The sequence below is a fragment of the Dialister succinatiphilus genome (assembly GCF_928721695.1).
Lineage (GTDB): Bacteria > Bacillota > Negativicutes > Veillonellales > Dialisteraceae > Dialister > Dialister succinatiphilus.
Map to the genome: position 1 here is coordinate 5,001 of NZ_OV788641.1, position 57,671 is coordinate 62,671.

Genomic DNA, 57,671 nt, shown 5'->3' on the forward strand with positions numbered 1-57,671 from the left:
ACTACCTCGCACATCGGCTTGATTCGTTCGCTGTACTGTTCAGTTTTCAAAGAATCATCGCTCTTCAAGCGACTTGATTATCATATCACGAAGTTTTCGTTTTGTCAAACTCTTTTTTAGAAGTTTTTTCAAATGTTTTTCTTCATGACCGCTGCTTCATCAGCAACGTTAATTATGATAGCATAGACTTTTGATTATGTCAACAGTTTTATAAAATATTTTTATTCCAAGCAAGTTGAAAATCCCATTTCAGGAAGAGCTGCAAATTTTAAGGGCTCCATGTAGGAACCAGTCCTTTACCGGCCCACTATGTCATCAATTATTCGTTTCAGGTTTTTTGCTGATTTTTCCGGCTCCCGGCTTGCCATAATGGCTGATACTACGGCAAATCCTGAAAGTCCGTATCCCTTGAAGAGGGGGATGGTCTTTTCATTCATGCCGCCGATGGTGACCACCGGTATATGCACTGTATCCATGATTTTGCGCAGAGTTTCAGGCGTAGTAATATCTGCATCTTTCTTGGTAGACGTAGGGAACATGGCTCCTACGCCAAGATAGTCTGCCCCGTCTTTTTCTGCTTTCACCGCTTCTTCCAGCGTGCCGGCAGAAACGCCCATAATCTTATCCGGTCCGATGAGCTTTCTGGCCAGAGCCGCAGGCATATCGGACTGCCCCAGATGAACACCATCTGCATCCGCCGCCATCATAATATCGATGCGGTCATCAATAATCAGGGGAACATGGTAAGCTTTTGTGATTTGTTTCAGTTTCACTGCCCTTTCATAGAGAAGCCCGGTGTCCCCTTCTTTTTCCCGAAGCTGTACCAGGGTAACTCCGCCTTTTAAGGCTTCTTCTACCACTTTTTCAAAAGTCCCCGGCGCCGGCTGTTTTCTATCAGTCACCAGGTACAATCTGTAATCAATTTTCCTCATAGCGAGCTCCTTTGGCCAGACTTTCTCCTGTCATTCGTCCCAGTTCATCCAGAATGCCCATATGGAAATGACCAAGACCTTCTCTGCCCCATTTGTCCCAAGCTCTTTCTCCAGCCAGTCCCATGACCGCCATAGCGGCGGCGGCACTTCCGAAGGGATCTTCGGGATGAGCCCCGCAGAAGGCTCCAATCACTGTGGAACACATGCACCCGGAACCGGTAATGAGGGACATCTGGGGACAGCCATTATGAATCAGCACATGATGCTTTCCATCGGTCACAATATCAGAAGCGCCGCTGATAACAACCACAGCCTTCCATTTTTCAGCCAGACGGGATGCGATAGCCTCAGCCTCCCTGATTTCAACGGCTCCGCCGGTATCCACCCCTTTCGTATGGATATGCTCACCACCCAGGGAAAGGATTTCCGACATATTCCCTCGTATGACTGACATGGATACATGACTCATGATTTCCGCTGCCATGCGATTCCGGAAATCAGTGGCCCCCTGGCCCACCGGATCAAAAATCACCGGGATTCCTCCATCGTTGGCGCTGCGGCCTGCCTCTATCATGGATTCCACCTTACTTACATTCAGGGTTCCTATATTCAGTACCAGGGCAGAGGAAATACTCGCCATATCCCCCGCCTCATCAATGGCATCTGCCATCACCGGCGACGCTCCCACTGCCAGACAGGCATTGGCACAGTCATTTACTGTGACGTAATTGGTTATATGATGGACCAGTGGATTCAATTTCCTGACCCGGTCAAGGTATTCTGATAATTCCATTTCTTTTTCTCCTGTCAAATCCGGGCTTTTTCAGCCCAATGGGCAGCCAGGTGGCTGTTTTTCCTTGTACCATATCCGATTTCATAATAGGAGGATAAAACCGGATAAAATACAGCATATCCTTCCCTTGCCAGCTGGCGAGCCAGCTGAAAGGCTTTTTTTGCATTTTCCTTATGAAATACTTCACCATGCTGTGCTTCAGGACCAGCATAATACATCCATAAAAGCCGCTTCAACTGCACGGCACCGGAACTTCCGGCCTGTTTGACGGCCTTTGTAAAATCCCGTTCTCTAACCTGAAGAATGTCACCATAGAAGAAATAAAATCTGGCCAGAATCGCCCAGCTTTCCCCATCTCCTGCAGCAGCTGCCTTCCTGTACCAGGACACAGCTTCCTTCAAACGTTCCTCATCGCCGCTGTCAAGAGGTACCTTCATCACCGCACTGGATTCAAGAAATCCCTTCACAGGTCCCAACGCTTTCGTTGCCCGGCCGCAGCAGTACCGCACCAGCTTCTCCCGGCAGTCATCACTGCCGGCCAGGGTACCCTGTTTCAGATTTTCCTCAAAGTTCTTATAATTCCCCCGGCTGAGGGAAATATCTGCCAGCATTTCAAAGGCATCAGCGTATCCAAAAGAAGCGGCCTGCTCCAGGTAATAAAGAGCTTTTGCCTTTTCTTTCAGCCCCTCCGGAATGGAAGGGTACGACCTCCCTGCCAGATAGGACACCCGGCCTGCATAATACTTTCCCCTGCTGTCGCCCCGTTCAAAGGCCTTCAGGTACCAGGCCACAGATAAATCTACATTTTTATGAACGTAAAATCCATTGGAATACAGGTTACCCAGCTTGAAGCATACTGATACGCTGCCATCATGGAAAGCCTGGAAATAAAGTTCCATGCCCCGCTTCACATCGGTTTTCGTACCAATACCGTAAATGAAAAAATCGCCTGCCAATTCCCTGGAAAGATTATCTCCATGCACCGCGCCCCTCAAAAACCAGGACAAAGCGGTTTTATCACTTTTCGGCGGATCTCCGGGCAGTGCCCGCCTTCCATCTTCGATGTAAAGTTTTCCAATGGCTGCGTAGGCCTCGGTAATTCCTCCAGCAATGGCTTCCTTATACCAGCTCACCGCAATGTCCCTGATTTCTTCTGACCGGAGAGCATCGGCTGTCATCAGCCGTCCTGCCAGGTAGGCGCCCCGGGGAACCCCCTGCTGATAAGCGGTGGCAAAACAGTCAAAAGCCTTCTGCAGACTGCTTGGCACCCCCCGGCCATACTCATACATTTCCCCTAAAAACAGGGTACTTTCTCCATGCCCTTTATCTGACAGAAGCTGGAAGCAGCGGAATGCAGACTCATAGTTCAGCCTATTATAGAAAATTTTTCCCAATTCATACAGCTTTGTACCTGCCCTGCTGCTGCCCTGGATCACTGCCCGGGACAGGTACTTCATGGCACTGTCATAATTCCTGATTTTCAAATACTGCTCACCCAGATTGAGCAGTTCTTTTTTCGTAAGATTCAAGGCCTCATTGCCCACATTTCCACTTCCCTTCCCTGTCAAATCTTTTTCTTTCATTGTACCACGTCCCACCATGGGCTGCCCATAAAATCAGAGAAATCAGCAAGACAGGCATAAAAAAAGAAGCCCCCTGGGCCCCTTTTTTGTTTTATTGAGATGCTTTTTCTACAAAAGACTTCAGATCATTGTAACCTACATTGCCATATCCGATAATCCGGTTCACCGGTTTTCCTTCATGGAAATAAATGAGGGTCGGAATGGTTTCTACTTCATATCGCTTCGCAATTTCCTCATCTTCATCAACATTAATGCCATAAATAGGCGTTTCAATTTCGCCGGAAAGTTTTTCTACCATAGGACGCAGTCTTCTGCAGTATCCGCACCAGGGAGCAGAAAATCCAAGAATCACATCACCTTCCGTGAGAACCTTATCAATATTTGCGGTGCCTGTAATCGGTGCCATCATATGCATACACTCCTTATTGTTCATAAATGAATTTCACTGTTTTTATGTATTTATTATATTCTATATATTTAAATTTGTCAATATGCTGATGTGGCAAATAAAAATAGGCCTGTCAAAAAATGATTGCGTCCCCTGTCAGTTGACTAGACAATGGGATAGCAGATTTCTTATTCCTGTTTTACAAAAGACGAATTGAAATAAGTGCTCTCCCCGCTTCCTTGTCATTTCGACCGAAGCGAAGCGGAGTGGAGAAATCTCACGCTGAAGTGAGGAGGCTCCATTGTGGCAGGAGATCTCCCGGCTCATAGCCTCCGTTGAGCTCAGATGCCTTCGTCCCCATGTCCCCATGCAGCTCCGCTCGAGATGACAATAAAGGTGAACCATTTACTGTCATTTCAAAAAAAAGGCACAAAAAAGGGACTGTGAAAAATGTAAATCATTTTTTACAGTCCCTGATGATTCTGGTGGAGATGAGGGGAGTCGAACCCCTGTCCAAAAAGCCTGTCCCATAAATTTCTCCGAGTGCAGTTACTGTTTGAGATTTAAGCAAAGTATCGTACAGGAACAAACTGCCTTTGCCGATTTCGGAATTGGTTTCCCTTTGAAGTCCCGAACCTCCTTCTCCGGTATCCTATTGGTTGATGTCAGCCTGAAGTCATAGGAAAACGTCAGGGGACATTAGCAGATTAGGCTGCTAAAGCAAAATCACGTTTTGCGTTTAAGTTTTTCCACCGTTTAACGGGGTAGATGGAATCCCGACTCGCTGTTTATGGCCCAGAATCTTCTGTCGAAACCGGTACATCCCCGGATGGCCGAACTCATTATATAGTAAATGAGAGAAAATGTCAAAATATCACGAAGCAGAGGCTTCTTTCCTGCTTCATTCATCTCTGATCCTGCACTTTCCCTGTACCCATCTCAGCACCTCAGGAAAAAGCTGATTGAATCATTGGCTCTTTAATTCCGCATTTTTATGGGATAGTGAAAATGGGATGGTGAACAGAAAACTTCTTATACCATCTCATCATGCGGCAGCTCTTGCCAATGTTTATCAACACAGGCACCATGAGCGAATCACTGGTTTAGAGTAAATGAGCCCTGAGTTCTTCGCCGGAAAGGGACGAAAGGTAGGCCGGGGGCACGTCGAATACGGTGAAGCATCCTTTCTTTCCTTCTTTGGCAAAACGATAGAGGGCTCTTGCATAAGCAAGGACCACATGGGTGGTAAATTCAGGATTGGAGTCCAGCTTCAGACGATATTCCATCACGTGGTCATGTTCTTTATGGACACCGGTCCTGCCGCTGCGGAATACAAATCCGCCGTGAGCCAGGCCACTGTGTTTTTCTTTCAGTTCTTCTTCGGAAATAAAATGAACAGTGGTATCGTAATCAGCAAAATAGTTGGGCATTGTTTTGATGGTGTTTTCAATGGTTCCTCTGTCGGCCCCTTCTTCTGCCACCACATAGCATTCTCTTGTATGCATATTCCTGGTAGTAAGCACAGGATTTTCTCCATTTCTTACGGCTTCCAGAGCGCTTGCCACGGGGCAGGTGTACTGTTTACCGTCCTTCACACCGGGAACTCGGCGGATGGCATCGGAGTGGCCCTGGGAAACGCCGCGGCCCCAGAAGGTATAGTCTTTGCCGTCAGGCAGAATGACATGACCGAAGAGACGGGCCAGGGAGAAAAGGCCCGGATCCCAGCCTACGGAAATCATGGCCGTTTTACCATGGGCCCTGGCTGCTTCATCTACCTTGGCAAAATGCCTGGAAATATGGGCATGGGTATCAAAGGTATCAATGACGTTAAAAAGGGATGCATAAGCCGGTGTCTGCTCGGGGAGATCCATAGCGGAACCGCCGGCCAGAACCAGAACATCCACCTTATCTTTCCACTTTTCCGCCTCTCCAGCTGAAATGACCGGTACTCCGGAAGTATGAATCTTCACATCTGCCGGATTTCTTCTGGTAAATACCACGGCCAGTTCCATATCCGGATAATCTGCCAGTGCCGTTTCTATTCCTTTTCCAATATTGCCATATCCCATAATGCCGATTCTGATTGCCATGATGAGGCTCCTTTCCCTGTGTATGAAATATATTGAAATTGCTTGATATACAGCATTATACCTTAAATACATAGCATAAATAAACTGCTTTGCAAATTCTGTATAGTACATTTCAAGTCGCAGATAGTTTCCCATTCCACATGCCACTGCTGGAACTCATTCCAACAGGAAAATTATTATAAAAAGTTTCCTGCAGAATATGACAATACTCATATTCATCGCAGCAGGAAACCTTTCTCCGTTAGATTTGCCCTCTCTCTTCAAAATGACAGGAGCAGCGGGGCATCATTGGTATTCATGGCAGCGGTAAGCGGCAGGCGGACAACAGACAGCGGTCTTACGAGCAACCAAAAAGCGGAGCCCTTGGGCTCCGCTTTTGTGAATCATTCTTTAGCTTTCAGATGTCTGATGCCTTTATCCGCTATGTCATGGCGATACTGTACACCCTGCCAGTGGATTTTAGAAACTCCTTCGTAGGCTTTGGCTTTCGCTTCTTCCAGTGTGGGAGCCAGGGCCACCACATTCAGGACGCGGCCGCCATTAACCACGTATTTTCCATTTTTCTTTACAGTGCCTGCATGGAATACGATACAACCTGCCTTTTCTGCCTCATCCAGTCCGGAGATGATTTCGCCGGAGGAATGGGAACCGGGATAGCCTTCGGAGGCCATGACTACGTCTACGGCACATCCTTTTTTCCATTTCACGTCTTCTTTTTTCAGATTTCCATGGACGCATTCCAGCATAACCTGTGCCAGGTCACCGTCAAAGAGGGGAAGCACCGCTTCCGTTTCAGGATCGCCGAAGCGGCAGTTGAATTCCACCACTTTCGGGCCTTCGTCGGTAATCATAAGGCCTGCATAAAGACAGCCTTTGAAGGGGTAGCCTTCTTTTTTCATGGCTGCCATGATGGGACGAAGGATTTTGACTTTCACTTCATCCATCATTTCATCGGTCATCACCGGGGCTGGTGCATAGGCACCCATGCCGCCGGTATTGGGACCTTTGTCATTATCGAAGATTCTCTTATGGTCCTGGGAGGAAACCATAGGTACCACATGGGTCCCGTCGCAGAAACAGAGGACCGACGCTTCTTCCCCTTCCATAAATTCTTCGATGACTACAGAACGTCCGGCACCGCCGAAGCTGTGTCCTTCCAGCATGTCCTTTACGGTATCAATGGCTTCTTCTTCGCTTTGGGCAATGATGACGCCCTTGCCTGCTGCCAGACCGTCCGCCTTGATGACAATAGGATACTTCCTGTTGTTTTTCAGGTATTCCACGGCCTTGTCTTCATCGGTAAATACCTCATAGGCTGCTGTAGGAATGTTGTATTTCTTCATCAGGTTCTTGGCGAATCCCTTGGACCCTTCGATACGGGCAGCCGCTTTAGAGGGACCAAAGAAGGGCAGCCCCTGTGCTTCGAATTCGTCTGCCAGACCTTCAGTGAGAACCGTTTCCGGCCCTGCAACGGTGAGATCCACCTTCATCAATCTGGCAAAGTCCAGAATATCTTCATGGCCCTTCAAAGGAATCAGGTGTGCTACATTACTCATGCCATCATTACCGGGGATGGCGTAGACTTCGGTGACAGAAGGACTCTGTGCCAGCCGCCAGAGCAGGGCATGTTCCCTGCCGCCGCTTCCAATGACTAATACCTTCATGGGAAAAACCTCTCTTAACTGTGACGGAAATGACGATGTCCGGTAAATACCATGGCAATGCCGTACTTATTGGCCATATCAATGGATTCCTGATCCCTGATGGAGCCGCCGGGCTGGATCACAGCGGTAACTCCGGCTTTGCCTGCTGCTTCAATGGTATCGCCGAAGGGGAAGAACGCATCAGAGCTCATGACAGAACCTTTTGCTTTTTCGCCGGCTTCTGCAATGGCGATATCCGCAGAACCTACACGGTTCATCTGGCCGGCACCTACGCCGTAGGTCACATCTTTGCCGGTGAGAACGATGGCGTTGGATTTCACATGCTTTACAATCTTCCATGCGAATTCCATGGCCTGCCATTCTTCTTCCGTAGGAGCTCTCTTAGTCACTACTTTGCAGTCTTTTCTTGTTTCTGCGCTGTTGTCCGGAGTCTGTACCAGAAGGCCGCCGGATACTTTATGAAGCTGCAGTTCTTCTTTGAAAGCTGCCGGTACTTCGATGAGACGGATATTTTTCTTTGTTTCCAGAATATCGAGAGCTTCCTGGCTGAATTTCGGAGCCATGACGACTTCGAAGAAAATAGGTTTCATGGCTTCTGCTGCTGCTTTGTCGCAGACCTGGTTCATGGCTACAATGCCGCCAAAAGCAGATTTGCTGTCTGCGTTGAAGGCACGCTGGAAAGCATCCAGTGCATCTTTGCCAAGAGCTGCGCCGCAGGGATTGGTATGTTTAATAATAACGCAGGCCGGCTGGTCTTCACCCCATTCGCATACCAGGTCCCAGGCTGCTTCCATGTCCACAATGTTGTTATAGGACAGTTCCTTGCCATGAAGCTGTTTAGCTGCAGCAATGCCGCCTTTGGCTTCCGGATCCTTATAGAATGCCGCTTTCTGATGCGGATTCTCGCCGTAACGGAGATCCTGGAGCTTGACGAAGGCTTTGCAGTATACATCAGGCAAACCGTCTTTATCTCCGTCCACTTCCTTGGTGAGGTAGTCTGCAATGGCACAGTCATAGAGGCCGGTGTGAAGGAATGCTTTTCTGGACAGTTTCAGCCGGAAATCTTCATCCAGGGTATCATTCTTAATCCGTTCCAGGATTTCGCCGTACTGGGATGGATCCACCACGATGGTCACGTATTTGTAGTTCTTTGCTGCCGCACGAACCATGGAAGGACCGCCGATATCGATATTTTCAATGGCTTCTGCTCTGGTTACGTTTGGTTTGGCAATTGTTTCACGGAAAGGATAGAGGTTCACAGCCACCAGATCAATACCTTTGATACCATGTTCCTTCATGGCTTTCACATGTTCCGGATTGTCACGGATGGCAAGGATGCCTCCGTGAATCTTGGGATGCAGTGTTTTCACACGGCCATCCATCATTTCCGGAAATCCGGTCACTTCGGAAACAGATTTTACCGGAATGCCTGCTGCTGCAATGGCCTTCATGGTACCGCCGGTGGAAATGATTTCCACACCCAGTTCATGAAGTCCTTTTGCAAATTCTACGACCCCTGTCTTATCAGACACGCTGATCAGGGCTCTTTTAACTGCCATATTTGACTCCCCCTTTGAAATAAAATTCTATCTATACAACACGCGTCTTATTTTTCAGGACGGCTGTGCATGCCGCTCACATGATGGCCTTCGATATGAAGCTGATCTGCGCAGAAGGCAGTGACCACCCTTACGTAAGCCGGATGTTCCTGCTGAAGGATCCGCTCTGCCAGAGTGTCTTCGGTATCATCATCATATACCGGCACTGCCACCTGAGTAATAATAGGGCCGTCGTCCAGTCCCGTTCCTACGAAATGAACAGTGCAGCCTGCCACCTTGACACCGGCTTCCACCGCCTGCCGCTGGGCATGGAGTCCGCGGAAGCTGGGAAGAAGGGCCGGATGAATATTGATAATCCGGTTTGGAAAAGCATGAATCAAGTTTTCCCCGCAGATCCTCATATATCCTGCCAGGCAGATGAGGTCGGGCTGATAGGATTTAGCCGCTTCCAGAATGGCATCATTGAATGCTGACTTATTTTCAAAAGATTTCAGTTCCAGCACAGTGGAAGGAACGCCCCATCGCTCTGCCCTTTTCAGCACCTGGGCATCTGCATGGTCACAGATCACTCCTACCACAGTGCCATTCACTCTGCCGTCTATGGTGGCTTCATGGATAGCTTCCGCATTGGATCCTCTGCCCGATGCAAAAATCAGAATTCTCTTCTTACTCATTGAAAAGACCACCTGTCACAACTACATCCTGGTTTCCTTCCGTGATTTCGCCTACTTCATATACCGGTTCATGGATGGATTTCAGAATTTCCTTTGCTTTTTCTGCATTTTCCCTGTTCATGATAAGGAGCATGCCCAGGCCGCAGTTATAGGTACGGTACATTTCCCTGGGTTCCACGCCTCCTTCTTTCATAAGGAAGGGGAAAATCGGAAGGAGCGGCCATTTTTCTGCGTCCAGCACAGCCCGGGTGCCTTTGGGCAGCACTCTTGGAATATTGTCATAGAAACCGCCGCCGGTAATATGGACCATGCCATTCACTTTGGTCCCTTTCAGCACAGGAATCACAGGCTTTGGATAGAGACGGGTCGGTGTGAGAAGCACTTCGCCCAGAGGCTTATCCATATCTCCATACACCTTGTCCAGGGAAAGGCCGTTATCCTTAATAATACGGCGTACCAGGGAATAGCCATTGGAGTGAACGCCGGTGGAAGGAAGGCCCAGAATCACATCACCGGGAGCGATATCTTCACCGGTAATAAGGTCTTTTCTGTCGACAATGCCTACGGCAAAGCCAGCCACATCGTAGTCTCCTTTAGCATAGAAACCGGCCATTTCAGCTGTTTCGCCACCCAGAAGGGCGCAGCCGGACTCAATGCACGCATTGGCTACGCCTTTCACGATTTCCGCCATCAGCTCCGGTTCCAGCTTGCCTGTAGCGATGTAATCCAGGAAGAAGAGCGGCCTTGCCCCCTGCACCAGAACATCATTGACGCTCATAGCTACGCAGTCCTGACCGATGGTATCGTGGATACCCATTTCAATAGCCAGGCGCAGCTTGGTGCCAACGCCGTCAGTACCGGAGACAAGGATGGGGTCATCCGATAATTCATCCTTCAGACGGAAAAGACCGCCGAAGCCGCCGATATCCCCCATAACGCCACGGGTATAGGTAGCCTGCACTGATTTCTTAATCAGTTCCACTTCTCTTTCACCGGCGTCAATGTCTACGCCGGCTTCTGCATAGGTCAAGCCTTTTTTCTTTTCGCTCATGGTTCCTCCCTATTCTTCATCTTCCATGCTGCCCAGCCCATTGTGAGGCACCTTTTCCGGGTATACCCCATCGAAGCAGGCAAAACACATATCCGATGCTTTAATTTCGGAAATCGATTCCGCCAGTCCTTTCTGGGACAGGTAATGAAGCGCATCGGCACCAATCATTTTGCGGATTTCTTCCGTAGAATACTTGGCGGCAATCAGCTGCTTTCTTTCGGCCGTATCAATGCCGAAGAAGCAGGGATACCGTACTGGCGGCGAACTGATGCACAGCTTGATTTCCTTAGCTCCTGCATTTTTCAGAAGGTTGATGATAATACCGCTGGTGGTACCGCGGACGATGGAATCATCGACCAGAATAATGCGCTTGCCTTCCACATTCATGCGGATAGGATTCAGCTTCATGCGCACCGCTCTTTCGCGCTTTTTCTGTCCCGGCTGGATGAACGTGCGGCCCATGTATTTATTCTTCAAAAGCCCTTCTACGAAGGGTATGCCGGAAGCAGCCGAATACCCCAGGGCTGCTACGTTGCCGGAATCCGGCACACTCATGACTACATCACCGTCATAGTGTGTTTCTTCCCAAAGTTTCCTGCCCATATTGAGACGAGCCCGGTAAATATCCTGGCCGTTCATGATGGAATCGGGGCGGGCGAAATAGATGTATTCGAAGGAGCAGATGCCGTGACGATGACTGTCCACAGGGCAGTACATGGTGGAGCGAACGCCATTGTCATCAATGGTGACAATTTCACCGGGCAGTACATCCCTTACAAACTCTGCGTCAATGGCATCCAGCGCCGGCGTCTCCGAAGCCAGCACCCAGCCGTGTTCCGTTTTCCCCAGCACCAGGGGGCGGTAGCCGAAGGGATCCCGGCAGCCATAGATAGCCTGATTGGTGCAGGCTACAATGGCATAGGCGCCGTGGATTTCGTCCATAAGTTCCTTGAATTTTTCTTCTTCCGTAGCCCGGCGGCTCCTGGCCAGCAGCTTGATAATTACTTCGGTATCCATGGTGGTGGAGAAGGTGGAGCCTTCCAGAAGAAGACGCCGTCTCAGATTCTTTGTATTCACCAGGTTCCCATTATGAGCCAGTGCCATGGGACCGTCGATGCTGTCAGCCTGCAGAGGCTGCACATTCACCGGAATGGAGGAGCCTGTGGTGGAATAACGCACGTGGCCGATACCAATATGGCCTTCCTTCTCCGGCAGGTTATGGAATACTTCTGTCACCAGCCCCATGCCGCGGAAGGTTTCCATGGTTTTCCCGTCCGAAACAGTAATACCTGCACTTTCCTGGCCCCGGTGCTGCAGGGCAAAGATACCGTAGTAGGTTTCATGCACCGCAGACAGATCCCGGTCAAAAATACCAAACACTCCGCATTCTTCATGCGGCTTGTCATCATATACATCCATACTTTTATACATTACGGAATTCTCCTGACTTTCTTATACTTCAGACCTGTCGGTCTTATGGGGGCTTTTCCGCATGGGACAGATCCATGCCACCCCATTGAGGCATGGTCCTGTCCATTTCATAGCCTTAGAACTTTTCACCAGTGAGAAGTTCGTAGGCTTCCTTGTAAATGGCAATGGTCTTGTCAATGATATCCTGGGGAACCGTATCTCCCGGATGAGCCTTCAGGTAATCGCGGACAAACTGCTTGTCATAGGAAGGCTGGCCATGACCTGCTTCATAGCCCTTAGCCGGCCAGAAGCGGGAGTTATCAGGAGTCAGCATTTCATCGCCCAGCACGATATTTCCTTTTTCATCCAGGCCGAATTCAAATTTGGTATCCGCAATGATAATGCCTCTTTCCAGAGCATAATCAGCGCATTTGTTATAAAGAGCGAGGGTCAGTTCAGACAGTTTTTCCATGTATTCTCTGCCCTTTCCCGGGAAGAACTTGTTCACCCAGACTTCCCCTTCTTCCATGGAAATATTCTGGTCATGTTCCCCTACTGGAGCTTTGGTGGAAGGAGTGAAAATCGGATGAGGCAGCTTCTGGCATTCCTTCAGTCCTTCCGGCAGCTGGATGCCGCAGACTTTACCGTCTTTCTGATAGCCTTCCCAGCCGGAGCCGGTGATGTAGCCGCGGACAATGCATTCTACCGGAATCATGTTCAGCTTCATGGTCTTCATGGAACGGCCTTCAAATTCCTTTGTCTGGAAGAATTCAGGCATATCCTTTGTATCGATGGAAATCATATGGTTGGGAACGATGTCCTTTGTGAAATCAAACCAGAATTTGGACATGCGGTTCAGCACCACGCCCTTTTCAGGAATGGGGCACTTCAGAATATTATCGAAAGCAGAAATACGGTCGGTGCAGACCATCACAAGGCTGTCGCCCAGATCGTAGAGTTCACGGACTTTACCGGATTTAAAAGGTTTATATTCTTTCATGGTTCTTCTCCTTTAAAAAATATCAGATTTATTGATATTATGATGGAATAAAAAATGGAAATAATGATTCTTTATTTCCCCAGGGATGCCTGCAGCTTTTCATCCTTGGCATAGATTTCCTGTGCCGCTTTTTCACGGTAGGCTTTATACTTTTCGTAAAGAGCCTTATCGGAAACTGCGCCGATTTCCACAGCCAGGAAGGCGGCATTCTTTGTGCCGTCGATAGCTACCGTAGCCACGGGGATACCGGAAGGCATCTGCACGATAGAAAACAGGGCATCCATACCATCCAGTTTCGCACCGGAAAGAGGCACACCAATCACCGGTTTCAGCGTCAGACTGGCCACCACGCCCGGAAGCGCAGCTGCCATACCGGCGCCGGCAATGAAAGCACCGACGCCCTTCTTTTCCTCTGCTGCCACAAAATCAGCCAGTTTCTTCGGTGTTCTGTGTGCAGAAGCAATAGTTACATCATAGGTTACGCCAAAATCATCAAGAATGGCAAAGGCCTTCTTCATGACCGGTAAATCGGAATCACTGCCCATCACAATTCCAACATGCATTGTTCATTTCCTCCCTTTTCTGGGACCCTTCTCCCAAAAAAAATCTCCTTCTGCAGAAAAATGACCCAAAGTCATACAATTCCCGCAAAAGGAGTATTCATGCCAAACAAATACAACGCTCCAGCAAAAAGAGAGGCAGTCGAACAGAAGATAAACTCTTCCTTTCTTACGCCTTCGGAAATAAAAATCCTTTCAGCAGACATGGCCGCTCCTCTCCCGTTTGAGATAAAAAAGCCTGCGCTTTCCATGCACAAGCCTGCAATACCCAACATCTAATTGCTCACGTTCCTTAATTATTCTAATATTTCCATTTTCCCTTGTCAATAAATTTTAATACCCCAAGGCCCTCATACCATGGGCTTTCCGTAATTATAACGGGACATTCAACTTTATTTTATCTTTTCTTATTTTTTACTATTTTTATTTTTATATAATAGCAATTCGCCATTGATTTGCAGTTTTTTGAAAACAAATGAGCTGCCCTGCCCATCATAAGGGACCACTGGGAAGGGCCGCTCAATCATTCTCTTCTTTTATTCATAAAAACAGACATCATAAATGAACCGGCACTTTCCTAATGTCTATTCTTTTCATACTGATCCAGCTCCTGGTTGAATTCTTCTTCTGTCAGTGCCTTCATGATGGAGCGGCGAAGAGCGGCCGCTTCCGGAAGACCGTGAAAATAACGGCTGGCGTGAGCCCGCATTTCCCTGACTGCCACATGTTCTCCCTTTTCTTCTACCAAACCATGAAGATGCTCTCTGGCCATGGACAGGCGCATGGCATTGGTGGGCGGCGGCAGAATTTCACCTGTTTCCAGATATGTATTCACCGCCTTAAAGACCCAGGGATTTCCCCAGGCCGCCCGGCCTATAGCCACACCGGCACAGCCGGTCTCTTTCATCAGCCGATCCGCACTGGGCCCATCCACCACGTCGCCGTTTCCAAAGACAGGAATATGAACAGCCCTGACCACCTCGCCGATTTTTTCCCAGTCTGCATGACCGGTGTAGAAATCTTCCCTGGTCCGTCCATGGACGGTAATCGCCATAGCGCCTGCCTCCTCCACTGCTTCTGCCAGTTCTACGCAGTTTTCCGTCTCTCTGGACCAGCCAAGCCGCATTTTCACGGTCACCGGTATGTGGACCGCCTCTGCCATGGCCTTCACCACTTCGACAGCAAGAGGGATATTCTTCATCAAAGCGGATCCATCGCCGTTTTTCACCACTTTCTGCATAGGACAGCCCATGTTGATATCGATGATATCGGCCCCTGCCTTTTCCATTTCCTTTGCCCCCAGAGCCATGATATCCGGCTCGCTGCCGAAAAGCTGAAGGGCCACCGGGTGTTCTCCGGGGTCAATCTTCAGCATATCCCTTGTTTTTTCATTTTTATAATAGAGCCCTTTGGCACTCACCATTTCTGCAGTGGTCATGGCGGCGCCCATGCGGCGCGCAATGACCCGGTAAGCCAGGTCGCTTACTCCTGCCATGGGGGCCAGCACGGCCCATCCATCAAGCTCTATCTGTCCGATTTTGGGTTTCTGATACATTCTTTCCTCCTGTCATGCGAGTCTATTTTATCATAAAACAAGGGGAACAGGGACTTGAAATCTATCCGCCCTTTTCTCTTTTCTTGACTTAAAGTGAACTGGAAGAATTATAATAAAGAAAAATTCCATCCATAGCCCAATGTCCATGAAATCCGATTTCATGAAGAAATCAGCGCTTTTTCCAAGACTGTAGAAAGGAATAACAATGGCTTACACAATTTCAAAGGCTTCCGACCTCACCGGAATCAATCCTACTACCATCCGCTATTATGACAAGGAAGGCCTTCTCCCCGGGATACAACGTATGAACGGTATCCGTCTCTTTACTGATGAAGATATCAAGTGGCTTCATGTGCTGAGCTGCCTGAAAAATACGGGCATGCCCATCAGCCGTATCCGCGAATATGCCAGGCTGGCGGTTCTGGGCGATAAAAGCCTGAAAGAAAGGCAGGCCCTCATCATGGAGCAGCGGCAGTTTGTAAAAGAGCAGATTGACCATCTCCTTTTCTATATGCAGGAGCTGGACTATAAGGAATGGTATTACCAGAAAGCCCTGGCTCTCGGTTCAGAAAGCCGGGTCAATCCGGATGACTATGAGAAGGAAACGGGAAAGAAAAAGCCGGCCCTCTTATAAAAAAAAGACCGTGAAAAAATGGTTTCTATTTTTTCACGGTCTTTTTTTTGCAGCAGTACGATGAACGGCCTTACTACCATTTATTTCGCTTTATAATTTCTAAGGAATGTTTTAATAAACTTCACCGGCATATCCAGCTTGTCCACCGGCATTTTCTCATCCACCTGGTGTGCTTCGCCCCAGCGGTTTGTCTTAACCCGTCCGGTGAAACGGTAGATGTGATCGCAGACATCCGCATAATTTCTGGAGTCTGTGGCCCCCAGCATGAGGTTCGGTGCAATCACCGTATCTTTGCCATAGACTTCATGAATGGTCCTGGAAAGAAGATGGAACATTTCTCCTTTCACCTCTCCTGCGGGGTGAGGATTTTCCGCGAAGGAAGCCTTCACCTTCACTCCGTCGGGCATAATAGATTCCAGATATCTGGTAACGGAATCCACCGTATCCCCCTGAAGGATGCGGACACTCATGGTAGCCTCTGCATGAGAAGGAAGCACATTGGCCTGGCTGCTCCCCTCTGCCATGGTAACGGCAAAAGTGGTATGGAGGAGAGCATCCAGAATTCTGTCGTTTCCAGCCAGCTTGACCAGTTTCTTCCAGTTCTTCTTCGGATGACCTGCGATGGATTTCAGCGTTTCTTCCTGAAGAGGCGCCACCGCTTTCAAATGGGCTTTCACCAGAGGTGTGAGTCTGTAAGGCATGGGATGAGCTTCTACAGCAGCCATTGCCCTTGCCACATCGCCAAGCACAGTGCCCCGGCCGGGCTTGCTGGCATGACCGCCGGCTCCGTCTTTGTAAAGCACAAATTCGTTGGGTGCCTTTTCCGCCATACCCACCAGGGCCAGCGGCGGCTCTCCCTCCCTGCCTTCTTCCACATTGCCCCCTTCATCGAATAGGCAGGCCAGGTGGATGCCCTGTTCCTTCAGGTAGGCAGCGGTTAGAACCGATCCTTTTTTATCCGGCGTGCACTGGACTTCCTCATTGTGTCCGAAGGAAAGGTAAATATCAAAATCCGGTGCAAAGCCCTCTTCCAGAAGTTCTTCTACCGCATCCATTTCCGCAGTCAGCACGGATTTACAGTCTTCAGCGCCCCTTCCCCAGAGGCATCCTCCATCCACTTCTCCTCCAAAGGGCGGATGGCTCCACTGCTCTTCATGAATGGCAGGCACCACGTCCTGGTGAGCCATGAAAAGAACAGGTTCTTTCTTCGAATTTTCCGATTTCCAGTGGAAAAGAAGACTTGCCCTTCCGATTCTGGTGAGGGACAGCTTTTCGAAAATCAAAGGCCAGGCCTCCTGCATATACTGATGGAGCCGGTCAAACTGGGACCAGTCGGTGTTTTCATCATTCACCGACGAAACGGTAGGAATCTTAACTACCCCCTGCAGATGGGACATATATTTTTCTTCTGTATCCATCATAACCTCCCTGTCCATGATGAAGAGGGGAGAGCATCTTCACTCTCCCCTCTATAATATAATACATATATATTATGAAATCATTTACCTGCATCCTTCAGCTGATCGAAGAGATTCCGGTGATACCATTTTTCAGAAATCTTCTGCAGCGTACCATCTTTGGACAATTTTTCCAGAGCTGCTTCGATTTCATCAGCCAGCTTCTGTTCATTCTTATTGACAATGACTACGGTCTCGTTTACTTTGATAGGCTTGTCCAGAGCCACGATTTCAAAATTCATCGCTTTAGCAATATCTTCGACGCCCAGATTGTTTGGGTAAACCAGGGCATCGTACTGACCGTTCTTCAGAGACGTAATCCGTTCTGCCGGAGTGAGGCCGTCCTGGATAGGAACTTCCTTCATGAGATTGTCATGCGCTGCATTCCAGTCAGTGAGGACTTTATAAATACCTCCGTTAGGCGTATTGGGCACCAGTTTGCCGCCGCCCTTGATGACATCTTCCAGGCTGTGGTACTTCTGTGCATTATCCTTGGACATGTAAACCATGACAGAGGAAACACCGATAGGCGTCTTCGGAACAATGTAGTCTTTTTCCCGGCGCGGTGTACGGTAATAGCCGCCGGAAGCCACCTTGGCATCACCGGACTCCATCATCACATCCTGGGTTTCCGGTGGAACAGCCTGAATATCCAGATGGTAATCCTTCAGGTTTTTATTCACTTCCTGCCAGATGTCGTATTCATAGCCCTGGAGCTTGCCATTTTCATCGGCCCAGGAAAGCGGACGTTCTGTACTGGAAAGCACCAGCTTCACAGAAGTTTTCCCGTCAGCTGCAGCTGCCTTGGAAGAAGCAGCCTTCTGGTCACCGCCGCAGCCTGCAAAAATACCTGCTGCCAGAAGAGAAGCCAGTGCTACTGATGCAATTTTTACAGCTTTTCTCATAACAATTTCCCCCTTAGAATGATTTCAATCAAAACAAAAAGCCTCCCATCCTTTTCAGGACGGGAGACCCGTGATTCCACCTAAATTCATATATCCGTCGCCAGACATACCTTCGTGAGTTCTATCAAACCCCCGCTCTGTATCGGGAGCTCCCGGGAAAACCTACTACTCACCTTCAGCCTTCCAAACTCTGAAATGCACTTCACCACCCTATCCGTATCCGCTTCCACCCTCCGGACTCGCTCTGCCGTTTTCAGCCTGGCTACTCTTTTCTTCATCGTTTTCTATTTATACGTCTACAGTATCATGGATACAGGCTGTTGTCAAGAGGTTCCGCCACCGGTGTAAGTGTCAAGTTTTCCTCGGTAATTCATTTGACTGTCGATGATTACTATCTCCGTGGCTTCGGTTTAATCAGTATTTCTGTATAGCTCTGGCCAGTCTCCCCATTGGTGAAGAAGAAGCTCCATAAACGCCTATACGCCCCTCCAGGCATCCTGGCCTATAGTTTCTCATTTTACGCTTCTGCGCCTCACTCCGGACATTCTGGGCGATTTTACGCTCTGCCTGCACCGCAGCCTTGTGCATGGCTCTATCCATCTTTTTGTAGCTTTTCCCATTAGCATGGTACAGGAGAGCTGCTGTAAGTGTTTTATTCTTCCGGGCGGTCAATACCCAAACCATACACTCCATTCCCTCGCTGGACCAGCTCCGTCCCTGCCGCTTCATGCGATAGCTATAGAACCGGTGGTTTGTTTCTGCAGTCCCCAGGTGAATCTCTGTATGGATGCCGCGCTGACTCAGGCTGGGGATATAGGGGGCATTTCTCTCCAGATAGCTCTGCAGCTTGTCTACCTCCTCCAAATCCTCCTCTGTCCGGGCACAGCTCCGGGCAGTGTCCATCCATACGGGAATCTGTTTCATAATATTGTCGGTCCGGTGAAGTTCTCGGATAATACGGTCTATCAGTTTCCTGTTGCAGAAGCTGAGCCGGGTCCGGATCTTTTCATGCACATGATAGCAGTCGCGGAAGTGCTGGTGATCCAGGCAGCCTTCTACCATTCGCTCAAAGTCCTGAAACTGGTATCCGGACCCTCCATCCCCATTCGACAGCACTGTGGTCTTAGACAGGTCATAGTGCCCAAGCAGATAGCTTCTTACCATTGCAAAAAGTTCTTTTCTGCTGGTAGATGCAAAGCAGCGAAGTCCTACCAGTTCTGTCCTGTTGCCATTTTTCCTGACTCCCTCATATATCTGGAGGCGGTGCACTTCCGAAACGCTGCCTTTCTCCTTGTTCTTGAGTACAATTCCATCTCCTTCAATCGCTATAATTTCCGGCTGTGTCGGCTTTTCAACCTTTTCCTCTTCTGCCAATGCTTTTTCATAAGTCTTCGCCTTCTCGCCGGCATAGTTCTTGAGTGAGATAACGGACTGATGGGAGATGGTAATCCCGGCCAGGCTTTGCAGGAGTTCGCTGGCACTGCGAGATGTGGTAATTGCAACAGCCTCGACAATCCGCTCAATCATTCCCAAGCTGTAGTGCTTTCTGGACTCAAAGCCCATTTTGCAGTCCAGGGGATAGAAGCTCTTCCCTTCTTTCTGCAGAAGTCTTCGTGTATAGGTCAGCTCTCCATAGCGGCAGCAAATCGTCCTAGAGTCCCGGCGCGCCACACGCCACCCCTGTGCCTTGTAAATCTGATACAGCTCAGTGTCAATACGCGCCAGGGCCATAGCTATAAGCTGACAGTTCATTTCAGTGAGCCAATGAGTTAGCTTCCTTTCAGCCTCGATAGAGTCATCAGATTCCTTAATGAGAGAAATGACTGCACCAATTGCATTTTCACTCCAAATTTCTCCAGTTTTTGTTATAATATCCATGAGGAAAGCCCTTTCTTTGTTTTATTCTTTGCCACGGAAATTATAACATTTCCACTCAAGGGGAGGCTTTCCTCTTTTATTGTTTCTGGAAAAATTCCCTTACCGAGTAAAATTTTACACTAAGGCCACCGGTGGGACTCGACGAAACCGGGGTTCAGTCGGACAGCAGGCCGCGGGCAGCCGATAGCTGTCTTCTATCCTCCCAGTCCTTTTTTCACAATCCACCGGTCTATAATGTCTACAATCTCCTCATTATTTTTATCTTCAAAGAGGAAATGGGTATTGCCATAAACCCCTATATCCGGCAGGTGAAGGACCTCTGCATCTCCGCCATAACGGTTGATAGTTTCTGCCATGAGGCGGGCTTCCTTAAGGCGTACCCGCCAGTTATCCTCTCCGCCATGGGGACTTGGATTTTCCGGAATATGGTCTCCGAAAATCATAAGGATAGGAATTTTTGTAAGCTTTTCAAAATCACTTCGAGACACGGCCACGCCTTTCAAAGGTCCGAAAGGACTTGATGATTCCATAGGCGGCGGTACTTCGCCTTCTGGAAAGACAAATCCCACTCCCGGTTCCAGAGCAATAATGGCCTTTATATTCGCACTCTTCATAGCTGCCAGCCAGCCCGGAGAGCCACCCTGGGAATGGGTGACAAGGATGGTATTTCCAGCCCGGCCTGCCGCATCGGCAAGAGCCGTGGCAGTGAGCTTTGGATCAAAGGCTCCCGTATTGGGCGTCACCTTTCTCCAGAACTGGTTTTCCGCTTCTTCTCCCCGGGGAATCTGTACATTTTCAAAGTAATGAGGGTAATGGCCGAAACGGAAAATATCAAACCACAACGCTTCGTCAGCCGCAGGTGTCACCTTTCCTTCCACTCCGCCGCTGCCGGCTCTTCCTCTTCTTGGCTGGTCCATGATGTACACCTTGTAGCCTTTACGAAGAAACAGAGTTTGAAACCCTTCCCTGCCATCCGGCGCAGTTTCCCAGCAGGCCCCGCTCTGCCCGGCGCCATGCAGGAAAAGAAGGGCATTCTTCCTGGCATCTGCCGGTATCTGATAAAACACATAGCCATGATCCACATGCTTTTCCTGCCCCTCAGGAGACAGAGCATGGGCTTCCTCATAGGTCCCTTTCTCCCGGATCACAGTGCCGCCTGCGGCAAAACTCCCCTGTGCTTCTATCAGGAGAGGTTTTCTAAATAGTTTCATGCTGATTTCCTTTCAATACAAAACAGGAACCCCAAAGTTCCTGTTTTTATTATAACCGGTTTAATTCATATAGAGTCCGCCATTCACATCCAGCGTAGTTCCGGTAATGAGACGGGCATCATCGGAAGCAAGGAAGGCAGCAGCAGCTGCAATATCTTCCGGCTCCGCCACCTGCCTTAAGGGTACGGAAGAAAGCTGAATGCTCATCTTTTCTGTCATCTGCGTGCGGACAAAGCCCGGCGCTATGGCATTGACATTGATATGCTTTACCCCCAGCTCCCGGGCCAGGGACTTGGTTATCCCCTGCAGGGCTGCCTTGCTGGCCACATAATCGGCGGAAGTAGCAATCCCTCCAACTTCTCCGGCCAGAGAAGCGATGTTGATGATTTTCCCGCCTTCTTTTTCAAGATAGGGAATCACCAGTCCCGTAACGTAAATGACGCCATACAGATTGACCGACAGCGTCTCTTTCCAGTCTTCCTCCGTGATTTCTGTAAAAGGCGTAGAGAGGCGGCATATGCCTGCGTTGTTAATAAGAACATCAAGGCGGCGGAAATGGGACATGGCCTGACCAATCCCTTCTTCCACCGATTTTTTTGATGACATGTCTACGTTATAGCTTTTCACAGGAACGCTGTAGGTGCTGCTGATTTCTTTTTCCACTGATTGGTTGTCCTTTTCATTCCTTCCAAAAAGAATGATACTGCTTCCTTCCGAGGCCAGACGCAGGGCAATAGCCCTTCCTATCCCCCTGTTGCCACCGGTAATGAGGCTCACCTTATTTTGAAATCGTTTCATAGACTTCTCCTTACGCCATATCAGGCAGAACACCGGGAATCGGACCAGCCACAGGAACAGGTTCCGGTGCCTCTTCCTCCACGCCGGGTTCCCTGTCCAGAATACGGCGAAGGAACTGCCGGGTTCTTGCTTCTTTAGGACGGGTAAAGATTTCCTCAGGACTGCCTTCTTCCACAATGACGCCGCCATCCATGAATACCACCCGGGTAGCCGCTTCTCTGGCAAATTTCATTTCATGGGTTACCACCACCATGGTAACGCCATCGGCAGCCAGTTTCTTCATCACCGAAAGGACGCCGCCTACCAGTTCCGGATCCAGAGCAGATGTAGGTTCATCAAAGAAAATCACATCCGGTTTGACCGCCATAGCCCGGGCAATGCCCACCCGCTGCTGCTGTCCGCCGGAAAGCTGAGACGGATAATAATCAGCCCGGTCCGCCAGGCCCACTTCCTTTAATGCTTTTCTGGCAATGGCCTCTGCTTCCTCCTTCGGTATACCCCTGCCTACGGTGAGACCCAGCATCACGTTCTGCAGAGCCGTCTTATTGGCAAAAAGGTTGTAATTCTGAAATACGAAGGCCGTATGTTTCCGTACCCAGGCTATGTCTTTCTGTTTTGCTTTATGAAGGTCCAGCTGTTTGTCGCCGAAAACCATGGAGCCGGCATCCGCTTTTTCCAGGAAGGTCAGGCTCCTTAGAAATGTGGTTTTCCCTGAGCCCGAGGGCCCCAGAATCACAATGACATCCCCCTTGTTGACCTTGAGGGTCACGTCTTTTAACACCTCCTGTTTTCCGAAATGTTTTTTTACATGAGATATTTCAAGCATATTTACCCCTCCAGTCCGGCAGTGCGGTACAAGCCCACATGCTTTTCAAAAATTTTATAGAGAACCTGCACTACTGTGCACACAATAATATAAAGGATGAAAACTTCCAGGTACGCTTCAATATAGTTATATCCATAAGCTGCCTGGATTTTGGCAGCAGCCATGATGTCCTTGATTCCCATGAAGAAAGCCAGGGAAGTCCCTTTAATCAGATTCACAGTGAGATTGCAGATATTGGGAAGGGCAGAAGTCAGGGCCTGAGGAATAATGACCTGCACATAGGTCTGGAAACGGGAAAGGCCGATGGTGAGTCCTGCTTCCATCTGTCCTGCCGACACGCTCAGGATGGCTGAGCGGAATACCTCCGACAGAAGGGCTGTGGTGTTCAGAGTAAAGACGATGATGGCATACCACAGAGGATTCACTCCATGAAATACATCAAAGGAGCTGCCCATCGCTTTGAAGGCTGCATTCAGAAGACTGGGAAGCAGGGTGTACATGAGAAGAATCTGCAGCACCAGCGGCGTCCCGCGGATGAATGACACATAGAGAGCAATAGCCTTTTCTCCCCATCCCCGGGCACCGATTCTTTTTTCAGCCATAAGGAATGCCGGTACCATGGAAAGCAGCAGTACCAGGGCAGTAATGAAAAGCGTTACCGGAAGAGCCTTCAAAAGGAAAGGCAGGGCATGCTGCATAAATGAAAAATCCAGTTCCATAATTTCCTCCTTATGCTTTCAAACGTCCCCGCCCTAAATAGGATTCCATGCGGAGAAAAGCCTGTTCGATCAAAAAGCTGAGTGCCCAGTAAATGAGGAGGCAGGCCACATAAAGTTCAACGCCGTAAGCACCGTAGTTCTTTGAAATGATCAGATTCGTACGGCCTAGAAGATCGATGAGTCCGATGGTATAGGCCAGGGCACTTTCCTTCATCAGGTTAATTACAGAATTTCCAAAATTAGGAAGAGCAATCACAGCTGCCTGGGGAAGCATAACCCGGAAAAATGCCTGCTTTGGTGACAGGCCGATGGTCACCGCTGCTTCGTACTGCCCCCGGTCCACCGTTTCGTAGGCGGAACGGAACACCTCGGACACATAAGCGCCAAAGAGAAGAGTGAAAGTAATAATGACAAAGATGGCACGAGACAGATTATCCATGTCGATACCAAATTCTGCCTCCATGAATTTCGGCAGGCCGTAGAAGACGATGAACAGAAGGACAATAGAAGGTGTACAGCGGATGATATAGGTATAGCCATCCGCCAGAGCTCGGATCACCTTATGTCCCGACAGCTTGGCCCATGCCAGCAACATTCCCAGGATAGAACCTGTAAGGATGCTGGTCACTCCCACTACCAGCGTCACTGCCAGATAGGGAAGAAGAGCTGGTATAGATGTAAAAATGATATCCGGACTGAATGGTCTGGTCTGCATAAAAAACACCTCCTTGGAAATAGTAAGTTCGTGCGCTAGTGTATTAGTGGGATAGTCAGTTGGGGAAAGGTTCTCCGGTTTGACAGGCCTTTGGCCCGAGGGCTGCAGCGGCGTCCACTTCCCGGCCTCGCCGCCCCGGCTGTAAGGTTTTATAAAATCAGCAGCAAAGCCACTCACCTTTCCCCCCTCTGAAATTTTTGAGTCCTTGTATTATTTCACATCAATGAGCTTGCTTACTTCTTCTCCGAAGTATTTATTTTCCAGCTCTGCAATCTTTCCTTCCTGTTTCAGCTCGCCCAGAGCTTTATCCACCTGTTCTGCCAGTTCCTTATCATTCTTATTGATAACCGTGTAGGTAGGAATGGCCTTGTAGCGGAAGTAGCTCAGTTTATCCTTGAAATCCTTATAGGGCGCATCCGGTGCTTCCACATTTTTCTTGTAGGCCAGTTCAATGGAGAAATAGCCGTCATACCTTCCTTCCAATACCCAGGTGTAAGCATCAGCTACCTGGAAGTTTTCAGAAGCTTCCAATTTGACCGGATGATCCGGATGGGCTGCGTTGTAATCTTCAATCACCTGGTACTGTGCATTCTGTGGAGCAATAGGTACCAGTTTTTTGCCTTCCTTGGCAAAATCATCAAGATTTTTAATAGTATTGGCATCTTCCTTGCGGATGGTGACACCGATAACGCTGGCAGCAATGTTATTCTTCGGGAAAATGTATTTCTTTTCCCGGGCCGGCGTCTTCCAGGCCCCCTTGGTACCGATATCATATTTCCCTGATTCCACGCCAATCAGAAGGTCATCATCAGAGGTAGGCACGAACTGGAATTCATACTGCGGCAGTTTTTTGGCCACTTCCTTCATGACAGCCACTTCCATGCCGTCAGATTTGTTGTTGTCATCCACAAAATCATAGGGGAAATAGTGAGGTGTGTGTGCCACCTTTACGATTTTTTTGCCACCATTACCGGAAGCTCCTTTGGCTGAGTCACTTTTATTTCCACCGCATCCCGCTGCTGTCAGTGCAATACCTACAGTGCCTGTAATCAATACCGCTTTAATGGCTGTCTTCAGTTTCATCATAATCCCTCTCCTTTATTTCCCATACCTATCTGCTGCTTCACGAACCCATGCCAGATGGTTTACATCGGTATCCCGCGGAATGGTGCAGTCAGCTCCAAGAACTACACCGGTAGTGCCGGCTTCGTCTAGAATATTCCTGGTTTCCTCTTCGATTTCTTCTTTATTTCCTATGTAAATGACATCCTTTTCCGTCTGGCCAAAGCCGCCAATCACCGCTTTGCCATGGAACAGGGTCTTACCTTCCTTCAAAGACACGCCTTCCACCTTAGCAGCCCAGTTCACTGCCTTGAAAGGATAATCACTGTACCATTCCAGATGGTTGTGGAACCCATGATAGCCGCAGATGTGAAGGATATTGCTGCCGCCGGCTTCATTGGCTGCCTCCAGAATCCTTACCTCATAAGGTGCCACCTGCTTTTCGTAAATGTCTTCGGTAAGCCGGTCATAACTGATATTGTTGACGGAAAGATAAATGCCGTCCACGCCGCCTTCTTCAATGAGGGCCTTTGCCAGTTCCGCGTAATCTTTGGAAATTACGTCGAATACATGGGCCGTTTCTTCCGGGTAATCCTGAATCCAGGATGCAATATCCACAGGATGGCCCAGAGAAGCCTGCATAAATTCAATGGTCCTGGGCACTGCGAAGAGATTGTAGAAAAGAGGTACTTCCTTTCCATAAAGGGAAACCAGCTTTCTGGCATAGCCGATCTGGAAGCGGAACCAGTCCGAATCCCGGCCCAGAGGTTTGATATCCTTCAAATCCAAAGGAGAGGAAACCGGTTTCTTCAGCTCATCGATTGGATAACCAAAATATCCGTCAGTCATGATTTTGATGAGGTCCGGCTGGAAGGCTTTGTAAAAATCAGCCTGTCCTGCCAGCACCTTGTCCGTCAGTTCCGGATGGGCAAAGGCATCAGCACCTACCTCATCTCCTAAGAAATGGTGCCAAAATCCCACTGGCACGCGGTCTGCTTTTTCATTATTGAAAACCTTTGCGATTAAATCTCTTCTGCTTGCTGTCATATGATGTCTCCTGTTATAAATTAAAGTTTCTTATTTTCTTTGGTTAAGGGATTTCCCTCTGACATCGGCGGTTTCCATTCATGGCTTAGACCTCCTGTATATAAAAAAGACCTCATCCAAAGGGACGAGGTCTCGTGATTCCACCCAATTTCACCGGCCTTTCACAGGCCAGTCTCAGCGGCACCGGTCAGTGCCTTCGGCTGTATCGGGCCGCCCGGCAGGACCTACTTTTTTCAATCCTGCAGCTCAGAAATGCACTTCCCCTTCTTATCCGTATCCGCTTCCACTGTCCGGACTCGCTTTTCCGTTTTCAGAAAGGTACTCTTTTCATCATCGCCTGTTATGAAAATATGTCCCCGGGCCGGTTCGGCCCGGGACATGGTGGATACAGGCCCTTCAGGTCCTGTTCCTATTCTTCTGCTCAAGGTCTTAAGGTTTCTGCGAATCGAGTTCCTGTACCCGTTCTGCCAGAACCTGGCGAAACCTGTCTGATCCCTGTCAGTCTGTAACCTTACTTCTTGTAAAACTGGTGAAACGCAGGAGAAGAGATGCCCAGGAACAGCAGGCAGCCTGCCAGACCCCATTCCAGTTCGTTCAGTTTCTTAGCAATCAGTCTGCCCATTCCTTTTCATCCTTTCTTTCTTGAAATCAAAAAGCTCCCGTCCCCTAAGGGACGAGAGCCTAAGCTTCGTGTTTCCACCCAATTTCATATGCCCGTCGCCGGACATACCTTAAAAGGTTCTATCAAACCCTGACTCTGTATCGGGAGTTCCCGGGAAGACCTACTATAGTTCAGCCTGCCTAACTCAGAAATGCACTTCAGCACTTTATCCGTGTCCGCTTTCACTCTCCGGACTCGCTTGGCCGTCATCAGAATGCTTACTCTTTTCTTCATCGTTTTGTTGTGAATACTTTAGCACCAGATACGGGAAATGTCAAGGGGGAGAAAATGTAAAAATAAGAGACTAATAATGGCAAAGAAGTATACAAATAAAAAAATCACCACATTTGTTTAGTATTATTCCCTCTTCCAAGTATGTAAAAAGCCAGACAATAATGATTATCTGGCTGGTATAAATCTCGTTATTCTATATTCTTTTGGTGCAGAAGCCGTTGAGAATATTCTTCACCGTACACCAGCTTCCATCATTACCCCAGAAGTCACAGACATCATCGCTGAAGTAATTAAAGAAGAACTGGGATCGCAGGCCTTGATTCCGCCTATTACAACTGCTGGCGGCGAAGACTTCTTCTGGTATCCCAAAGAAAAGCCTGAACTGAAAACAGGATTCATCGCTTTGGGTGAAGATGCACAGCCTGGTCTTCATGATCCTAATATGCATTTCGACCATTCTGCTCTGCCAAACGGCGTAAAACTTCATGTTGGTCTTGTAAAGAAAATTCTGGGATAAAAATAATAACTCAAACTTCGCAGGTAAAAATCCCCTGCACCCCTTGAAAGTCCAGGCTTTGTAAACAGAAAAATAGCATGAGTCTTGCCAGTTTGGTATAATTATGTTGGCTCAAAAACATACCAAGCACCGGAGGCTCATGCTATGAAAAGTATATCACAAACCACCCAGCAGATGGAATCCATCTCGAAGAAAACTTCGGCGTTCTTCCGTCGTTATCATGTCGGCCAGATTCTGCGCGCGGCCAACGCTTGCAAGCTCAAAGGATTTTCCTCCATTCTCGTTTTCCTCGTGCTCGTAAGCATCATCTTCGAGAACCGCTCGCTCTATATGCAGCGCCGACTTCACGAGGATTCGCTGCCGTTCGGCAAGGACACGGCTTACCGCTTCTTGAACTCCTGCCACACGAACTGGCGCAAGTTCACGCTGCTTCTTGCGGCGCGGATCATCAACGAAACCATCAAGCCGCTGACGGATGCCGGCCGGCGTTGTGCCATCGTCGTCGACGATTCGCTCTTCAGCCGCTCGCGTTCCAAGCGCGTGGAACTCTTGGCGAACGTCTACGACCATGTGAGCCGCCGCTATACGAAGGGCTTCCGCTTGCTCGTCCTCGGCTGGACGGACGGGAACACGTTCCTGCCACTCACGTTCTGCCTTCTTTCAACCTCGAAGGAAAAGAACCGGCTCAATGAGGCCAGCGCATCCGTCGATGCAAGAAGCAACGGCGGAAAGCAGCGCAAGCTCGCGCAGATGGAAGCGCCAGCCGTCGTCCTCAATTTGTTGCAGGAGGTCAAGGCGACAGGAATCCCCGCGCAGTACGTCCTCTTCGACACATGGTTCTGCTCGCCGTCGTCGCTGAAAGCCATCCATGACCTCGGCTATGACGTCACCGCTATGGCAAAGAAGAGCAAGAAGGTGCGCTACCTCTGCGAAGGGAAGATCTCGAACGTCAAGGCCATCTACAAGGAACACAAGAAACGCCGCGGACGCTCGCGTTACCTCCTGTCCGTCGATGCTGTCGCGACGAAACAGGGAGAATCCCTCGTGCCTGTGCGATTGGTCTTCGTGCGGAACCGCAACAAGCGGAAGGATTATCTCGTCCTCGTCACGGCAGACCTCTCGCTTTCGGAGGAAGAAGTCATCCAGCTCTACGGGAAGCGCTGGGGCATCGAGGTGTTCTTCAAAGCGTGCAAGTCCTACCTGCGGCTCGGCAAGGATTGTCGTTCCGTCTCCTACGATGCGATGACGGCGCATGTCGCCGTCGTCTGCACACGATATATGCTCCTGGCTGTCGAGGAACGTGAGAACACGGATGGGCGAAGCCTCGGCGAGCTCTTCTATCTGGGGCTTGATGAGCTTCCGGACTTGAAGTACATGGAAGCGCTTCGCCTCGTGTTGCAGGAGTTTGCGGAGCAGCTTCGGGCAGAATATCCGTCAGAAGTCTTGCTGGTCGAATCGCTCTTGGAACGATTCCTGAACGATCTGCCCGCTCTTTGGATGAGTCGTCTGCGTGCACAGAAGTGTGCGTGAATGGCTTTCGACATTCAGTTCAAGCTGATTTATCAAGGCATACGGGATGTTTTCCGTGTGCGAAGTTTGAGATAATAATATAAACGGACGGATTAACCACCCGTCCGTTTTATATTGCATCAAAACTCCCACGCAAAAAACAGAAAATCCTATCAGGGGAGTCTCCAGGTAAGTTCAACCAGTAGATACGGCGTCCGCGCCTTGGCTCTCCCACAATACATGGGTGCTGCTCGATACTTGTCGCTAAAGAGAGGAAAGTCCTGCGAGCGCTCTTCCTTATTGCTTTTCTGTCTTCCGTTTTTTATCCTGCATTTGCTTCTGTCTATTGCCGGCCGGCTTTAGGAGAAGGGAGGGTGGAAAGGGAAATTTCCTGACGTTTCCCTTCTTCCCTGCCCTCTTCTCTACCGCGGATGTGGAAAAAGGCATTTGAAGATGGGATTCATCATCTCATGAGGTCTTTTCATCCCTCTGATACTAACATCGCAGAAGGTTTGATTTTTTGACCCCCCCCCGGAGAAAAAATTTTGAATTTTTTTCTCAGCCCTGATCTCACCGCTGACGCGGAGCTCCTTTCTGTGAAAGGAATCTGCGCTGCGTTCTTTCCTTCCGCTCCACTTGCCATCTGGGACAGAGCAAATTCTCTACATAGAAGCTGTATCTGCTTTTTATAACAAATCTTTTGAGGGAGGTTGTAAAAATGAGGGGCTTATGCAATATAAATGTATGGAGAAGGAAATCAGGAAACTCCATGGAGGATTCTATGTCCCAATCTGTCATGTATGTCGCGAATATTCCGGCCGGAATGCAGCTTTGGCAGCAGGGAAATCAAGAATCCCTGTATACAGGCTCCTGATTTTTCTCCACTATTTCCCGGGGCCCGGGGAAATAGGAACGGATTCTGCAGATTCGTAAAAAGCTTCACAACCAATCGAAAGCACGGATACCATCCCTTGCAGCATGAGCCCGCATTCCCGGACGACAAGAGCAGGGTTGACACAGGTTTTTCCTGCGGTTTAGCGCTGCCGCCTGATTCCAAGAGGCCTGCAATACTGACTGGCACGGATAGGTATCCGTGTTTTTGTGCTGCCTTTTTTATTTCAGCAAAGGTTTTTTATGGTATGATAAGTAATATATTTTTTCAGGAGGTTCCCATGAAACGTCAAATTCTTATGTTTGCTGCGGCTCTTTCGCTTTCTGCATCCTGCCTGTGTACTGGAGAGGTTTTCGCCGATTACGAAACCAGTCTTTCCCGTGCTGCTTCTTCCCGTCAACTGGCGGAGCAGGAGACCATGGGGCTTTTGTGGATGCGCACTTCCGCAGAGTACCGGGCTCTCTGCTATCAAGCCTATAATACGGCTCTTTCTTCTCTGGACAAGGCCATGAAGGAGACCCCGTCCCGTCACAAGCCCTTTGCCATCATTCTCGACTGTGATGAGACGGTGCTGGATAATACCCGCGCCATGGGCACCTATGCATCTCGGGGAAAGGGGTACTGGGACGGGTGGTGGTGGCATGACCGGGTACATGAAGGAAAATCTGCCGCCATGCCCGGCGCTCTGGATTTCTTAAAGCAGGTATCTGCCAGGGGAGTGGAGATTTTCTATGTGTCCAACCGGTACAAGCCGGATAATCTGGATGTGACCATAGACAATCTGAAAACTCTGGGATTTCCTTCTGCCGACAGGAATCATGTCCTTCTCTTTACGAAAAACAGTGATAAAATGCCCCGTTTTGCAAAGATAGAGAAATCTCACCAGGTTCTTCTTTACCTGGGCGATAATGCAGGCGATTTCCCTCTGGAAACCAAAGGAAAATCATTAGCAGAGCGGCAGCATATCATAGATGACAGCGCCAAGGACTTCGGCACCCGCTTCATCGTCCTTCCCAATCCGGCCTACGGCTCCTGGGTCAGCGCCATGGATTCCCATTATATGAAACTGCCGGTGGAAAAGAGAAATGAAGTCAACCGGAAGTATCTGACGAAATAAAAGAAGTCTAAGGTGCGTTTTCGGATGCCACCCCTCCTTTACCTGCTGACAGTTTCATATCTCTCACCATAAAAAGAGGCTGTGAAGAAATGATTTACATTTTTTCCTCTTTTTCTATTTGGATATATAAGGATTTCCTTTCAGCAGGAATCTCCAGGGAAAGTCTTTGCCATAAGTGGCGTAGTCTATGTTTTTCCTTTTTGTCGCTTCAACGGGCCAGGGGCCGTTTTCTCTGCTTTCCACGTAAAGGGTGTCTCCGGTGAGATCCATACCGTAAAAGGTCATGTCTATGCCCATGGCCTGGGTGAGGCGGCCGGGGCCAGAGGTAAGGAGCTTTTCCTTAGTCTGGTTTCTTCTTTTTTTCATGAGGTCCAGGCCTTCCAGGGGTTCCAGGGCGCGGATAAGGACGGAGCCGGACTCACCTTCATGGCCGCAGACGAAGTTGAGGCAGGTATACATGCCGTAGATGAGGTATACGTAGGCATGGCCACCTTCGCCGAAGATGATTCTTGTCCGGGGTGTGAGGCCTTTGAATACATGGGCCCCGTCGTCTTTGTGTCCCTTATAGGTTTCCCCATAGGCTTCACACTCTACAATACGACCGGCGGTGACGCCTTCTGAAGAGCGTCGGACAATAACGGCGCCTATCAGTTTTTGGGCTGTAGTGACGGCGTCACCAAGGAAATCTTCTCTTTCCCATTTCATTTCACGTCCACCTGCATGCCCATATCCAGGTTCTTGGGCGGATCTGTAATGACCCGGTCTCCTTCTGCCAGGCCGTCCATGACGAGGACGTAGCCGCCGGTGTCGCTGGCAATGGAAACGGATTTCATGTCCACCAGGTTGTCATCATTGACAACAGCCACGGTGCTGTCGCCGATAATAGCAGACTTGGGAATCATGTAGCAGGAAACGTTCTGTCCGCTTTCGATGCGGATGCTGTATTCATTGCCGATGGTGATTTCATCGTCAGGATTATCTACCTGCACTTTGTAGGTGGTCAGCTTATCCCCGTTTTCGTTAGGCTGCTTTTTCAATTCGCCGTACCACACTTCTGAGCCGTCGCTCATGGTGACGGTCAGCGTTTTATCATCTTTGGCTTTATCCATCACGTTATCCAGTTTGGATGGAATCTGCACGGAAGCAGTGACCGGAGAATCCTGGCGGATAACGAGAGCCGGTTTTCCTGCCATAGCCAGATGGGTGTCGCCGATGTATACCTGGGAAATGACACCGCTGATGGGGGCACGGACGGTGCAGTTCGCAATGGTTTTCTCCAGTGTCTGGAGGGAGGCCACCAGCTGGGCTGGTGCCTCTGCCGGTGCCGGTGCTGCAGCCGGTGCTGCCTGGGCGGCGCCGCCTTTTCTGCCTTTAATTCGTTCATATTCAGCCCTGGTAATAATTCCTTGTTTCAGCAGGGATGCTTCCAGGCTGTCATCCACGGCAGGAGCGCTGTAGCTGTAGGAGGGAGACGGCGCTGCGGCCTGAGAGGCGGCAGCAATCTGGCTTCGAAGCGACGCCGCCTGGGACTCATACTGGGAGGAGTCGATTTTAAAGAGCTCATCCCCTGCATTGACAATGGTGCCTACATCGGGAGGATTGGAAATCAGATTTCCTGAGACCTGGGGGATCACGGGAGCTGTATGAAGGGCTTCCGGTGCCGCCTTGGTCTCCAGGGTAAAGGGTTCCCTGCTTGGTTCTGCTTTCATTACATGTACTGTGGGGCGGCTCCCGCAGCCTGCCAGGAGCAGGGCCGCAGAGACACAAAAGGCTGCCGCACAGGCCATCCATTTATTCATTATCATGCCTTCTTTTCTTTCATCATATCGTCAGCTATGAGCCCTGCCAGTTTATCCAGGGTATCATCGTCGGCAGGAGCGGAGGAAATATGGACCGGTTCTCCCAGCACAGTGCATTTCTTCCAGGTTTGTACTTTTTCCATCATCAGTTTACCGCTTACGTTCGGCGCCCAGCTGCTGTTGCCCACGATGGCTATGGTGCGATTCTGCACGTCCATTTCATGGCAGAGGTCCAGGAATGCGTTCATCACAGGGTTCAGGCCCATGTTCATGGTCACCGCTGCCAGCACCATATGGCTCCGGCGGAGAACCTCCGGAAAAGCTTCGGTGATAGAGGAACTGCAGAGGTCCACCAGCTTCAGGTTTTTGACGCCCTTGGCAGCCAGCTTTCCTGCCAGGATCTGGGCAGCCATGGCTGTATTTCCATAGGGGGAGGCAAAGAAGATGGAAACAGACTGTTCTTCCGGCTCCCAGGATGCCCATTTCCTGTAAAGGGTGGTGAGTCCTGCTATATCTTCCTTCCTGCGGAAAACGGGGCCGTGGAGAGAGCAGAGATACTTTATATCAAGTTTCTCTACCTTTTTCAGAGCCATCTGTACCTGCATACCGTAACGAGCCACGATATTGGCATAATATTTCCTGAAGCTCGGGAGATATTCCTCTTCATAATCCACATCGTCGGCAAAAACAGAGCCGTTCAGCACGCCGAAAGTGCCGAAGGCATCAGCAGAGAAGAGCACCTTTTCCGTTTCTTCATAGGTAAAGGTCACCTCCGGCCAATGCACCATGGGCGCCTTCAGGAATCGGAGCCGGTGGGTACCCAAGGAAATTTCCAGCTTTTCGTCAGAGGAAAGGAAGCGGTCCTTCAGGGACACGTGAAAATACTGGCCAATCATCTTCTGGGCCTGAGGTGTGGCAATGATTTTCGCTTCGGGATAGGCCCTGGCCAGGGCCAAAAAGGAACCGCTGTGGTCCGGCTCCATATGGTTGATGACAATATAGTCCAGCTGCCTGCCATGGAGAAGATGGGATACATTGTCCATAAAAACATCACGAATCACTGAATCTACCGTATCCAGTACCGCCGTTTTTTCATCATCAATAAAATAGCTGTTATAAGAAATCCCCCGGGAAATGGGAATGAGATTCTCAAACCGGGTAGAAACGAAATCATTGCCGCCAATCCAATAGATATGGTCTGTTACCTTTTGTTCGTTATGCATGGTGAGCCCCTTATGAAAGCCTACAAATACAGATTTTTTCGCTTTTTAAGTATACCACGAATGAGCGGTATATGCACTGTATCCGGAAGGGTTCTTCTATTTGTCAGGGCCATGAGTTTTGTCCTGTTTTACGGTCTGTGACAATTTTCCTAAGACTTTGCAAAGCTTCTCCGCATCAGAGTAGAATCCATGCGTATCAGTTCTCTTTCCCATCTATTCCTGCTTTAGAAATTCTTCTTTTGCTTTCAGAAATGTTTCCACACAGTCAGCGAAGGAAAGACCATTTTCCTCCGCCAGTACAGCCAGCCACCATACGCATTCTCCTATTTTGGAGGGAAGCATGGATTCTTCGCTGCTGGGCCAGCGGCCTTCTTTGGCCATAACATGACGGCCGATGAGAGCGGCATCCGTAAGAAAAGCCAGTGCATCTTCTTCCGAGGTCCATTCTTTCCCGTGGATTTCCTTTTCCAGCTCATGATATATCTTTCGTATGTCCATGGATTTTTCTGCTGTTTCCTGTAATGTCATTTCCTTATCCTCTTTTCTGCTGTTTTTCACTCTGCATAACGAAGAAAAGCCTCCGACTGAAGAGGGAGGTTTTCTTATCCTTTTATTATCTACTTTTATGGCACAAATGCAATCCTCGGCACTGAATGGAAACCTTTGATGAATTTTACGCATCTATCCCGGGTTTCTAAGGCAAAGGTCAGAGAAAAACATTTTCCCGGAGCATACAGGAGAACAACTGCATCCCCTATGATGGCATTATATGAACCTGCCGGTCAAACTGTCTGTATTCTGCCGAATTTCTTCAGGCGTACCCCGGGCAATGATCCGGCCGCCTTCCTTTCCTCCTCCCGGTCCCATATCCACAATGTAATCCGCATTTCTTATAACATCAAGATCATGTTCGATAACAACCAGTGTTGCCCCATGATCAATGAGGGTCTGGAAAACATGGAGAAGCGTCCTCACATCCTGCGGATGCAGCCCGATGGTAGGTTCATCGAAGACGAATACGGAATCACTCTGGCCTTTTCCCATTTCGCTGGCCAGTTTCAGCCGCTGTGCCTCGCCGCCGGAGAGTCCCGGCGTTTCCTCCCCCAGTGTGAGGTATCCAAGTCCAAGGTCATGCAGCACCTGCAGGCGCTGCTGCAGGAGTTTAAGTCCCCCCCAGGGCGTTGAGCACCTGATCCACACTCATATTCATAAGTTCCGGCAGGCTGTATTCCTTTCCATCTTTGGCCCTGCGATGAATGTCATAGGCTTCTTTTCTGTACCGGGATCCCCGGCAGTCGGGGCAGGGAATCTGAACATCCGGCAGAAACTGGACATCCAGTGAAATCTCGCCTGTACCGTCACAGGTAGGGCAGCGAAGTTTCCCTGTGTTGTATGAAAAATCTCCTGCCTTATAGTGATGTTCCTTGGCGTCTGCTGTTCGGGCATATACCTTTCTGAGTCCGTCATGTACATTGGCATAAGTGGCTACTGTAGACCGTACATTGATACCAATGGGCGTGGCATCGATGAGCTTGACCTGGGTAATGCCGTCTGCCTCTACCTTCTTCACATGGGAAGGCAGCTTCTGTCCGCTGATTTCAGCCCTCAGGGCGGGAATCAGACTTTCCAGGACCATGGTCGTTTTTCCGGATCCGGAGACCCCTGTCACCACAGTCAGACGCCCCATCGGTATCCGCACGTCCAGAGGATGCACCGTATGGATGGCCCCAGTCTCCAGATGAATCGCCCCCTTGTCAAACAGGGCCTCTCTCTTTGTGACGGGTCGGATTCTTGATTCATAGTGATCGGACAGGTAGGGGCCTATGACAGATTTCGGATTCTTCGAAATATCTTCCACTGTTCCCTGGGAAATAATCGTTCCGCCTTCTGCGCCGGCACCCTTCCCCATCTCTATCATCCAGTCAGCATGCTTCAACACCTGCGTATCATGATCCACAAGAATGACAGAGTTTCCATCGGATTGCAAATCATCCATCACTCCGGTGAGACCCTGAAGATTATAAGGGTGAAGTCCAATGGATGGCTCATCAAGAACGTAGAGCACACCGGTCGTACGGTTTCTTACTGCCCTTGCCAGCTGTACGCGCTGCCTCTCGCCGGTAGAAAGCGTAGAAGCCGCCCGGTCCAGCGAAAGATACCCCAGTCCCAGGTCCATGAGCCGCTTGGAAACATCCATAAACGATTCGCATATATTTTCCGCCATGGGACGCATCTCTTCCGGAAGCGAGGAAGGAACTCCCTGTACCCAGGGGATCAGCTCCGAAAGGGTCATGGCCGATGCCTGATCCAGCCCGATTCCACGAAGATGCGGTGCACGGGCAGCTTCCGACAGCCTTGTTCCATCGCAGTCCGGGCACACATCCTCTTCCAGATATTTTTCAAGCCGCTTCATTCCCTTTTCATCCTTCACTTTAGCAAGAGCATTCTTCACGGAATTCACGGCGCTGTAATAATTGAAATCCATCTCCGCCGGTTCCAGCGTATTTGGATTCACATAGTGGATATGATGCTTCTTCAGCTCCCCGTGGTAGACGATTTCTTTTTCTTCCGGTGTCAGGTCACGAAAGGGCACGTTTGTCCTGACACCCATGGTGCGCACGATATCCTTCATCAGCGACCACATCAGCGTTCCCCAGACAACTACAGCTCCCTCATCGATGGTCTTGGAATCATCAGGCACCAGGGCTGACTCATTCACATTTCGGACCACCCCTGTCCCACCGCAGGTCGGGCAGGCGCCGCTGCTGTTGAATGCAAGTTCTTCCGCTCCCGGACCATAAAATTTTACCCCGCATACGGGACAGGTGATTTCCTGCATGGCTGCCACAGAAAGAGAGGGAGGGCAGTAATGGCCATTGGGGCAGCGGTGACTTGCCAGCCGGGAAAACATAAGCCTGAGACTGTTCAAAAGTTCAGAAAGTGTCCCGAAGGTACTGCGGATGCCCGGAACTCCCGGACGCTGGCGCAGCGCAAGAGCCGCCGGCACATATCTGATATCATCCACATCTGCCCGCTCTGCCTGTGTCATCCTCCGGCGGGTATAGGTAGACAGGGATTCCAGATACCGGCGAGATCCTTCCGCATAGAGCGCGCCAAGAGCCAGTGAGGATTTCCCCGATCCCGAAACACCGGCAATCGCTACGATTTCATGGAGCGGGATATCCACATCAATATTTTTCAGGTTGTGGACTTTGGCCCCCCGTACCTCGATATTCCTCGGCAGCCTTTGTATGCTGTGATTTTCTTTCTTCATCATATTCTCCTTCATCTACCCGGGATGACAGCCATTCGTCAAAGTATCTTGATTATACTCTGCCAATGGATGCCATCAGGTCCTGCGCCCTATCCAATAAGCCTTTTCAAGCTCTACCATGATCCCATGGCAGGCTCATGATTTCCGCACGGCGTCATTTCCTTGTATCTTCAATCAAAAGCCTTTCATTGGGATGCGTTTTCGCCCATTTCCAGATATTATTTTTTATCCTCCCATGGTTTCCAGGGCTTTCCTGACAGCGATGGGTCAACAAAAGCATACCTTTCCGGGTCTTTTCCAATTTTTCTGAAATAAGCTTTAATGTCTGTCTCGTGACCGATATCATTAGGCTCATATATCTTCTCTTCACGAATCTCATCCGGAAGATACTGCTGCTTCACCCAGTGGTTCGGATAATTATGGGCATACTTGTAACCAATCCCCCGTCCCAGCTTTTTGGCACCTTTATAACTAGAGTCCTGCAGGTAGGAAGGAATCGGTAGATTTCCTGTCTTCCGGACAATGGCCAGAGCCTTCTCAATGCCAAGATAAGCAGAATTGGATTTGGGAGCTGAAGCGATATAGGAAGCGGCCTGTGCCAAAATGATTCTACCCTCCGGCATGCCAACGCGCTCTACGCCGATTGCCGCCGATGCTGCCACACAGATTGCCATGGGGTCGGCATTACCGACTTCTTCAGATGCAGCTACCAGCATTCTGCGTGCAATATACTTCACATCCTCGCCTGCTTCCAGCATACGAGCCAGATAATAAAGGGCCGCATCCGGATCGGAGCCACACATGGACTCAATAAAAGCAGCAATGGTATCGTAATGATTATCCCCGGTCTTATCGTAGCGGATTGCCTTCTTCTGTATACATTCCTCTGCCACCTCCAGTGTGACATGTATCTTTCCATCACTTCCCGGATCTGTTGTGAGCACAGCAAGTTCTATAGCATTCAGCGCAGCCCGGGCATCGCCATCAGCGATATCCGCCAGAAAATCTGCGGCCTCCTCCGTGATATCAGCATGGTATGGTTTGACTCCCCTTTCTGAAACGAAAGCCCTGTGAATCAGAGTCAGAATATTCTCCTTCGACAGCGGTTTCAGTTCAAAAATTCTCGATCTTGAAAGAAGCGCACCATTCACTTCAAAATAGGGATTCTCTGTTGTGGCGCCAATCAAAATCACCGTGCCGTCTTCTACATATGGCAGCAGATAGTCCTGCTGTGCCTTATTAAACCGATGAATTTCATCAATAAAGAGAATTGTTTTTCTTCCGTAACAGCCCAGATTCTCCTTGGCTCTTGCCACAACCTCCTCCAGATCTTTCTTTCCTGCAATCGTTGCATTCACCTGATGGAAATCAGCGGATGTAGTACCAGCGATGACACGAGCCAGAGTCGTTTTCCCCACGCCCGGCGGTCCATAAAAGATAACCGAACTGATCCGGTCCGCTTTGATTGCGCGGTAAAGGAGCTTATTCTTTCCTATAATATCCTCCTGACCAACCACCTCTTCCAAAGTCTTAGGACGCATCCTGGCAGCAAGGGGAGCCTCCTTTTCTTTCAGGCCTTCCGCTGCATAATCGAAAAGATTCATCTACGTTGACACCACCTTCACTTATCTTCTGTATCACAATGCGGCTCACCATTACAGGCACTGTGATACCAGTCTTCAGACGTTGACTTTACCAGGTACATTTATTATACTTGTTCCATAATAATATGCAAGTACTCAGTTTTTACTTGCTTAGTATCAGAAAGTATACCGGAGGAATGTATGCCATCAGACAATGCATCACAAAAGAATTCTGAACAGAATTATATGAGTTATGAAGAGTATTTGCAGAAAGTGAAAACAGGAATCTTAACGGATAGCGGAAACTGCCCCGTCACCCCTCTCCTTAAAATGCTGCAGGGGAAATGGAAAACCCAGGTTCTCTATGAATTCTGCATCTATGACACCGTACGGTTCGGCGTTCTGAAAAAAGATCTGACCGGTATCACGAACACCATGCTGACAAAGACACTGCGCGAACTGGAAGCCCATGGTCTGATCACCCGCAGGCAGTTTAACGAAATTCCGCCTCACGTGGAATACTCATTCTCTCCTATGGGCAGGGACCTGCTTCCGGTGTTCTATGCCATCATGTGCTGGGGATTTAAGCACGAAAAAGATCTTCCAAAGAGCTGATAAACTCTCCGGAGGATCTTTAACTTCAGAAGCTTCTCACTGAAATCAAAAATCTGAAGGAACAAAAAAACTCCAAACGCTCCCGAGAAATCCTTTAATTTCTGGATGAATCAGTATCTGCCGGGAAGCCGAATCATTTCCTGCTGCATGTACAGAAGAAACATGACCAGTTCATGGAAGAAACAGGCCATCACCCGAAGAATCAGGATACATAATTGTACACAATCGTCCCTATGAAAATAGTAAAAATCCCCGCAAATCTTGAAAAATCAAGATTTGCGGGGATTTGAGCATTTATTCCCATTCAATGATGCTCGGCGGCTTGGAGGTGATGTCGTAGACCACTCTGTTCACTCCGGCCACTTCGCTGCAGATACGGCGGCTCATTTCGTCCAGCACTTCCCAGGGGAAGCGGAAATAATCAGCCGTCATGCCGTCGGAGGACGTATCCCCAATATAAGGAGTTTCCTGACAAAGTAATGCATAAATTTCTTATAAAAGCAGACTGCCCGGAATGGATTCGTGCTTTCCGGCAGACCGCCTTATTTCCGGATCCCCGGCGCATAGCCCTTGTCCGCCGCTTCCACAGCCAGGCCGATTAAACTTTTATGTCCTGTCTTACGAAGCATATTGCTCACATGGAAGCTGACAGTTCGTATGCTGATGTGCAGTTCATCTGCTATTTCCTTGTAGGACAGGTTGCGGCAGACCAGGCGCAGAATATCCAGTTCCCGATCTGTCAGTGTCACCCCCTGGATGCCGAAGGTCACCTGGCCCCGGACATCGGGAAAAATATGCTCCCCTGCCATAGTCTTCTCCAGACAGTCCATAAATTCCCGGGCCGTGCTTTCTTTGTAGATAAAGCTGTCCGCTCCGGCGCTTCGGGCCATTTCCAGAAAGCTGATATCCTGAAATCCGGTCATAATGATGATTTTAGGAGGGTTCTTCCGCTCCTTCAGGCGCTTTGCCAGAATAATGCCGCTGTTCTTTCCCTCCATGCAGATATCCAGGAGAATCGCATCGGGATGAAGCTGGTCACAGACCGGCTCCACCAGCTCTGAAAAGGGCAGGGCACTCACTACCTCAATATGGCTCTGCCCTTCAAAGATTTTGACCAGTCCCTCCAGCAGGATTTTCTGGTCATCCACAATCATAAGCCGAATCATAGACATCCTCCATTTCCAGAAAAGCATTGAACGAATCAGTGTTTCCTTAAGGTAATCACAAAGTGCGGAGCAGTCTTATACTGAAGGTCTGCTCCCAGATTCCGGGCGCACTGTTCCATGGCCCTGAGGCCGGTTCCCCGCCGAAGAGGGCCTTTTAATCCCCTGCCATCATCGACAATCGTAAGGGCTGTCTCTCCGTCCCTGCCAAAGGTCACTGTTATGGATCCGGCCTGCCCGTGGAGAAGTGCATTGGTGAGGGCTTCCCGTATGATATGAACAAATTCTCCCGCCCGAAAGGTATCATCGGGCAGAGCCCCCTTTTGAATGACCGAGACCCCCAGTCTGCCATAAGCAGCAATGAGTGCATCCAGTTCTTCCTTCGGGTCTGCCATTCTGTCCTCTCGCAGATCTGCCATCATGTCTTCCAGGCTGGGAAGAATGGTGCTGTAATCGCTGATATTCTGATTATTCAGGAGCCGCTGCAGGATGGTAATGCGCTGCCCTAATATATCATGGATTTTATAGCGCAGATTTTCCATAGTCTTCCGTGTCTGCAGTTCCACCATGTTTCCGAGTGCATCTTTCACCGCCGCATTCCGCTCCTTCAGCACCCGGTTTTTTTCGTCCAGCTCCTGGTTCAACCGATAGAGGTCCGTCACATCGGATGCAGTAATCTGCCAGCCGGACTCACTGCGAAAGTGGATGGGATGGCGCTGCAGGAGCCAGGCCTCTCCGGACTCCAGGATGAAGAGCATATCCGGCCCGTGGCGCTCCATGGAAAGACCCGGCCTGCCGTCACAAAGGGGCAGCAGGTGCCAGAAAATATTGCCATTGCGAACTACCGTGCCAAGAATCTTCTCCATCACCTCGTACATGGTGAAATTTACAAGCACCGGTTCCCCTTTTTCCTGACTGATGAGAAGGCCCTCATCCAGGCAGTCCACCGCCGTCTGGATGGAGCGGGCCGTGAGCTGCTGCCGGTAACGGCCATAAGTTTCAGGGAAAAGGCGCAGCAGCCGCCATGCCAGGAAGGCCAGGGAAAGGGCCACGGACCAGGGCAGGATGTCATCAAATACAGGCCATAAAAGAAGGGAAGCCCCTAAAATCCACAGGCTCCGGGCCCGTCGGTCACGAAACCAGTACAGAGCACTCAGCGTACCCGCCAAAACTGCAGCCCACCGCCAGATATCGGTGCCGTGGGCATAAACGATACCATCCCTGCCGTCCGTAAAAATTTCATAGAACACCGCCATAACTGCCAGAAGCAGGATAAGACTGCTCCCTTCCAGACATTTCCGTCCCAGATGGCTGAATTCCGCCTGGGGCATGAGGAAATAATAAAGGACGCTGTTCACCAGGAAGAGAAGCATGGAAACAACAATGAAAAGCAGGATTTCCCAGGAAGGAAGTGTGTATAAGTTAACCATAATGTTTCCCTCCTATGTGAATGAATCGGTGCTTTCCCTGGAAAGCCGAACCGTGAGTCTTGTGCCATAGCCCGTGTCATCACATTGCACAGAAACATCATACTCCGACAGAGCCTGCCAGGAAGCAGGGCGGGTTTCTCCTTCTTTTTCTTCCAGCACTACGGAAAAAATCCAGTCCTTCTCCGTCTCTTTGAACTGACAAAGCCAAAAAGCTTCTCCCCGGGCCAGCACCTCTTCTCCCACATCCTCGAAAATATCATAGAGGGTCAGGGCTGCCTGCACCGGCAGATTTCCCTTCAAATCAAAGCCCACAGAGCCCCGGAGCCCGGCCTTTTCCAAATATCGCCAGGATTCCTCCGCCGCCATAGCCAGTTCCCGGGCATCCAGCATGCCTGCCTCCTTTCCCTGCAGAAGAAGGATACATCGCTTTTTCAAATAGCAGGCCAGAATATGAAGACGGCTGATGACTGCATCGGTGTGGGGCCCGGGCTTTGCGGTCTTCAGATAAGCCAGCCTGTGCCGGATGGCCGGCTGCTTGCGGGCAATGATTTCCTCCAGTTCTCTGTAAACTCTAAGGGTGACACCCTGCTCAATCGCCTGACGGCGGATATCACTAAGACAACTGAGGAGTTCATAGGACCAGTTCAGATCCTGGTTGAGACGTTCCAAAAGAGCCTGCCGCCGACGCAGAGGGCCTACATCCCTGTACCAGCGCACCAGGCCGCCGGAAATGGGCATGGACTGCACTTCAAAGTCCTCTCCCCGCAGCGGAGCCGTGCCACTGGATGCATAGACCAGGTGCCCGTCATGATCATAGAGCTGCATGGCCAGGCTGGAATGGCGGAAAAAGTCTATGTACCCCTCATTGGCCGGGACGAATTTTCCCCTTGTCACCAGTTCCAGCCAAAGAAGAACAGTCCAGATCGTCACCAGCACCAGCTCCGATGGCTGGAAAGGGGAACCAGGCAAAGCATACCCGACCACATAGATTCCATATCCCACCACAACGGCCAGGGGCAGGATCATCCGGGCGGGATGGCTCACCTTCCGGGAGAGGGAGGTATAACAGAGCACGCCATTCACAGCCAGAAGCTCCATGCCATAGACAGCAGCCAGGATGAAATACAGGGGCCCATAGCCATGACGGCTGTAAGCCGCCGCCAGACCAGCAGGCAGCGTAAAGACCAGCTGGTGGAAATCATTGGTCATCACCAGGAAGGCAAGAAGCAGATTTCCTGCGAAGATTCCCTTCATCCACCGGGGACAGGGCCTTGTAAGAAAGGCATAGGAGGCGCTGTAGCCGATCCATAGAAGAAAAGAAATCAGGATACCATAGAAAAGATAATAGCTGTACCAGATATAGCGTATGCCGTCATTCATGAAATCGGGCAGGCTCAGTTTGATTTCCCGGAAAAGTATCCAGCAGCACAGGGTAATGATGACCCCCAGATAGGCCCGGCGAACCTGGGGCTGCAGCACCTGCCGCCTGAGGCGTCCGCCCCAGAGGATGACAAAGAACAAAGTTACCGTATACCAGACCATATGACTGAAACCGGTGAGGATGGTGGGCCGGCAGCTTTGGAAAACATGATTGGTAATCTGCCGTGGAATATCATCGCCGGCCTGCAGAAAGGCTTCCGCATCAGAAACGAAGCGGGCCCCGGGCGGCGGGGAGAGAGCATATCCTGCGCCCTCCAGCGCCTCCGACAATTTTTGGCTGTCAAAGGATAAAGACTCCTTAGCCAGAAGTCCCTTCCTGAACGCCAGAGTTCCTTCCTCAGGGACTACCGGATGTACAGGAATGCCCTGTCTCTGCCACTCACGGACCTGGTAATCGAACAGCACATAAACATCCGCGGAAGGCCGATTTTCTCCTTCCTCCATAGAAAGCCGCCCATCCTCCTGAAGCTGCCTCAGTAGTTCCACCCCTGCCCTGCCGGATAGATCTCCTTTCAGCCCATAGCTCATGGCCTGTATGAAGAAGAGCCGGGCCGGATTGGTGCCGGTCACAGCCAGGGACAAAGGAGCGGAAGAGAGACTCTGCCATCCTGTAACCGGTACCGGGCAGCTGTCTGATACAGCCAGAACTACGGTGGCCGTATACTGAGGATACCACTGATAGGAGGCGCGGCTGCCTCCCTGCAGCACTGCCGCCTGTACATCGTAAGCTTCTACAGCCTGTACATCATCTTCCGGAAGATGGTGCAGCAGCTGGGATGACGGAATCCCCTGCACCTTTGCCCCTCTTTCAGAAAGAATGCGGCCATAGCTTTCTCCTTCGTCATGGTTGTACAGGATAACTGCTCCCGAGACCGCCGTAAGTGCGGACAGCCAGAAGAGAAGGCCAAGCCATAAAAGTCTGATCCATTTCCCCATAGCCCTCACCTGCCCCCGGGGATTCTTGAAAGAAGGATGCATCGAATAATTGTTACCTTCATTATAGCATAAGAGCCCCATACCAGAACAAAAAAGGAACGGCAGCAGGAAGTATCCTGTGCGGTTCCTTTATTTATTTACGATTTTATTTGCAAAGATGATAGTCCTTTTGCCCCTTCTTAACCAAAGGCTTCTTTACGGCCTGTGTTCACATCATAGCTGTCCTGCAGCATCGCTTCAGCGTCATCGATATTCCCTGTCCAGGGACCCGCCGCTGTTTCCGGATGCATGACGAACCAGGCAACGGACTGGCCGGAAATCTGGCGGCTATACCATTTTTTATTTCTCTTTTTAAGTCCGTCATGATCCGGTGTCACTTCATACACAACAGGGATGTCTTCACTTTCCGGAGGACGTACCAGGATTTCCAAAAGACCATTGCCGTCAAGGTCAGTGACCGCAAATTCCCGTACCGGTTCCCCGTCCATGGGATAAACCTTTTTCCAGTTCTTTATAAAAATGCGGATCTGCTCAGCTTCCGCACCACCATCGCCGGGACAGATTGTATTCCCTTCGTCCCAGGCCCGGGACGAAGCTCCCATAAGGCAGGCCGCCATCAGTCCCATGAGCAGTATCTTTCCAAATCTCATAGTGAACCTCCCGGATTTCTTTCCAAATGCCCACTGTACCAGAAAAGCACTGATTCATTCGCAGAGTATGCCTTTATAAAAATTTTGATGCACCACTTCGTCAGGAGATTCTTAAACAGTCTGCTATTCGCGTCATCATATTCCCTGGATTGCACCCAAATTCAAGAATGAAAGGCTGCAACGATTTAATCAGCGTGTCCCCGGAGGCCCGAGTACCACCGGCACCCATGATGATCCGGCCCCCGCAGGCACAGTGACCATAAGAATGGAGTAAACAGGATGGAATATCAGAATTTACCGCCGCCTCCTCCATGGCCGGCATCGGTGCTGTCATTCTTCTTTGCTTTAGGTGTACGGATGACATTCATATAGAGGAAAGTGTCTTCCTTATCCAGCAGCTCGAAGCTCTCTCTGTCCAGGTACGTATTCGCCTCCGGCGCAGGCACCACGTTGCTCATACCGCGGATGAGGCCGGCGCGGATGAAGAAGCCGCAGGCCCCGCCTATGGCCAGGGCGATGGCCAGGGCCAGCGGGCTGAAGCCGCTTTTCGGATCATAGGCTTTCCCGTTTTCTTCGTAATAAGCCAGCTGTTCTCCCACGCCCCGGGCATAAGCCGTAAAGGCTCCGGCATAATCACTCTTTTTGAGAGCGGGCAGGAATTTTTCTTCCAGCGCCGGAATGCCCTTTGCATCGGTAATCCGTTCCTTCATGGCCTTGTCAGTGGCAATGTAGTAATCCCTTGTATCCATGGCCAGGACAAGAACCATATTACCCTTTTTCCCATCCTTGAAAGTACTGTCCAGAAGCTTGTTGGCATAGTCTCCGATTTTCATTTTGTTCGTAGAAGGCACAGTGATAATTGCCATTCCTACACCGTAACGCTTTTCCACATCCTGCAGTTCTTTCATGACAGCAGTGCGTTCGGAGGTCTGCAGAAGCTTTGCACCGTCATGGAGTCCCAAAACGTCGGATGCCGCTGCAGTGACAGTGAGGAAAAGAGCCGCCAGAAACATAAACAGTGGTAACACATATTTCTTCATGCCTCTCCCCTCCTTACACAAACATTCTGACAAGGAAATAGAATACAGCGGTTAGTACAGCGGTGCTGCCGGCCCAGTACAGATTGGCCTTATTCTTATCCCAGGGAAGGCTGCCCACCATTTTTCCTGTCTGGCCGTTCATCATGAATGTATAGGGCTTGTCCTCATAGCGGGTGGTTAGTATCCACACCGGAGCCATGGCGTAGGAAACGCTGCCTTCGCCCTTGTTAATCACATCGTTCACCAGCTCGCGGCGCATGTATCCTTCTACCGTATCCTCCAGAACACCTACGGCACTTTTGCGTACCCGCTCATCAGCCCGGGGTGCGGCGGCTTCCGCATCCACATCGTACTTGTCGGCCAGGCAACCTGCCATGTAGGCACTGCTGAAGGGTTTGAGATCTCCGTAATCGTAGGGCTCGATGCTCTCCATATAGGTATCGTCCATTTTATTGCTGCCATCCACAGGAATCCGCCGGAAACGCATTTTTCCTCTGCGGTCGCAGCGATACACGTTCGTTTCCGTGACCCGTTCATCCTGGGTTTCATAGACCGTATCCGACTCCGCCTTGAATTCCGCCGACGCCGTCACTTCCGAATCAAAAAGCCAGAAAGGCACATACATGGGCTGGATGGATTCCACCCGGTTGCCTGCAGTAAAGGCTTTGGGCAGGAGCCATCTGCCTTTGTAAAACTCCTTCAGCTGAGCCACCGCATCTTCCTTGGTCTTCTTGAAGGGAATGACGAAATCCGGTTTCAGCATACCGTTAAACCGGCTGGGCAGCATGACCGGATTACCGCAGTAGCAGCATTCCGTGGCCATGGTGTTGCCGTCACTGACGATTTCCGCGCCGCAGGAAGAGCAGGTAAATGCTTTCATGGCAGCTGCTTCCTCTTCGCTCCATTCACCGCCTGCGCCTTCCGTATGCCATTTGGCCTCCTTTGCCGCCTGGGCTTCCGCCGCCATTTTTTCCTGCTTTGCAAAAATCTCTTCGATTTTAGCAGTCTCGAATTCCGTATCGCAGTACGGACAGGTCACTTTGGCGGCGCCGGGGGAAAATGACAGAGGACCGCCGCAGTTCGGACATGTATAGCCTACAGATGTATTGGCCATATTCCTCACCTCATTTCATGGACTACTGTCTGTCTTTATCGTCAAAAGGATCACCGCACCGGGGGCAGAATTTCGGCGGATGATGAGGATCCTCCGGCTGCCAGCCGCACTTGTCACACTTGAAGAGCGGAGCTCCTGCCGGCTTCGGACTGCCGCATTCCATGCAGAATTTCCCCTGATTCACTGCGCCGCAGCCAGGGCAGACCCAGCCCTTTTCTTCCTTCTGTTCCGGTTTTGTCTTTCCGCAGTTCATGCAGAATTTTCCTGTATTGCCCGTCTGTCCGCACTGGCAGGTCCAGGCACCTTCCGCCGGCTTGGGTTCCGGCTTCCTGGCACCGCAGCCCGGACAGAATTTGCCCTGGTTCACAGTGCCGCACTGAGGACAGGTCCAGCCGCCGGCAGCAGATCCTTCTGCTGCCCGGGCTTCCGCCTCCGCGCGGGCCGGCTTATCCATAAGCTTCTGCCGGTCCATCATCTCCTGCCTGCGGGTCATCTCATCGAGTTCCTTCTGCCGCCTCATAAATTCCTGCTGCTGAGCCATCTGCTGATACAAGCCGGCTCCTGCGTTTCCAGCCATATTCATATTCATAAAGCCGAAAGCCGCGCCGCCGCCCCCTTCATTCTGGGCAGCCATACGCATGGAATCACTGGTGGAATCGGCCATGGCGCCCATGGCCATCGAAGGATCGGCAAAAGTCTTGCTCATCTGCACTTTCTGAATCTTCGCTTCATCCTCCTCATTGGCCTTGATACTGTTAATGCCGAAGGACACGATTTCCAGACCCCGGAGCTCCCGCCAGCGCTTGGACAGCACATCATTCAGGGCATCGGCGATTTCGAAAGTCCGCCCCGGCAGCTCCACATAGTCAATGCGCTGGGCACTCAGTCTGGCAAAGGCCGGCTGCAGCGCGTTCAGAAGCTCCGACTTCAGCTGGCTGTCGATCTGACTGCGGTCAAACACATCCGCTGCATTTCCGACCACACCCGTATAGAAAAGCACTGGGTCCACAATGTGGTAGCTGTATTCGCCGAAGCAGCGCAGACGGATGAGCAGAATCTGCCCCGTATCGGGATCTTTCATTTTGAAGGGGATTTCCTGAGGCGTGCCGTACTTGTTGCCAAGGATTTCCTTCATATTGAAATAGTAGACCCGCTGATCCTTTCCTGTGTCGCCGCCAAAGGTGAACCGTTCCTTCATCTGGCCCCACATATCTTTTATGCCCTGCTTCAGGGTGCCGGTGAAAATGGAAGGTTCTGTGGATTTGTCATAAATGTATTCCCCCGGTTCGCTGCATACATCCACCACCTTGCCGGACTCCACTATCATCATGCACTGGCCGCTGTTGACGGCGATTTTGGAACCGTTGGAAATAATATTGTCTTCTCCGCCGGTATTGGAACTGCGATTATGGGAACTGGTCCGCTTCTGCCCCTTCATCATAAGAATGTTGGCGGGCATGCTGTCGCAGTAAAAAAACTCCTTCCACTGGTCGGCCAGTACGCCGCCGGCGGCACCCATGGCTGCTTTGATCAAACCCATAATACTTACCTCCTTTTCACTTCCCTATTGATTAGGAATCAATAAAATCAGCTTTCCTTTCATATATAGAATAGCTGATTACGAAATAAAAAAATACCTGTAATTTACTACAGGTTATGAATCCATAGGGATTAAACATAGGATTTTGCAGTTTATACACACGCAAAAAAGCATGACCTCCATTCGGCGCTGCCGATGAGGTCATGCTTTCTGAATTATTCAAATTATTCCCATTCAATGGTGCTCGGCGGCTTGGAGGTGATGTCGTAGACCACTCTGTTCACTCCGGCCACTTCGTTACAGATACGGCGGCTCATTTCGTCCAGCACTTCCCAGGGGAAGCGGAAATAATCAGCCGTCATGCCGTCGGAGGAGGTGACGGCGCGGATGCCTACGGTGTAGTCGTAGGTTCTTTCATCGCCCTGTACGCCTACGGAACGGATAGCTGCGGGGAGGATGGCGAAGGACTGCCAGATATCATTGTAGAGACCATGCTGTTTAATCACATCTCTTACGATGAAATCAGCACGGCGGAGGATATCCAGCCGTTCCGGTGTGATTTCGCCGATGATACGGATAGCCAGGCCCGGTCCCGGGAATGGCTGACGATTGACCACTTCTTCCGGCAGGCCCAGCTGACGGCCCAGTTCGCGGACTTCATCCTTGAAGAGTTCACGGAGCGGTTCAATGAGCTGGAATTTCATATCCTTCGGAAGTCCGCCCACATTGTGGTGGGATTTGATGGTGGAAGCGGTGGCGGTACCGGACTCTACCACGTCGGGATACAGGGTGCCCTGTACCAGGAATTTCACGTCTTCCAGCTTATTGGCTTCTTCCTGGAAGGTATGAATGAATTCAGCGCCGATGGTTTTACGCTTCTTTTCCGGTTCGGTGACACCCTTTAAAAGGGACATGAAATGCTTGGATGCGTCGATGTGCACCAGTTTCATATTGAACTTATTCTTGAAGGTATCTACCACCTGTTCTGCTTCGCCGAGGCGGAGGAACCCGTGGTCTACGAAGACGCAGGTGAGCTGTTCGCCGATAGCCTTATGCACCAGCACGGCTGCTACAGAGGAATCTACGCCGCCGGAGAGAGCACAGATGACGTTGTGCTTGCCAACCTTTTCGCGGATGTTTTCTACAGCAATGTCGATGTAGTTGCCCATGGACCAGCCGCCTTTGCATTCGCAGATTTTAAAGAGGAAATTCTTCAGCATGGTGGTACCTTCCGGTGTGTGAACCACTTCCGGATGGAACTGTACGCCGAAGAAACGGCGGGCTTCATCGGCCATGGCTGCGGTAGGAGTCAGGTCAGTATGACCGGTGAGGCCAAAGCCGGCGGGCATATCGGTCACTGCGTCGCCGTGGCTCATCCATACAGCGGTCTTTTCGGAAACGCCTTCAAAGAGGGCGCTGCTGCCGTTGCGATAAAAATCAGTATGGCCGTATTCATGCTTTTCAGGCTTCGATACTTCGCCGCCCAGTTCCTTAGCCATGAGCTGCATGCCGTAGCAGATGCCCAGAATCGGTACTCCTGCTTTGAACACGCCGGGATCCACCTGGGGTGCATTTTCAGCATTGACACTGGATGGGCCGCCGGAGAAAATAATGCCCTTCGGATTTTGGGCAAGGATTTCCTCAGCACTCTTGTTGTATGGCAGGATTTCGCAGTAAACGCCGCATTCGCGGACACGCCGTGCGATGAGCTGGGCGTACTGGCCGCCAAAGTCAACAATCATAACAATTTCCTGATGTTTCATCTGTTTCCTCCTGTGGAGACAATATCAGTAACGTAAACAATGTATTCCTTATTATATCACATTTGAAAGGCGGCTGGCGCCGCAGGTTGGCCGCCTGACGGCGGCGGGTTGTGTAGCAGGGTTGTGTTCGCTGACGCTCAGGGGGAAGGTGGCGGCTTTGGCGATGAATTTTATATGCTGCCAGAGGCAGCGAAAACCGTAAAACCGGGCTTCGCCCGATGGAAATGCACCCCTTTGGGTGCTGCGCACCACTTCCCCCGGAGGGGGAAGTTTATTCACTGCTCAGTCTTAAGCTAACTTAAGTAACTCTATGTTTTTCATAGAGCAAATCTCCCCCTCCGGGGGAGACGCCGCCGCAGGCGGCAAAAGGGGTGCATTTCCAATGTGTAGACCCTGCAGAGGGTCTACAAGTCGGGCAAAGTTGGTCCTTTGCCTGCACAAAAAAGGACCTTCCTATGAATTGCCCGACCGATGCCAAAGGCGCGGTTGTATGGTTTTCCAACGCCCGTCAGGGCGGTTTGCCTGTTTTTCTCGGGCTAAAGCCCGGTTGTCTGGTTTTTACCAGCTCACTAGTGCACTAACCCACTAAAGCTGTTTTCTACAAACCGGCGGCGAAGCCGCCCACCACAACCCTCGCGCCAGCGGCGCGTCAATCTTCAGAACCCTGAGAACCTTCGGCCCACAGGGCCGTCAACCCTCACGCCCGCCAGGGCGTGTCACGGCAGCCCTGTTTCATTCCGCCTCAAACAGGGGCAGCGGTTCCAGATAGATAATGTCCTTCCGCTTGGCAGCATCCCCTTCTGCCAGAATGGCTGCTTCACCCACCACATGGGCCCCTGCCTTTTCAGCCAGCTGTTTCATGGCCTTCATGGATCCGCCGGTACTGATGACATCATCCACCAGGAGCACATTTCTTCCCTTCAGGAGTTCCACATCCGTATCCATAAGGTAGAGACGCTGTTTACCGGCAGTGGTAATGGATTCATCTTCCACCCAGATGGGATTTTCCATATAGGCTTTCACTGATTTTCTGGCTACGATATACTTCTTCATGCCCAGCACACTGGCCAGCTCGTGAGCCAGAGGGATACCCTTTGTTTCTGCCGTCATGATGATATCCGTATCTTTGGGCACTCTGGAAGCCAGTTCTTTGGCACAGTTTTCAACGATTTCCGTATCTCCCAGGATGACAAATCCCGCAATAGCCAATTTGTCGGAAATATTCAGAATGGGAAGCTGCCTTGTGCAGCCGGCTACATGAAGTTCGTAATGTCTTTTTGCCATCATACACCTCGAAAAAAATAATGTATATCCTTTATGTAATATCCACCTGTGGCGGCGGAGTCGATGTAATTTCCACCTTCGGCGCTTCCGTAATGGTTACGGTCACTTGGTCGGCATCGTCATTCCCCTTCTGGACGCTGCCCTTTTCCTTCACCCCGTTTTGTGCGGGCGGAGCCTGTACATCCATCAGGGGAATCGCATCATCGGGCGCTGTTTTTCCCGGATTGTCCTTCTTTGTCTCCATGATCTGGTCAATTTCACCGGACAGCCGGTCACGGGTACTGTCATCGGTCATGGCCTGTCTGATGAAATACACGGTCAGCGCTGCGGGATCCTCCGTATTGGAAGGGATTTCCCGCCAGCGCCCATCCTGTCCCAGGGCCCAGGCCTTTCCATCCACGCTGTAGCGTACATGAATCCAGCTCTCCGTATAGGTTTGAGCAGACTTCACATCTACTATTTTCACCTTTGCCTGAAGACCATCTTCAAAGACATCCTCCACCGTCAAAGTAGATAAATCAAGAAAAAGGCCTGTAGCACCGTCGTTATAAATACCACCGGTATTCTGTATCATAGGATAGGTCTTGTCCCCATTCAGGTAATAAGGCTCAAAAGCTTCGGCCATCCCTCCCCAGGAAAAAGCCAGAGAGACCCCTAAGACCAGTGCCCACTTTTGAAATCTCTTCAACCCTTATCATCTCCTGTCTGATTCAATACCTATTATATTGTACAATAAATTTGTCTGATTGAGTACTGATTTCATAGAGGAATATGAGGTGGTAAGGAAAAGGTGCAAAGGATGTCGGGTACCAGAAAGCGGCGGAGAACAGGGCCATCAGTTCTCCTTAAATTTTCGGACCTATCTACAGGGCTTCGCCCAGCTCCTTGCATAGGAAGGAGCCTGCGCTGCGGAAATCCCCTTGTGTCATCAATGCTGCATGGCGAAGTGCCAGAGTCTCCTTCCTCTGGAAACCATGCGGCCAGCGGATAGCCGATAGCGGACCACTCCTCCGGCTCACGAATCAAAAAAATCGGCGTCCCTTCCTAAGGAGGGGATGCCGATTGGTTATGGCTGTTATTAAGCTCCCAGTTCGTCCAGCAGTTCTTCCGCTGCGTCTACAGACTCCTGAATCTCAGGGCGCACAGTGGCGTCATCATTAAGGAAACGAACTTCCGAAAGGGCGCGGATGAGACGGGCAATCTGAGCTGTGCGGCCGATTAAGATTTTCTGGGCTGGAGAGTATTTCTTCCAGTCATTGCCAGCATCATTCTGAATGGATTTGATATCTTCAATGCCATCTTCAAAGTAATCGGACAGGTCGAGGAGCGCATCTTCCGCTTTTCTGGCTTCGTGGCGGACCAGCTGCATGCGGATGCACATGTTCTTCACATCCTTCTGGAATTCCTGAAGACGGGCGCTCATATCCTTCAGGGCATTCACATCTTCTGTTCCCCCGGTCACATCCAGTCCTTTGATTTCCGGTACCTTGGCATACTGGTCCAGCACGCCGGCGCCAAATCCGACAGCGTCCACCGCACCTGCCAGGGTGACCACACTCATGGCTTTAGCGGACAATTTTTCCATTTCCCGCCAGTTCTTTCTTTCCTTGTTGAAATGTTCCAGTCCTGCCAGCGTATCGCAGTCGTGGAAATCCACATTTTTCAGCTGGGCAAAGAGACTGGTGAATTTTTTCATATCGCCGGACATGAGGGTGATTCTCACACGGTCCAGCTCTCCCAGTTCATCCTGGGCCCTGACCTTGGCCCGGTTGATTCTTTTCGTAGCCCTTCTTCTGGCCCTTTCCACTTCGCCGTTGATGCTTTCCGGACGGGCAGAATTGGAATTACCGCTGACTGCCCCTGCAATCATGCGCAGAATAAAAGAAATCGACATGACTCGTTCCCCCTTCAATCAGTATGATCTATCGAAACCGGGAAGCACTGATAAGTGAAATACATAAAGGAAACAGGAATGAAAGAGCCGCCTGCAGATATACATCTGCCTACAGCTCTTCCTCATGATTTCCAGGAAATAAACCAGCGATTCCCTATATATCTATATATGATTATAACATATAAAAAGTTTCTATGGAAAAAGAATCGCACTCACTGCCATATCCTGTGCTTTCAGGCATCCCGGAAAGCCAGTGCCTTCTTTGCCTTTTCGATAGCCTTTTCGCTTTCCTCACTCACTTCTCCTTTGTCATTCAAGAGATGGGGGAAGAGGATGGTAATGAGCTGGGCGCACTGGATAGCCCGGGCCACCTGCATCTTTTCAGACTGGGAATAGCGGTTCCAGTCTTCTCCTTTTCTTTCCAGAATGGTTTTCAAATCATCAATGCCGTCTACGAAATAATCATGAAGATCATTGAGGCAGTCTGCCTCTTCCCTGGCCTTCCGGCCAATTTCATCGATGGAGGCAGTGAGTTTTCTCACATGGTTCTGATAATTCTTCAACTCTTCGATGAGTTCATGAATGTAGGTCATATCCATGCTGTGGAAACGTTTATTGTCGATATTCACCTTCGGAAGGATAGCAAAGCTGTCCAGGATACCAAATCCCAGAGCCATGGGAGAATAAGCAGCAGCACTTACCGCTTCCAGGCTGGCAATCTTATCTGCCCGTGCAATCATGTCATCGACCTTAAAGCCTTCTTTCAGGAAGCTTTCAATTCCCGGAAGGCCTTCGCAGTCCTTCATGTTAAAATTGCGAATCATGGCGCAGTACTTGGTAAATTCTTCCATATGGCTGGAAGTAGCGGATACCTTGGCCCGGTCCATTTCACCGATTTCATACTGGGCGCGGCTGCGAAGGCGAAGCAGTCTTCTCCTTACACGACGGAATGCTTTATGAAGCTCACCCTCCAGATCCTTGATATAGGTTGGATCCTGAATTTTCCCATCTTCCATTGCCTGAAGAACCTGAAGAACATAAGTTATAGTCATATCAATTCCTCCTTTGGACTATCGGAAACCCCACCCGCGGGGATTTGGACCATGAATCAGCACAATAACAGAAACCCGTTTCTTCTTCATCCGTCACGGCTCTCTTCCTCCTGCCTTTTCGCAAGGCCTTTTCTTACACCATTAATTATACACCATTAGAAAAAGACAGATTTTATAAAAACCTTTTTTCATTACAGAAAAAATTTATAAGACGCAACAGAAAAGAAAGGGCTCTGAGGACTCTGAAGGTTCAAAAGGGACGTTTGACGCCAGCTCTGTAGACAAGGGGCTTCCGTTTCTTAGGATTGACGTCCCTATGGGGCTGAGGGCTATCGATAGCTCTTCGGACAATCATGATAAAGTCATCGTTCGGGTCTTGCATTTGTCTTACCATGGCTGCATGACAAAGCGCCAAAGCCCCTTTTACAGAGAGGAGCTTTGGCGTCGGAGGATAGCTGGATTTTCGTAGAAAATCCGAGACCCCAAAGAGGCCTGATAATTTTAAGGTGTCCCGGGTTATGGGATTTCCTTTCCAATCCTGATCCCGCCATGAACCGCTGCCTTCATTTACCATTTTCCCACAAAGGGCACCCATACCCACATGAGGAACACATAGAAGGCGCAGCCTGCCAGAAGGCCCACCAGGGCGCCGTTGATACGGATGCCTTCCAGTTCGCTCCATACCTTGGATTCCACAAATTCATTGAGCTCCCAGTCTGTGAAGTTTTCCAGCACTTCCGTCATGGCAGGAGCCAGCCAGCCGTGTTCATAGGAGATGATTTCCACGGCCAGGTCTCTGGCGAATCGGTCCATTCGTTTTCGGAAGCCCTCGTCATGGCCGGCGGCCGTAATAGCGTGGTGCAGGGCATTTTCCAGCTGGGGAACCAATTTTTCATGGAAGGCCCTGCCTTCTCCCCATTCTTCCATGAAACGGTCCACCGCCTCTTCCACTTTATCTTCCACCGGAAAGGAAGCGAAGAGGATCCTGCCGAAATCTCCCAGTGCTCTTTCCGTGGCCTCTTCTTCCAGGAACCGTCTCACCATGCTGTCCCAACCGGAAAGGAGGGTCTTGCGGAAGGGATTGTCTTTTTCCTTCCAGGTTTCTATTTCTTCCCCCAGGGCATCCATGGCAGAGTCCGCCAGACTGTCGTAGTCTATGGCACCGAAAAATTTTCCAAGACCGTAGGCCAGAGAGCCGAAGAATCCCTTTTCTTCCTTATCCCCCTTTTCTTCCAGGAAACGGGCCAGGGCCTCTCTATTTTTCTCGTCTCTGGTCCTTTTTTCCGCTTCCTCCAGAATTTTGTCAAGCCACTCTTCTCGATTCATTTCAGAAAGAATTTTCTCTTTAGCAAAGGCAGTAAAGGAAGCGAGCTTCTTTTCTCCTTCCCTTCTTGCCATGGAGGCGGCATCGTTTTTATGGGCTTTGACAAAGGAAACGAACCAGGTCCCTGCTTTTTCCGCCAGATTTCTTTCCAGGCCTTTCCGATTTTCTTCTTTTTCAAGACGGCTGAACACCAGACGGGAAGCAGAAAAAGTTTCCACTTTTTTCAGCATGTTTTCTCTGGAAAGGAGGGTGCTGTTGACCTCGCCCAGCTTTCTGATAATCCGCTTTCTGCTTTTGGGGATAAGCCGTCCCACCGGCAGATGGAAGGGCCGCCGGAAAAGGGCTTCCACCGCAATGTAGTCCGCCACGCAGCCGATGAAGCAGGACTGGGCCAGGAAATAGAGCACAGAAAGCCAAGTCTCTTTCTGCCAGGGACTCCAGCGGCTTAGGCAAAAGGTGAGAAGGAAAAGAAGGAAAGCGGCTGCCATGAGAAAGTTGGCCCGCTGATACCGTTTCATACCATCACCCCCGCTGCAAAAAAGGCAAGTCCCAGCAGAGCACCGAAGAGGGAGCCGTTCATTCGGATGGCCGCCACTTCTTCCGCCGCCGCCTCCTCTGCAAGGCGGGCCATGGCACTTCCGTCGTACTGGGAAAGCTTTCTTTCTACCACCGATGATACAGCCTCATGGATTTTCTTTACATGGGGCAGCGCCAGGGAGAGGAGCCAGGCGTCGAAGCGGCGCCGTTTTCCCTCATCTTCCATCATGTTTTCAGCGTACAGTAGGATTTTCTCCGCCAGAAGGCCTGCCAGCTCTTCATGATGGGCCTGCCATTCACCCAGAAAGAAATCCTTTCCTTTCTCTTCCAGCACTGTTTCTGCCATATGAGAAATTTTCCGGTTCAGCTCCTGTTTCCAGGAGCTGTCGTTAGAAAGTCTTTCCAGCAGGCTGTCATACTTTTCGCCCAATGCCTTTCTTACCTCGCTGTCCTCATGAGTCAGGGTATCTGCCAGGTCAAAAATCTTTTTCTGAATGCCTTTGATGAATTCCTCATCCCTGTCCTTTACGGCCTTCCGGAAGAGCCGGTGAAAATTTAAAGGACCATAA

50 protein-coding genes, 1 other RNA gene, 1 pseudogene and 1 other annotated feature (1 of these 53 only partly in view) are annotated in these 57,671 nt (G+C 50.2%); of the genes and pseudogenes, 6 read left to right on the forward strand and 46 right to left on the reverse strand.

Annotation, left to right across the window (positions count from 1 at the left end; translation table 11 throughout):
• Nucleotides 1-296 precede the first annotated feature (296 nt).
• The 13 genes from thiE to purE all read right to left on the reverse strand — a co-directional run bounded on the left by thiE (nucleotide 297) and on the right by purE (nucleotide 13,707).
• Nucleotides 297-932: a thiamine phosphate synthase gene (gene thiE / locus NW747_RS00020; RefSeq protein ID WP_273187372.1), complete on the reverse strand. Its 636-nt coding sequence runs from the start codon at nucleotides 930-932 to the stop codon at nucleotides 297-299.
• Nucleotides 919-1,725: a hydroxyethylthiazole kinase gene (gene thiM, locus NW747_RS00025; RefSeq protein WP_273187374.1), complete on the reverse strand. Its 807-nt coding sequence runs from the start codon at nucleotides 1,723-1,725 to the stop codon at nucleotides 919-921. The genes thiE and thiM overlap by 14 nt, the downstream gene beginning before the upstream one ends.
• Before the next feature lie 14 nt (nucleotides 1,726-1,739).
• Nucleotides 1,740-3,308 carry a tetratricopeptide repeat protein gene (locus NW747_RS00030; RefSeq protein WP_273187376.1) on the reverse strand — a complete coding sequence of 523 codons (1,569 nt, stop codon included), beginning with the start codon at nucleotides 3,306-3,308 and terminating at the stop codon, nucleotides 1,740-1,742.
• 91 nt (nucleotides 3,309-3,399) lie between these two features.
• Entirely contained in the window at nucleotides 3,400-3,717 is a 318-nt protein-coding gene (locus NW747_RS00035) for a thioredoxin family protein (protein WP_008860229.1), read from the reverse strand.
• Nucleotides 3,718-4,179: 462 nt separating this feature from the next.
• Nucleotides 4,180-4,523: a transfer-messenger RNA gene (gene ssrA, locus NW747_RS00040) on the reverse strand.
• 276 nt (nucleotides 4,524-4,799) lie between these two features.
• Nucleotides 4,800-5,786, reverse strand: a complete 987-nt coding sequence (locus NW747_RS00045) for a diaminopimelate dehydrogenase (protein WP_273187378.1) — start codon at nucleotides 5,784-5,786, stop codon at nucleotides 4,800-4,802.
• 383 nt (nucleotides 5,787-6,169) lie between these two features.
• Nucleotides 6,170-7,450 (reverse strand): phosphoribosylamine--glycine ligase, encoded by a 1,281-nt coding sequence (gene purD, locus NW747_RS00050; RefSeq protein ID WP_273187380.1) that lies wholly within the window; start codon nucleotides 7,448-7,450, stop codon nucleotides 6,170-6,172.
• Nucleotides 7,451-7,464: 14 nt separating this feature from the next.
• Nucleotides 7,465-9,009, reverse strand: coding sequence for a bifunctional phosphoribosylaminoimidazolecarboxamide formyltransferase/IMP cyclohydrolase (gene purH, locus NW747_RS00055; protein ID WP_008860226.1), 1,545 nt, complete (start codon nucleotides 9,007-9,009; stop codon nucleotides 7,465-7,467).
• Nucleotides 9,010-9,056: 47 nt separating this feature from the next.
• Nucleotides 9,057-9,683: a phosphoribosylglycinamide formyltransferase gene (gene purN, locus NW747_RS00060; protein WP_273187381.1), complete on the reverse strand. Its 627-nt coding sequence runs from the start codon at nucleotides 9,681-9,683 to the stop codon at nucleotides 9,057-9,059.
• Nucleotides 9,676-10,734, reverse strand: coding sequence for a phosphoribosylformylglycinamidine cyclo-ligase (gene purM, locus NW747_RS00065; protein ID WP_273095501.1), 1,059 nt, complete (start codon nucleotides 10,732-10,734; stop codon nucleotides 9,676-9,678). The genes purN and purM overlap by 8 nt, the downstream gene beginning before the upstream one ends.
• Nucleotides 10,735-10,743: 9 nt before the next feature.
• Nucleotides 10,744-12,165, reverse strand: coding sequence for an amidophosphoribosyltransferase (gene purF, locus NW747_RS00070; RefSeq protein ID WP_273187383.1), 1,422 nt, complete (start codon nucleotides 12,163-12,165; stop codon nucleotides 10,744-10,746).
• A 115-nt stretch (nucleotides 12,166-12,280) separates the two neighbouring features.
• Nucleotides 12,281-13,144 (reverse strand): phosphoribosylaminoimidazolesuccinocarboxamide synthase, encoded by an 864-nt coding sequence (locus tag NW747_RS00075; RefSeq protein ID WP_273187385.1) that lies wholly within the window; start codon nucleotides 13,142-13,144, stop codon nucleotides 12,281-12,283.
• A gap of 71 nt (nucleotides 13,145-13,215) precedes the next feature.
• Nucleotides 13,216-13,707 (reverse strand): 5-(carboxyamino)imidazole ribonucleotide mutase, encoded by a 492-nt coding sequence (gene purE, locus NW747_RS00080; protein ID WP_273095509.1) that lies wholly within the window; start codon nucleotides 13,705-13,707, stop codon nucleotides 13,216-13,218.
• 99 nt (nucleotides 13,708-13,806) lie between these two features.
• Between purE and NW747_RS00085 the strand changes: the two genes are divergently transcribed.
• Nucleotides 13,807-13,983: a hypothetical protein gene (locus tag NW747_RS00085; protein WP_156792547.1), complete on the forward strand. Its 177-nt coding sequence runs from the start codon at nucleotides 13,807-13,809 to the stop codon at nucleotides 13,981-13,983.
• A 298-nt stretch (nucleotides 13,984-14,281) separates the two neighbouring features.
• Here NW747_RS00085 and dusB read toward each other — a convergent pair whose 3' ends face one another.
• Nucleotides 14,282-15,259, reverse strand: a complete 978-nt coding sequence (gene dusB, locus NW747_RS00090; protein ID WP_273187387.1) for a tRNA dihydrouridine synthase DusB — start codon at nucleotides 15,257-15,259, stop codon at nucleotides 14,282-14,284.
• A gap of 205 nt (nucleotides 15,260-15,464) precedes the next feature.
• Between dusB and NW747_RS00095 the strand changes: the two genes are divergently transcribed.
• Complete coding sequence (locus NW747_RS00095; protein ID WP_273187389.1) at nucleotides 15,465-15,893, forward strand: MerR family transcriptional regulator; 429 nt, start codon at nucleotides 15,465-15,467, stop codon at nucleotides 15,891-15,893.
• A gap of 80 nt (nucleotides 15,894-15,973) precedes the next feature.
• On the opposite strand, the gene NW747_RS00100 is transcribed toward NW747_RS00095, so the two are convergent.
• The 10 genes from NW747_RS00100 to NW747_RS00145 all read right to left on the reverse strand — a co-directional run bounded on the left by NW747_RS00100 (nucleotide 15,974) and on the right by NW747_RS00145 (nucleotide 26,511).
• Entirely contained in the window at nucleotides 15,974-17,314 is a 1,341-nt protein-coding gene (locus tag NW747_RS00100; protein ID WP_273187391.1) for a M20/M25/M40 family metallo-hydrolase, read from the reverse strand.
• Between the two features lie 77 nt (nucleotides 17,315-17,391).
• Nucleotides 17,392-18,255: a transporter substrate-binding domain-containing protein gene (locus tag NW747_RS00105; RefSeq protein WP_273187393.1), complete on the reverse strand. Its 864-nt coding sequence runs from the start codon at nucleotides 18,253-18,255 to the stop codon at nucleotides 17,392-17,394.
• A gap of 414 nt (nucleotides 18,256-18,669) precedes the next feature.
• Nucleotides 18,670-20,133: an ISLre2 family transposase gene (locus NW747_RS00110; RefSeq protein WP_273186357.1), complete on the reverse strand. Its 1,464-nt coding sequence runs from the start codon at nucleotides 20,131-20,133 to the stop codon at nucleotides 18,670-18,672.
• Nucleotides 20,134-20,327: 194 nt separating this feature from the next.
• A complete protein-coding gene (locus NW747_RS00115) occupies nucleotides 20,328-21,344 on the reverse strand; it encodes an alpha/beta hydrolase (RefSeq protein ID WP_273187395.1) in 1,017 nt (338 codons plus the stop codon).
• 60 nt (nucleotides 21,345-21,404) lie between these two features.
• Nucleotides 21,405-22,142 carry an SDR family NAD(P)-dependent oxidoreductase gene (locus NW747_RS00120; protein WP_273187396.1) on the reverse strand — a complete coding sequence of 246 codons (738 nt, stop codon included), beginning with the start codon at nucleotides 22,140-22,142 and terminating at the stop codon, nucleotides 21,405-21,407.
• 10 nt (nucleotides 22,143-22,152) lie between these two features.
• The gene (locus NW747_RS00125) at nucleotides 22,153-22,968 is read right to left on the reverse strand and encodes an amino acid ABC transporter ATP-binding protein (RefSeq protein ID WP_273187398.1); all 816 of its coding nucleotides are present in this window, start codon (nucleotides 22,966-22,968) and stop codon (nucleotides 22,153-22,155) included.
• A gap of 2 nt (nucleotides 22,969-22,970) precedes the next feature.
• Nucleotides 22,971-23,687: an amino acid ABC transporter permease gene (locus NW747_RS00130; RefSeq protein WP_273095528.1), complete on the reverse strand. Its 717-nt coding sequence runs from the start codon at nucleotides 23,685-23,687 to the stop codon at nucleotides 22,971-22,973.
• A gap of 10 nt (nucleotides 23,688-23,697) precedes the next feature.
• Nucleotides 23,698-24,402 carry an amino acid ABC transporter permease gene (locus NW747_RS00135; RefSeq protein ID WP_273187399.1) on the reverse strand — a complete coding sequence of 235 codons (705 nt, stop codon included), beginning with the start codon at nucleotides 24,400-24,402 and terminating at the stop codon, nucleotides 23,698-23,700.
• A gap of 210 nt (nucleotides 24,403-24,612) precedes the next feature.
• A complete protein-coding gene (locus NW747_RS00140; protein WP_273187401.1) occupies nucleotides 24,613-25,488 on the reverse strand; it encodes a transporter substrate-binding domain-containing protein in 876 nt (291 codons plus the stop codon).
• A gap of 12 nt (nucleotides 25,489-25,500) precedes the next feature.
• Nucleotides 25,501-26,511 (reverse strand): uroporphyrinogen decarboxylase family protein, encoded by a 1,011-nt coding sequence (locus tag NW747_RS00145; protein WP_273187403.1) that lies wholly within the window; start codon nucleotides 26,509-26,511, stop codon nucleotides 25,501-25,503.
• Nucleotides 26,512-26,628: 117 nt separating this feature from the next.
• Nucleotides 26,629-26,854, reverse strand: a binding site (T-box leader).
• A 778-nt stretch (nucleotides 26,855-27,632) separates the two neighbouring features.
• Here NW747_RS00145 and NW747_RS00155 point away from each other — a divergent pair.
• The 3 genes from NW747_RS00155 (at nucleotide 27,633) to NW747_RS00165 (ending at nucleotide 31,441) form a co-directional block, all read left to right on the forward strand.
• A complete protein-coding gene (locus NW747_RS00155; protein WP_262359555.1) occupies nucleotides 27,633-27,923 on the forward strand; it encodes a M20/M25/M40 family metallo-hydrolase in 291 nt (96 codons plus the stop codon).
• A 144-nt stretch (nucleotides 27,924-28,067) separates the two neighbouring features.
• Nucleotides 28,068-29,453 carry an IS4 family transposase gene (locus tag NW747_RS00160; protein WP_273187406.1) on the forward strand — a complete coding sequence of 462 codons (1,386 nt, stop codon included), beginning with the start codon at nucleotides 28,068-28,070 and terminating at the stop codon, nucleotides 29,451-29,453.
• A 1,151-nt stretch (nucleotides 29,454-30,604) separates the two neighbouring features.
• Nucleotides 30,605-31,441 carry a 5'-nucleotidase, lipoprotein e(P4) family gene (locus tag NW747_RS00165; protein ID WP_273187407.1) on the forward strand — a complete coding sequence of 279 codons (837 nt, stop codon included), beginning with the start codon at nucleotides 30,605-30,607 and terminating at the stop codon, nucleotides 31,439-31,441.
• A gap of 114 nt (nucleotides 31,442-31,555) precedes the next feature.
• Here NW747_RS00165 and NW747_RS00170 read toward each other — a convergent pair whose 3' ends face one another.
• The 7 genes from NW747_RS00170 to NW747_RS00200 all read right to left on the reverse strand — a co-directional run bounded on the left by NW747_RS00170 (nucleotide 31,556) and on the right by NW747_RS00200 (nucleotide 39,341).
• Nucleotides 31,556-32,146 (reverse strand): DNA-3-methyladenine glycosylase, encoded by a 591-nt coding sequence (locus NW747_RS00170; RefSeq protein ID WP_273187409.1) that lies wholly within the window; start codon nucleotides 32,144-32,146, stop codon nucleotides 31,556-31,558.
• Entirely contained in the window at nucleotides 32,143-33,240 is a 1,098-nt protein-coding gene (locus NW747_RS00175) for an efflux RND transporter periplasmic adaptor subunit (protein ID WP_273187410.1), read from the reverse strand. The genes NW747_RS00170 and NW747_RS00175 overlap by 4 nt, the downstream gene beginning before the upstream one ends.
• 2 nt (nucleotides 33,241-33,242) lie before the next feature.
• Entirely contained in the window at nucleotides 33,243-34,463 is a 1,221-nt protein-coding gene (locus NW747_RS00180; protein ID WP_273187412.1) for an FprA family A-type flavoprotein, read from the reverse strand.
• 213 nt (nucleotides 34,464-34,676) lie between these two features.
• Complete coding sequence (locus tag NW747_RS00185; protein WP_273187414.1) at nucleotides 34,677-34,991, reverse strand: nucleoside triphosphate pyrophosphohydrolase family protein; 315 nt, start codon at nucleotides 34,989-34,991, stop codon at nucleotides 34,677-34,679.
• A 237-nt stretch (nucleotides 34,992-35,228) separates the two neighbouring features.
• On the reverse strand, nucleotides 35,229-35,603 hold the full coding sequence (locus NW747_RS00190; protein ID WP_273187415.1) for a hypothetical protein: 375 nt from the start codon (nucleotides 35,601-35,603) through the stop codon (nucleotides 35,229-35,231).
• Nucleotides 35,604-35,625: 22 nt separating this feature from the next.
• The gene (locus NW747_RS00195; RefSeq protein ID WP_273187417.1) at nucleotides 35,626-37,740 is read right to left on the reverse strand and encodes an excinuclease ABC subunit UvrA; all 2,115 of its coding nucleotides are present in this window, start codon (nucleotides 37,738-37,740) and stop codon (nucleotides 35,626-35,628) included.
• Nucleotides 37,741-37,955: 215 nt separating this feature from the next.
• Complete coding sequence (locus NW747_RS00200) at nucleotides 37,956-39,341, reverse strand: replication-associated recombination protein A (RefSeq protein WP_273187418.1); 1,386 nt, start codon at nucleotides 39,339-39,341, stop codon at nucleotides 37,956-37,958.
• 252 nt (nucleotides 39,342-39,593) lie between these two features.
• On the opposite strand from NW747_RS00200, the gene NW747_RS00205 reads away from it, so the two are divergent.
• Nucleotides 39,594-39,935, forward strand: coding sequence for a winged helix-turn-helix transcriptional regulator (locus tag NW747_RS00205; RefSeq protein WP_273187419.1), 342 nt, complete (start codon nucleotides 39,594-39,596; stop codon nucleotides 39,933-39,935).
• 294 nt (nucleotides 39,936-40,229) lie between these two features.
• Here the strand turns inward: NW747_RS00205 and NW747_RS00210 are convergent.
• The 15 genes and pseudogenes from NW747_RS00210 to NW747_RS00280 form a co-directional block, all read right to left on the reverse strand.
• Nucleotides 40,230-40,388, reverse strand: a pseudogene (locus NW747_RS00210) (GMP synthase (glutamine-hydrolyzing)); the annotation flags it as partial.
• Between the two features lie 89 nt (nucleotides 40,389-40,477).
• A complete protein-coding gene (locus NW747_RS00215; RefSeq protein ID WP_008860195.1) occupies nucleotides 40,478-41,101 on the reverse strand; it encodes a response regulator transcription factor in 624 nt (207 codons plus the stop codon).
• A 35-nt stretch (nucleotides 41,102-41,136) separates the two neighbouring features.
• Nucleotides 41,137-42,528: an ATP-binding protein gene (locus NW747_RS00220; RefSeq protein WP_273187420.1), complete on the reverse strand. Its 1,392-nt coding sequence runs from the start codon at nucleotides 42,526-42,528 to the stop codon at nucleotides 41,137-41,139.
• Nucleotides 42,529-42,540: 12 nt separating this feature from the next.
• Nucleotides 42,541-44,904 (reverse strand): hypothetical protein, encoded by a 2,364-nt coding sequence (locus NW747_RS00225; RefSeq protein ID WP_273187421.1) that lies wholly within the window; start codon nucleotides 44,902-44,904, stop codon nucleotides 42,541-42,543.
• A 179-nt stretch (nucleotides 44,905-45,083) separates the two neighbouring features.
• On the reverse strand, nucleotides 45,084-45,554 hold the full coding sequence (locus tag NW747_RS00230; protein ID WP_273187422.1) for a hypothetical protein: 471 nt from the start codon (nucleotides 45,552-45,554) through the stop codon (nucleotides 45,084-45,086).
• Nucleotides 45,555-45,841: 287 nt separating this feature from the next.
• The gene (locus tag NW747_RS00235; RefSeq protein WP_273187423.1) at nucleotides 45,842-46,594 is read right to left on the reverse strand and encodes a TPM domain-containing protein; all 753 of its coding nucleotides are present in this window, start codon (nucleotides 46,592-46,594) and stop codon (nucleotides 45,842-45,844) included.
• A 13-nt stretch (nucleotides 46,595-46,607) separates the two neighbouring features.
• The gene (locus tag NW747_RS00240; protein ID WP_273187424.1) at nucleotides 46,608-47,708 is read right to left on the reverse strand and encodes a TFIIB-type zinc ribbon-containing protein; all 1,101 of its coding nucleotides are present in this window, start codon (nucleotides 47,706-47,708) and stop codon (nucleotides 46,608-46,610) included.
• Between the two features lie 22 nt (nucleotides 47,709-47,730).
• Nucleotides 47,731-49,248, reverse strand: a complete 1,518-nt coding sequence (locus tag NW747_RS00245) for an SPFH domain-containing protein (RefSeq protein WP_273187425.1) — start codon at nucleotides 49,246-49,248, stop codon at nucleotides 47,731-47,733.
• A 224-nt stretch (nucleotides 49,249-49,472) separates the two neighbouring features.
• Nucleotides 49,473-51,011 (reverse strand): glutamine-hydrolyzing GMP synthase, encoded by a 1,539-nt coding sequence (guaA, locus tag NW747_RS00250; protein WP_273187426.1) that lies wholly within the window; start codon nucleotides 51,009-51,011, stop codon nucleotides 49,473-49,475.
• A gap of 732 nt (nucleotides 51,012-51,743) precedes the next feature.
• Nucleotides 51,744-52,295 carry a phosphoribosyltransferase family protein gene (locus NW747_RS00255; RefSeq protein WP_273096752.1) on the reverse strand — a complete coding sequence of 184 codons (552 nt, stop codon included), beginning with the start codon at nucleotides 52,293-52,295 and terminating at the stop codon, nucleotides 51,744-51,746.
• A 31-nt stretch (nucleotides 52,296-52,326) separates the two neighbouring features.
• Nucleotides 52,327-52,920, reverse strand: a complete 594-nt coding sequence (locus NW747_RS00260) for a hypothetical protein (protein WP_273187427.1) — start codon at nucleotides 52,918-52,920, stop codon at nucleotides 52,327-52,329.
• A 453-nt stretch (nucleotides 52,921-53,373) separates the two neighbouring features.
• The gene (locus NW747_RS00265; protein ID WP_273096732.1) at nucleotides 53,374-54,189 is read right to left on the reverse strand and encodes a hypothetical protein; all 816 of its coding nucleotides are present in this window, start codon (nucleotides 54,187-54,189) and stop codon (nucleotides 53,374-53,376) included.
• A 233-nt stretch (nucleotides 54,190-54,422) separates the two neighbouring features.
• Nucleotides 54,423-55,241 (reverse strand): hypothetical protein, encoded by an 819-nt coding sequence (locus NW747_RS00270; protein ID WP_273096729.1) that lies wholly within the window; start codon nucleotides 55,239-55,241, stop codon nucleotides 54,423-54,425.
• A 567-nt stretch (nucleotides 55,242-55,808) separates the two neighbouring features.
• Nucleotides 55,809-57,083, reverse strand: coding sequence for a DUF445 family protein (locus NW747_RS00275; RefSeq protein WP_273187428.1), 1,275 nt, complete (start codon nucleotides 57,081-57,083; stop codon nucleotides 55,809-55,811).
• Nucleotides 57,080-57,671 carry the 3' end of a DUF445 family protein gene (locus tag NW747_RS00280; RefSeq protein ID WP_273187429.1) on the reverse strand. Its footprint extends 626 nt past the window's final position, so the window shows 592 of its 1,218 coding nt (coding positions 627-1,218); its start codon lies off the right edge, out of view — the gene reads right to left on this strand; it ends in the stop codon at nucleotides 57,080-57,082. The genes NW747_RS00275 and NW747_RS00280 overlap by 4 nt, the downstream gene beginning before the upstream one ends.

Bases quoted from the DNA above. Each gene is read 5' to 3' on its own strand.
- thiE (WP_273187372.1), bottom strand. From the start codon at position 932: ATGAGGAAAATTGATTACAGATTGTACCTGGTGACTGATAGAAAACAG.
- thiM (WP_273187374.1), bottom strand. From the start codon at position 1,725: ATGGAATTATCAGAATACCTTGACCGGGTCAGGAAATTGAATCCACTG.
- NW747_RS00030 (WP_273187376.1), bottom strand. From the start codon at position 3,308: ATGAAAGAAAAAGATTTGACAGGGAAGGGAAGTGGAAATGTGGGCAAT.
- NW747_RS00035 (WP_008860229.1), bottom strand. From the start codon at position 3,717: ATGATGGCACCGATTACAGGCACCGCAAATATTGATAAGGTTCTCACG.
- NW747_RS00045 (WP_273187378.1), bottom strand. From the start codon at position 5,786: ATGGCAATCAGAATCGGCATTATGGGATATGGCAATATTGGAAAAGGA.
- purD (WP_273187380.1), bottom strand. From the start codon at position 7,450: ATGAAGGTATTAGTCATTGGAAGCGGCGGCAGGGAACATGCCCTGCTC.
- purH (WP_008860226.1), bottom strand. From the start codon at position 9,009: ATGGCAGTTAAAAGAGCCCTGATCAGCGTGTCTGATAAGACAGGGGTC.
- purN (WP_273187381.1), bottom strand. From the start codon at position 9,683: ATGAGTAAGAAGAGAATTCTGATTTTTGCATCGGGCAGAGGATCCAAT.
- purM (WP_273095501.1), bottom strand. From the start codon at position 10,734: ATGAGCGAAAAGAAAAAAGGCTTGACCTATGCAGAAGCCGGCGTAGAC.
- purF (WP_273187383.1), bottom strand. From the start codon at position 12,165: ATGTATAAAAGTATGGATGTATATGATGACAAGCCGCATGAAGAATGC.
- NW747_RS00075 (WP_273187385.1), bottom strand. From the start codon at position 13,144: ATGAAAGAATATAAACCTTTTAAATCCGGTAAAGTCCGTGAACTCTAC.
- purE (WP_273095509.1), bottom strand. From the start codon at position 13,707: ATGCATGTTGGAATTGTGATGGGCAGTGATTCCGATTTACCGGTCATG.
- NW747_RS00085 (WP_156792547.1), top strand. From the start codon at position 13,807: ATGCCAAACAAATACAACGCTCCAGCAAAAAGAGAGGCAGTCGAACAG.
- dusB (WP_273187387.1), bottom strand. From the start codon at position 15,259: ATGTATCAGAAACCCAAAATCGGACAGATAGAGCTTGATGGATGGGCC.
- NW747_RS00095 (WP_273187389.1), top strand. From the start codon at position 15,465: ATGGCTTACACAATTTCAAAGGCTTCCGACCTCACCGGAATCAATCCT.
- NW747_RS00100 (WP_273187391.1), bottom strand. From the start codon at position 17,314: ATGATGGATACAGAAGAAAAATATATGTCCCATCTGCAGGGGGTAGTT.
- NW747_RS00105 (WP_273187393.1), bottom strand. From the start codon at position 18,255: ATGAGAAAAGCTGTAAAAATTGCATCAGTAGCACTGGCTTCTCTTCTG.
- NW747_RS00110 (WP_273186357.1), bottom strand. From the start codon at position 20,133: ATGGATATTATAACAAAAACTGGAGAAATTTGGAGTGAAAATGCAATT.
- NW747_RS00115 (WP_273187395.1), bottom strand. From the start codon at position 21,344: ATGAAACTATTTAGAAAACCTCTCCTGATAGAAGCACAGGGGAGTTTT.
- NW747_RS00120 (WP_273187396.1), bottom strand. From the start codon at position 22,142: ATGAAACGATTTCAAAATAAGGTGAGCCTCATTACCGGTGGCAACAGG.
- NW747_RS00125 (WP_273187398.1), bottom strand. From the start codon at position 22,968: ATGCTTGAAATATCTCATGTAAAAAAACATTTCGGAAAACAGGAGGTG.
- NW747_RS00130 (WP_273095528.1), bottom strand. From the start codon at position 23,687: ATGGAACTGGATTTTTCATTTATGCAGCATGCCCTGCCTTTCCTTTTG.
- NW747_RS00135 (WP_273187399.1), bottom strand. From the start codon at position 24,402: ATGCAGACCAGACCATTCAGTCCGGATATCATTTTTACATCTATACCA.
- NW747_RS00140 (WP_273187401.1), bottom strand. From the start codon at position 25,488: ATGATGAAACTGAAGACAGCCATTAAAGCGGTATTGATTACAGGCACT.
- NW747_RS00145 (WP_273187403.1), bottom strand. From the start codon at position 26,511: ATGACAGCAAGCAGAAGAGATTTAATCGCAAAGGTTTTCAATAATGAA.
- NW747_RS00160 (WP_273187406.1), top strand. From the start codon at position 28,068: ATGAAAAGTATATCACAAACCACCCAGCAGATGGAATCCATCTCGAAG.
- NW747_RS00165 (WP_273187407.1), top strand. From the start codon at position 30,605: ATGAAACGTCAAATTCTTATGTTTGCTGCGGCTCTTTCGCTTTCTGCA.
- NW747_RS00170 (WP_273187409.1), bottom strand. From the start codon at position 32,146: ATGAAATGGGAAAGAGAAGATTTCCTTGGTGACGCCGTCACTACAGCC.
- NW747_RS00175 (WP_273187410.1), bottom strand. From the start codon at position 33,240: ATGAATAAATGGATGGCCTGTGCGGCAGCCTTTTGTGTCTCTGCGGCC.
- NW747_RS00180 (WP_273187412.1), bottom strand. From the start codon at position 34,463: ATGCATAACGAACAAAAGGTAACAGACCATATCTATTGGATTGGCGGC.
- NW747_RS00185 (WP_273187414.1), bottom strand. From the start codon at position 34,991: ATGACATTACAGGAAACAGCAGAAAAATCCATGGACATACGAAAGATA.
- NW747_RS00195 (WP_273187417.1), bottom strand. From the start codon at position 37,740: ATGATGAAGAAAGAAAATCACAGCATACAAAGGCTGCCGAGGAATATC.
- NW747_RS00200 (WP_273187418.1), bottom strand. From the start codon at position 39,341: ATGAATCTTTTCGATTATGCAGCGGAAGGCCTGAAAGAAAAGGAGGCT.
- NW747_RS00215 (WP_008860195.1), bottom strand. From the start codon at position 41,101: ATGATTCGGCTTATGATTGTGGATGACCAGAAAATCCTGCTGGAGGGA.
- NW747_RS00220 (WP_273187420.1), bottom strand. From the start codon at position 42,528: ATGGTTAACTTATACACACTTCCTTCCTGGGAAATCCTGCTTTTCATT.
- NW747_RS00225 (WP_273187421.1), bottom strand. From the start codon at position 44,904: ATGGGGAAATGGATCAGACTTTTATGGCTTGGCCTTCTCTTCTGGCTG.
- NW747_RS00230 (WP_273187422.1), bottom strand. From the start codon at position 45,554: ATGAGATTTGGAAAGATACTGCTCATGGGACTGATGGCGGCCTGCCTT.
- NW747_RS00235 (WP_273187423.1), bottom strand. From the start codon at position 46,594: ATGAAGAAATATGTGTTACCACTGTTTATGTTTCTGGCGGCTCTTTTC.
- NW747_RS00240 (WP_273187424.1), bottom strand. From the start codon at position 47,708: ATGGCCAATACATCTGTAGGCTATACATGTCCGAACTGCGGCGGTCCT.
- NW747_RS00245 (WP_273187425.1), bottom strand. From the start codon at position 49,248: ATGGGTTTGATCAAAGCAGCCATGGGTGCCGCCGGCGGCGTACTGGCC.
- guaA (WP_273187426.1), bottom strand. From the start codon at position 51,011: ATGAAACATCAGGAAATTGTTATGATTGTTGACTTTGGCGGCCAGTAC.
- NW747_RS00255 (WP_273096752.1), bottom strand. From the start codon at position 52,295: ATGGCAAAAAGACATTACGAACTTCATGTAGCCGGCTGCACAAGGCAG.
- NW747_RS00260 (WP_273187427.1), bottom strand. From the start codon at position 52,920: ATGGCCGAAGCTTTTGAGCCTTATTACCTGAATGGGGACAAGACCTAT.
- NW747_RS00265 (WP_273096732.1), bottom strand. From the start codon at position 54,189: ATGTCGATTTCTTTTATTCTGCGCATGATTGCAGGGGCAGTCAGCGGT.
- NW747_RS00270 (WP_273096729.1), bottom strand. From the start codon at position 55,241: ATGACTATAACTTATGTTCTTCAGGTTCTTCAGGCAATGGAAGATGGG.
- NW747_RS00275 (WP_273187428.1), bottom strand. From the start codon at position 57,083: ATGAAACGGTATCAGCGGGCCAACTTTCTCATGGCAGCCGCTTTCCTT.